This is a genomic window from Pseudomonas sp. C9, from assembly GCF_002000165.1.
Lineage (GTDB): Bacteria > Pseudomonadota > Gammaproteobacteria > Pseudomonadales > Pseudomonadaceae > Aquipseudomonas.
Genome location: NZ_MPAK01000001.1, coordinates 3,258,235 through 3,315,905 on the forward strand (window position 1 = coordinate 3,258,235; position 57,671 = coordinate 3,315,905).

At 59.2% G+C, this 57,671-nt stretch carries 44 protein-coding genes (2 of these 44 only partly in view); 26 read left to right on the plus strand and 18 right to left on the minus strand.

Going from position 1 to position 57,671, the window contains the following annotated elements; all coding sequences use genetic code 11:
• A protein-coding gene (locus BMS17_RS15245; RefSeq protein WP_077431181.1) for a S9 family peptidase crosses the window boundary here: on the plus strand, positions 1–294 show its 3' end. Its footprint begins 465 nt before the window's first position; only the last 294 of its 759 coding nucleotides appear in the window; the start codon falls outside the window, past its left edge; it ends in the stop codon at positions 292–294.
• A 116-nt stretch (positions 295–410) separates the two neighbouring features.
• On the opposite strand, the gene BMS17_RS15250 is transcribed toward BMS17_RS15245, so the two are convergent.
• From BMS17_RS15250 to BMS17_RS15260, 3 genes are read right to left on the minus strand one after another with little or no spacing between them, the layout of a single operon-like run.
• Positions 411–1,397: a lysylphosphatidylglycerol synthase domain-containing protein gene (locus BMS17_RS15250; RefSeq protein WP_046028820.1), complete on the minus strand. Its 987-nt coding sequence runs from the start codon at positions 1,395–1,397 to the stop codon at positions 411–413.
• Positions 1,384–2,679 (minus strand): cardiolipin synthase ClsB, encoded by a 1,296-nt coding sequence (gene clsB, locus BMS17_RS15255; protein ID WP_046028818.1) that lies wholly within the window; start codon positions 2,677–2,679, stop codon positions 1,384–1,386. The genes BMS17_RS15250 and clsB overlap by 14 nt, the downstream gene beginning before the upstream one ends.
• Positions 2,676–3,473, minus strand: coding sequence for an endonuclease/exonuclease/phosphatase family protein (locus BMS17_RS15260; RefSeq protein ID WP_077431182.1), 798 nt, complete (start codon positions 3,471–3,473; stop codon positions 2,676–2,678). The genes clsB and BMS17_RS15260 overlap by 4 nt, the downstream gene beginning before the upstream one ends.
• Before the next feature lie 330 nt (positions 3,474–3,803).
• On the opposite strand from BMS17_RS15260, the gene BMS17_RS15265 reads away from it, so the two are divergent.
• Positions 3,804–5,927, plus strand: a complete 2,124-nt coding sequence (locus BMS17_RS15265; RefSeq protein WP_077431183.1) for a mechanosensitive ion channel family protein — start codon at positions 3,804–3,806, stop codon at positions 5,925–5,927.
• A gap of 115 nt (positions 5,928–6,042) precedes the next feature.
• Here the strand turns inward: BMS17_RS15265 and BMS17_RS15270 are convergent, their stop codons facing one another.
• Positions 6,043–10,359 (minus strand): DEAD/DEAH box helicase, encoded by a 4,317-nt coding sequence (locus BMS17_RS15270; RefSeq protein ID WP_077431184.1) that lies wholly within the window; start codon positions 10,357–10,359, stop codon positions 6,043–6,045.
• Between the two features lie 325 nt (positions 10,360–10,684).
• Between BMS17_RS15270 and BMS17_RS15275 the strand changes: the two genes are divergently transcribed.
• Both BMS17_RS15275 and BMS17_RS15280 read left to right on the plus strand, forming a co-directional pair.
• Positions 10,685–11,569, plus strand: coding sequence for a sugar nucleotide-binding protein (locus BMS17_RS15275; RefSeq protein ID WP_077431185.1), 885 nt, complete (start codon positions 10,685–10,687; stop codon positions 11,567–11,569).
• Positions 11,562–12,491 (plus strand): NAD-dependent epimerase/dehydratase family protein, encoded by a 930-nt coding sequence (locus tag BMS17_RS15280; RefSeq protein WP_046028808.1) that lies wholly within the window; start codon positions 11,562–11,564, stop codon positions 12,489–12,491. The genes BMS17_RS15275 and BMS17_RS15280 overlap by 8 nt, the downstream gene beginning before the upstream one ends.
• Positions 12,492–12,588: 97 nt before the next feature.
• On the opposite strand, the gene BMS17_RS15285 is transcribed toward BMS17_RS15280, so the two are convergent.
• From BMS17_RS15285 to BMS17_RS15305, 5 genes are all read right to left on the minus strand, one after another.
• Positions 12,589–13,290 carry an OmpW family protein gene (locus BMS17_RS15285; RefSeq protein WP_046028807.1) on the minus strand — a complete coding sequence of 234 codons (702 nt, stop codon included), beginning with the start codon at positions 13,288–13,290 and terminating at the stop codon, positions 12,589–12,591.
• A gap of 177 nt (positions 13,291–13,467) precedes the next feature.
• Entirely contained in the window at positions 13,468–13,986 is a 519-nt protein-coding gene (locus BMS17_RS15290) for a DUF3299 domain-containing protein (protein ID WP_046028806.1), read from the minus strand.
• 11 nt (positions 13,987–13,997) lie between these two features.
• Positions 13,998–15,263 carry an ABC transporter permease gene (locus tag BMS17_RS15295; RefSeq protein WP_077431186.1) on the minus strand — a complete coding sequence of 422 codons (1,266 nt, stop codon included), beginning with the start codon at positions 15,261–15,263 and terminating at the stop codon, positions 13,998–14,000.
• 1 nt (position 15,264) lies between these two features.
• A complete protein-coding gene (locus BMS17_RS15300) occupies positions 15,265–15,975 on the minus strand; it encodes an ABC transporter ATP-binding protein (RefSeq protein WP_027924348.1) in 711 nt (236 codons plus the stop codon).
• 131 nt (positions 15,976–16,106) lie between these two features.
• Positions 16,107–16,697: a DUF2796 domain-containing protein gene (locus tag BMS17_RS15305; RefSeq protein ID WP_046028802.1), complete on the minus strand. Its 591-nt coding sequence runs from the start codon at positions 16,695–16,697 to the stop codon at positions 16,107–16,109.
• A 134-nt stretch (positions 16,698–16,831) separates the two neighbouring features.
• Here BMS17_RS15305 and BMS17_RS15310 point away from each other — a divergent pair, with 134 nt between their 5' ends.
• A complete protein-coding gene (locus BMS17_RS15310) occupies positions 16,832–17,185 on the plus strand; it encodes a hypothetical protein (RefSeq protein ID WP_046028799.1) in 354 nt (117 codons plus the stop codon).
• Between the two features lie 63 nt (positions 17,186–17,248).
• Here BMS17_RS15310 and trxA read toward each other — a convergent pair whose 3' ends face one another.
• From trxA to BMS17_RS15325, 3 genes are read right to left on the minus strand one after another with little or no spacing between them, the layout of a single operon-like run.
• The gene (gene trxA, locus BMS17_RS15315) at positions 17,249–18,121 is read right to left on the minus strand and encodes a thioredoxin (protein WP_046028797.1); all 873 of its coding nucleotides are present in this window, start codon (positions 18,119–18,121) and stop codon (positions 17,249–17,251) included.
• A 39-nt stretch (positions 18,122–18,160) separates the two neighbouring features.
• The gene (locus tag BMS17_RS15320; RefSeq protein WP_046028796.1) at positions 18,161–18,817 is read right to left on the minus strand and encodes a methyltransferase; all 657 of its coding nucleotides are present in this window, start codon (positions 18,815–18,817) and stop codon (positions 18,161–18,163) included.
• Positions 18,814–19,278, minus strand: coding sequence for a YbaY family lipoprotein (locus tag BMS17_RS15325; RefSeq protein WP_046028791.1), 465 nt, complete (start codon positions 19,276–19,278; stop codon positions 18,814–18,816). The genes BMS17_RS15320 and BMS17_RS15325 overlap by 4 nt, the downstream gene beginning before the upstream one ends.
• Positions 19,279–19,405: 127 nt before the next feature.
• On the opposite strand from BMS17_RS15325, the gene nrdR reads away from it, so the two are divergent.
• The 12 genes from nrdR to BMS17_RS15385 all read left to right on the plus strand — a co-directional run bounded on the left by nrdR (position 19,406) and on the right by BMS17_RS15385 (position 28,235).
• Positions 19,406–19,870, plus strand: coding sequence for a transcriptional regulator NrdR (gene nrdR, locus BMS17_RS15330; RefSeq protein ID WP_003228656.1), 465 nt, complete (start codon positions 19,406–19,408; stop codon positions 19,868–19,870).
• Positions 19,867–21,000 (plus strand): bifunctional diaminohydroxyphosphoribosylaminopyrimidine deaminase/5-amino-6-(5-phosphoribosylamino)uracil reductase RibD, encoded by a 1,134-nt coding sequence (gene ribD / locus BMS17_RS15335; RefSeq protein WP_046028789.1) that lies wholly within the window; start codon positions 19,867–19,869, stop codon positions 20,998–21,000. The genes nrdR and ribD overlap by 4 nt, the downstream gene beginning before the upstream one ends.
• 46 nt (positions 21,001–21,046) lie before the next feature.
• Positions 21,047–21,709, plus strand: a complete 663-nt coding sequence (locus BMS17_RS15340; RefSeq protein WP_017341038.1) for a riboflavin synthase — start codon at positions 21,047–21,049, stop codon at positions 21,707–21,709.
• Between the two features lie 16 nt (positions 21,710–21,725).
• On the plus strand, positions 21,726–22,817 hold the full coding sequence (ribBA, locus tag BMS17_RS15345; protein WP_007944233.1) for a bifunctional 3,4-dihydroxy-2-butanone-4-phosphate synthase/GTP cyclohydrolase II: 1,092 nt from the start codon (positions 21,726–21,728) through the stop codon (positions 22,815–22,817).
• 91 nt (positions 22,818–22,908) lie between these two features.
• Complete coding sequence (gene ribE / locus BMS17_RS15350; RefSeq protein WP_003185938.1) at positions 22,909–23,385, plus strand: 6,7-dimethyl-8-ribityllumazine synthase; 477 nt, start codon at positions 22,909–22,911, stop codon at positions 23,383–23,385.
• On the plus strand, positions 23,382–23,882 hold the full coding sequence (gene nusB, locus BMS17_RS15355; RefSeq protein WP_008033741.1) for a transcription antitermination factor NusB: 501 nt from the start codon (positions 23,382–23,384) through the stop codon (positions 23,880–23,882). The genes ribE and nusB overlap by 4 nt, the downstream gene beginning before the upstream one ends.
• Positions 23,883–23,900: 18 nt before the next feature.
• A complete protein-coding gene (gene thiL / locus BMS17_RS15360) occupies positions 23,901–24,866 on the plus strand; it encodes a thiamine-phosphate kinase (protein WP_046028783.1) in 966 nt (321 codons plus the stop codon).
• Positions 24,863–25,366, plus strand: a complete 504-nt coding sequence (locus BMS17_RS15365; protein WP_077431187.1) for a phosphatidylglycerophosphatase A — start codon at positions 24,863–24,865, stop codon at positions 25,364–25,366. The genes thiL and BMS17_RS15365 overlap by 4 nt, the downstream gene beginning before the upstream one ends.
• 21 nt (positions 25,367–25,387) lie before the next feature.
• A complete protein-coding gene (locus tag BMS17_RS15370) occupies positions 25,388–26,119 on the plus strand; it encodes an ABC transporter substrate-binding protein (RefSeq protein WP_077431188.1) in 732 nt (243 codons plus the stop codon).
• Between the two features lie 282 nt (positions 26,120–26,401).
• Positions 26,402–27,019: a GTP cyclohydrolase II gene (ribA, locus tag BMS17_RS15375; RefSeq protein ID WP_046028778.1), complete on the plus strand. Its 618-nt coding sequence runs from the start codon at positions 26,402–26,404 to the stop codon at positions 27,017–27,019.
• Positions 27,016–27,435 carry a hypothetical protein gene (locus tag BMS17_RS15380; RefSeq protein WP_046028775.1) on the plus strand — a complete coding sequence of 140 codons (420 nt, stop codon included), beginning with the start codon at positions 27,016–27,018 and terminating at the stop codon, positions 27,433–27,435. The genes ribA and BMS17_RS15380 overlap by 4 nt, the downstream gene beginning before the upstream one ends.
• On the plus strand, positions 27,435–28,235 hold the full coding sequence (locus BMS17_RS15385) for a cobalamin-binding protein (RefSeq protein ID WP_077431189.1): 801 nt from the start codon (positions 27,435–27,437) through the stop codon (positions 28,233–28,235). Before BMS17_RS15380 ends, BMS17_RS15385 begins: the two co-directional genes overlap by 1 nt.
• A gap of 144 nt (positions 28,236–28,379) precedes the next feature.
• On the opposite strand, the gene BMS17_RS15390 is transcribed toward BMS17_RS15385, so the two are convergent.
• From BMS17_RS15390 to BMS17_RS15405, 4 genes are all read right to left on the minus strand, one after another.
• Complete coding sequence (locus tag BMS17_RS15390; protein WP_077431190.1) at positions 28,380–30,263, minus strand: TonB-dependent receptor domain-containing protein; 1,884 nt, start codon at positions 30,261–30,263, stop codon at positions 28,380–28,382.
• A 187-nt stretch (positions 30,264–30,450) separates the two neighbouring features.
• Entirely contained in the window at positions 30,451–32,349 is a 1,899-nt protein-coding gene (dxs, locus tag BMS17_RS15395) for a 1-deoxy-D-xylulose-5-phosphate synthase (RefSeq protein ID WP_046028771.1), read from the minus strand.
• A gap of 92 nt (positions 32,350–32,441) precedes the next feature.
• Positions 32,442–33,329 carry a (2E,6E)-farnesyl diphosphate synthase gene (ispA, locus tag BMS17_RS15400; RefSeq protein WP_077431191.1) on the minus strand — a complete coding sequence of 296 codons (888 nt, stop codon included), beginning with the start codon at positions 33,327–33,329 and terminating at the stop codon, positions 32,442–32,444.
• The gene (locus BMS17_RS15405; RefSeq protein WP_007894317.1) at positions 33,326–33,568 is read right to left on the minus strand and encodes an exodeoxyribonuclease VII small subunit; all 243 of its coding nucleotides are present in this window, start codon (positions 33,566–33,568) and stop codon (positions 33,326–33,328) included. Before BMS17_RS15405 ends, ispA begins: the two co-directional genes overlap by 4 nt.
• Positions 33,569–34,089: 521 nt before the next feature.
• Between BMS17_RS15405 and BMS17_RS15410 the strand changes: the two genes are divergently transcribed.
• From BMS17_RS15410 to BMS17_RS15450, 9 genes are all read left to right on the plus strand, one after another.
• Positions 34,090–34,881 carry a YfaP family protein gene (locus tag BMS17_RS15410; RefSeq protein WP_077431192.1) on the plus strand — a complete coding sequence of 264 codons (792 nt, stop codon included), beginning with the start codon at positions 34,090–34,092 and terminating at the stop codon, positions 34,879–34,881.
• 51 nt (positions 34,882–34,932) lie between these two features.
• Positions 34,933–36,645: a DUF2138 domain-containing protein gene (locus tag BMS17_RS15415; protein ID WP_046028766.1), complete on the plus strand. Its 1,713-nt coding sequence runs from the start codon at positions 34,933–34,935 to the stop codon at positions 36,643–36,645.
• Entirely contained in the window at positions 36,615–37,280 is a 666-nt protein-coding gene (locus tag BMS17_RS15420) for a DUF1175 domain-containing protein (RefSeq protein WP_046028765.1), read from the plus strand. The genes BMS17_RS15415 and BMS17_RS15420 overlap by 31 nt, the downstream gene beginning before the upstream one ends.
• Positions 37,277–41,842: an alpha-2-macroglobulin gene (locus BMS17_RS15425; RefSeq protein ID WP_077431193.1), complete on the plus strand. Its 4,566-nt coding sequence runs from the start codon at positions 37,277–37,279 to the stop codon at positions 41,840–41,842. The genes BMS17_RS15420 and BMS17_RS15425 overlap by 4 nt, the downstream gene beginning before the upstream one ends.
• A gap of 1 nt (position 41,843) precedes the next feature.
• Positions 41,844–43,463, plus strand: a complete 1,620-nt coding sequence (locus BMS17_RS15430; protein WP_077431194.1) for a DUF2300 domain-containing protein — start codon at positions 41,844–41,846, stop codon at positions 43,461–43,463.
• A 3-nt stretch (positions 43,464–43,466) separates the two neighbouring features.
• Positions 43,467–44,276 (plus strand): YfaP family protein, encoded by an 810-nt coding sequence (locus BMS17_RS15435; RefSeq protein ID WP_077431195.1) that lies wholly within the window; start codon positions 43,467–43,469, stop codon positions 44,274–44,276.
• A gap of 672 nt (positions 44,277–44,948) precedes the next feature.
• A complete protein-coding gene (gene hhe / locus BMS17_RS15440) occupies positions 44,949–50,693 on the plus strand; it encodes a DUF4011 domain-containing anti-phage protein Hhe (RefSeq protein WP_256577186.1) in 5,745 nt (1,914 codons plus the stop codon).
• A gap of 18 nt (positions 50,694–50,711) precedes the next feature.
• Positions 50,712–51,827 (plus strand): DUF4236 domain-containing protein, encoded by a 1,116-nt coding sequence (locus BMS17_RS15445; protein ID WP_218191587.1) that lies wholly within the window; start codon positions 50,712–50,714, stop codon positions 51,825–51,827.
• A 168-nt stretch (positions 51,828–51,995) separates the two neighbouring features.
• Complete coding sequence (locus BMS17_RS15450; RefSeq protein ID WP_047543313.1) at positions 51,996–53,117, plus strand: endonuclease NucS domain-containing protein; 1,122 nt, start codon at positions 51,996–51,998, stop codon at positions 53,115–53,117.
• A gap of 102 nt (positions 53,118–53,219) precedes the next feature.
• Here the strand turns inward: BMS17_RS15450 and BMS17_RS15455 are convergent, their stop codons facing one another.
• Together BMS17_RS15455 and BMS17_RS15460 are read right to left on the minus strand one after the other, a co-directional pair.
• The gene (locus BMS17_RS15455; protein WP_077431197.1) at positions 53,220–56,486 is read right to left on the minus strand and encodes a type I restriction endonuclease subunit R; all 3,267 of its coding nucleotides are present in this window, start codon (positions 56,484–56,486) and stop codon (positions 53,220–53,222) included.
• Positions 56,483–57,671 carry the 3' portion of a restriction endonuclease subunit S gene (locus BMS17_RS15460; RefSeq protein ID WP_218191588.1) on the minus strand. It continues 149 nt past the right edge of the window, so only the last 1,189 of its 1,338 coding nucleotides appear in the window; its start codon lies off the right edge, out of view; its stop codon occupies positions 56,483–56,485. Before BMS17_RS15460 ends, BMS17_RS15455 begins: the two co-directional genes overlap by 4 nt.

Below are 57,671 nucleotides of genomic sequence, written 5' to 3' on the forward strand. Positions count from 1 at the left end.
TACCGCAGCACGTTGATCCGCGCCGACAGCAACCGCGCGCTGCATGCCTGTTCGCAATTCACCGGTGATGTGCTGCTGGTGGAGTCCGAGACGGACGACTATGTGCCGCACGCAACCATCATGAGTTACCGCGCGGCCTGTCAGCAGACTCATTCGCTGACCCACCGGATTATCGACGGCGCCGATCACGCCTTGAGCGAGCCCGTTTCACAGCAGGCGTACACCTCGATCCTGGTGGACTGGATTACCGAGATGGTGGTGGGTGAGCGGTTGAGCATTATTCAGTCCAGCTAAAAAATCTTCGGTGTTTTTGAGACCGTCATCGCGAGCAAGCTCGCTCCCACATTTGGAATGCATTCCCCTGTGGGAGCGAGCTTGCTCGCGATGGCGGCCTCAGACTTATAACACCCTCAAGAAGGCTTCTTCGAGATCCGCAACGACTTGGCCTTGGCCTCCACCAGCAAATACATCACCAACGCAATCAACAACGGCAGGATGAAATAAATCGCCCGGTACGCCAGCAACCCGGCCACCAGGCTTCCCCGCGAAACCTCGTGTTGCAGCAGCGCCACGAACACGGCCTCCAGCACCCCAAGCCCCGCCGGAATATGGGTGATGACCCCGGCGATGGCGCTGATCAGCAACACACCCAGCACCAGTGGATAGTCGAGCTTGCTCGGCAACAAGGTAAAAATCACGGCGGCCATCAACGACCAGTTCAGCGCGCCGAGGGCCAGTTGCAGCACGGCCATGCGCAGTGACGGCAGATCAATTTCCAACCCGCGAATGGCCCATTCCCGGCGCTTGGAAAATCGGCAGGCCGCCAGATACCCCGCGCTCGCCAGCAGCAACAACACGCCCACACCTTGTAAGGCGCCACTGCTCAGTTTCCAGCCGGGCGGCATGCGCACCAGTCCGCTGCTGAACACCGCGCCGGCAATCACCATGTAGCCGAACCAGTTGGTCGCCAGGCTCAAACCGAGGATTTTCGCGATGTTGCCCTTGCTCACCCCCAACCGTGAATACAGGCGATAGCGCATGGCGATGCCCCCCACCCATGCACTCAGGTTGAGGTTGAAGGCATAGCTGATGATCCCCACCGGCAGGATCTGTTTCCACGTCAGGTTTTGGCGAATGTAGGTGCGGCCGATCAGGTCGAAACTGGCGTACACCAGAAAACTCAGCAGCGTCAGTCCTGAAGCGATGACCAGCGTTCGCACCTTGAAATCGGCCAGGGTGTTGAACACTTCGTCCCATTCGAGGCGCTCGGCCAGCATCGTCAGCAAGACAATCAGGGCCAGGAAAAACAGCATCGTCAACGGCCGTTTCCAGCGGCTCCAGCGAGACTTGCCGGGGTGCTCGGTGTGACTGCCCGAATGCGCTTCAGCGTGGCTCATGATGATCGCTCCCGGTCGGCTGGGTGAAGGGCTTGAGGCGCGGCTTGTGTGCCGGCAGCCAACCCGCCCAGGCCGGGAAGTGCCGCAGGAAGTGGAACACCAGAAAGCCGACCGTCATGTGCCAGATGCGGCCGCGCGGCGCAGTGTCGACGGACATGGCTTTGCAGTGGTTGTCGCTCAGGTGTTCAAGGCGTTCAAACAACGTGCGATTGAACGCGCGGTCGCGGATCAATACGTTGGCTTCCAGGTTCATCGACAGGCTCAGCGGGTCGAGGTTGCTTGAGCCGACGGTGCTCCAATCCTCATCGACCAACGCGACTTTGCCGTGCAGCGGCCGTTGGCAATACTCATGAATCTGTACACCGGACTTGAGCAAATAGTCGTAGGTCATGCGTGCGGCGAGTTTGGCCACCAGCATGTCTGGTTGACCTTGCAGAATCAGCCGCACGTCGACGCCCCGGCGCGCCGCGTTACGGATCTCGCGCAGCAACCGGTAACCGGGAAAGAAGTAGGCGTTGGCGATCACCACGCGGCGTTTGGCACTGCGCAGCACCCGCCGATACACCTCTTCGATGTCGGTGCTGTGGTCGCCATTGTCGCGGTACACCAGGCGAACCTGGCCGTCATGATCGTCCAGGGCCAGTTCCGATCGCCGTTGCCGACGGCGCTGCCACCAGTATTTGGCCCGGGCCGGGCGACCGCATTGCAACAGCGCGAAGTGATGAATGTCGGCCACCACCGGGCCTTGCACTTCAACGGAATAATCCTGTTTGGCCTCGGGGCCGAAGTCGCCCAAATGGTCGGCGGAAAAGTTGATCCCGCCGATAAAGGCCACCGCGCCGTCGACCACGACAATCTTGCGGTGCAGGCGACGGAACCAGTTGGTGCGAATGCCCAGACGCTTGGGCGCCGGGTCGAATATCTGGATGTGTACGCCGGCCTCGCTCAATGCGGCCAGAAACCCGGTGCTCAATTCGCCACAGCCAAAACCGTCGAGGCTGGCCGTGACCCGCACACCGCGCCGAGCCGCGTCGATCAGCACTTGCTGCATTTCATTGCCGACCTTGTCCTCGAACACGATGAAAGTTTCCAAGAGGATTTCCGTCTTGGCCTGGCGCATGGCCTCGAACACCCTGGGGAAATACTCCTCACCGTTTTCCAGCAACTCGACGCGGTTGTTGCCTTGCCAGCCATAGTCGACATCGACCACGGCGGGCTCTCGGGTTTTCGGGGGAGTGGACACGTGTTCCACGCGGGCTTCTTCCATCGATGGGCTGCTCATAGCTCGATCTCCACCGACAGCGGTGCATGGTCGGAAAGGTGTGACCAGGGACGCGCCGCCAGCACTTGCGGACGGTGGGCCTTGAGGTTGCGCACGTAGATGCGGTCTAGTCGAAGTGCCGGCATTCGCGCAGGAAAACTGCGCGCCGGTTTGCCGTGATGTTCGGCGAACACTTCGCGCAAGCCACAGGGTTTGAGCAACGCATCGGCGCGTTGGCGCCAGTCATTGAAGTCGCCGGCCACGATCACCGCAGCATCGTCCGGCAACTGCGCCAGGCGTCGGCTCAATAGCTTGAGCTGTTCGGTGCGATGGGTTTCGCGCAGCCCCAGGTGCACGCAAATGGCGTGAACCTCCTGACCGTCACCGGGCAGGCGTAACACGCAATGCAGGATGCCGCGGTTTTCATGGCCGCTGATCGAGACGTCGAGGTTGTCATGGCGAATGATCTGGAATTTCGACAGCAGCGCATTGCCGTGATCGCCCGCCGGGTAAACCGCATTGCGGCCATAGGCAAACTGCGGCCACAGGGTGTCGGCGAGGAATTCGTATTGCGGCATCGTCGGCCAATCGCTGTAGCGCCGCGGATGCTGTTCATGGGTGCCGTGGACTTCCTGCAAAAACACCACGTCGGCGGACACGCTGCGCACCGCTTCACGCAACTCCGGGAGGATGAAACGCCGGTTGAGCGCGGTAAACCCTTTGTGCGTGTTGACCGTCAGCACGGTGAAGCTGCGCACGGCGGTGAGGATAGGCGATGGCTCGTCGGCGGCGCCAAGCGGCTCGGAAACGTTCATGGCAGCACGCCTTCGGCCACCGGTTTGCCGGGGACGCTGTAGCGCCAGCCTGAACTACCCACATGAATCGCCGCCATGCCGCCTCCCGCCTGATGGTCTTCGAACAACCCTGTCTTTTGATGACTGCGGGGCGAGCGAGAAAGTTTCGACGGAACTACGGACGGTACAGGCCCACAAAATAACCAACGTGGGGGCGATGTACGGCAGCAATCGGGCTGGCCCCGCATACACCGCCAGGTCTGAAACTTCCTGCCGGTCTACGCTTGTAGGCGCGGCCGAAGGCTGCGATCTTTCGTGTTCATATCGACTCACTAAAAGGAGCACCGCGTTTTGCATCCGTTCAAGACTGCGATATGGCTGGCGCTACTTCTGTTCACCACCAGCGTCGGGCTGCAAGCGGCAGCGCTGCCGGGCATGCCGGCCAGCAGCGCCGCGACGCCACCGGCTCACCCGGAACCGCTGGTCCAGGGTGGTTTGCTGGGGGCCATCAGTTCGAGCATTGATGAAGTCCAGGGCAAACTCGATCTCAACGAAGGCCTGGTCGACGCCTGGCGTCTGCGCGCAGACCGCGCGGCGGATGAAGTGGATCAACTGGTCAATCATCCATCGGCGCGTTCCAGCTGGAGTGTGGCGGGGGATTTCCTGCTGTTGTCCGGCGTGTGGGTGGGCGTCTTTGCGTTGCTCTGGCTGCTCGGCGGGTTGTTGGCCAAGCGACTGAGCGAGCACCGCTTGCTGCTCACACGAGAACGCGGCCAAGCCGTGCTCGGTTATGCATTGCCTTACAGCATTCCAGCGCTGGTCAGCCTGCCGCTGACGATTTTTGTCAGCCACTTCCTGCCCGTGTCAGCCGGGCGGGCGCTGGCGCTGTGTTTCGCCTATGCCACCAGCAGCGGGATCTTTGCCGCCTCGCTGGTCATGACGCTGGTGGTCCTGTTCAACACCGGGCACAAGCGCCGGGCGGTGCAGATCCTTCGTCAATTCAGCCCGCGACCACTGTTTGGCATCGGCTTTCTGGTCGCGATCAGCGATGCCCTGACCAGCCCGCAAATCGCCCACCAACTGGGTGGCAATCTCACCAGCAGCATCGCGGTATTGACCGGGCTGGGGGCGTCGATTTCCTTCGGTTTGCTGGTGATCAAAATGCGTCGTCCAGTCGCGCATCTGATCCGCATTCTGCCGTTGACCCAGCGTCAGAGTCAGCCTGCACTGCGCGAGACGCTGCGGATATTTTCCGGCCTGTGGTACTGGCCGATCCTGTTGATGGTGATGGTGTCGATCATGAACCTGGTCAGCATCAGCGATGACAATCAGCAGGTGTTGCGCAGTGCACTGCTCACCACGGTTCTGTTGATCGCGACGGTGTTCCTCAGCACCACGTTGCATCACCTGTTCAAGTCCCGCAGCGAGCAAGCGGTACGGCGCAGCAATGCCTATAAAGAGCGCTTCCTGAGCCTTTCTCACGCCTTGCTGCGGATCGGCATGGCAATTGTGTTCATCGACATCCTGGGACGTATCTGGGGGGTGTCACTCTTCGAGTTCGCGGTGAGCAATTCGGTCGGCCGGGCGATCAGTGATTCGCTGAGCCGCATCGGCTTGATTTTCCTGATGACCTGGATGGTCTGGGTGGTGCTCGACACGGCGATTCAGGAGGCCCTGAAACCACCGGTCAGCAAACGCTCGGCACGCCAACCGAGCACGCGGGTGAAAACCATCCTGCCGCTGCTGCGCAATGCGATCAAAATCCTGCTGGTGGTGATCTGTGCGATCACCACCATGGCCAATCTCGGGATCAATGTCGCGCCGTTTCTGGCCGGCGCCGGGGTGGTGGGGCTGGCCATCGGTTTCGGCTCCCAGCAACTGGTGCAGGATGTGATTACCGGGCTGTTCATCATCATCGAAGACACCCTGTCGATTGGCGATTGGGTGGTGCTCGATTCCGGGCATGCCGGCACGGTCGAAGGCCTGACCATCCGCACCCTGCGTCTGCGTGACGGCAAGGGCTTTGTGCACTCGGTGCCGTTCGGCCAGATCAAGGCGGTGACTAACCAGTCCCGACAGTTTGCTTATGCGTTCTTCTCGGTGCAGTTCACCTACGACACGGATGTCGACAAGGCGATTGAGTTGATTCGCGAGGCCGGGCATTCGATCAGCGACGACCCGTTTCTCAAGTACAACCTGCAAGGACCGCTCGACGTATTCGGGGTCGACAAAATGGACCTCAACGGCGTGGTGCTGACGGCGCAGTTCCGTACGGTGTCGGGTGGGCAATATGCGGTGAGCCGAGCCTTCAACCAGCGATTGAAAAAGCTTGTGGATAACAGCCCATGGGTGCATTTCGCGCAGACTTATCCACAGCAGGTTTTTATTCCCCAGCGGCAGGTGGATGAGGGAGAGGGCGGGCTGGCGCCGGAGCATTCGTCGGTGTTGCTGCCGGATCAGCCGCGTACCCAGTAGTACCAGGACAGATCGTTCCCACGCTCTGCGTGGGAATGCCTCACGGGACGCTCCGCGTCCACTCTTGAGACGCAGAGCGTCTCTGGCTGCATTCCCACGCAGAGCGTGGGAACGATCAATGCCGGATCAGTTTGTTGTGCAATTCAGCAGTCGCCTGCTGATCCAGCTCCATCCAGAAATGCTGCTTGCCGGCAATCTCCGCCGCCGCCGGCAATCCATCGCGGTACACCAACCGATTACTCGCCAACGCCGGCACTTTCACGCCCGGTAAAAGCGTGCCTGCCAGGTTCAGCGGGTCAACCCCGCACACCGCGATCAAACTGCCGTCATGCGGCCGTCGGCGTACTTCGCGTAGTAACGGGATCGCCTCGGGCAGCGCAAACTGCTCCCCCGCCAGACCACTGACAAACCGCCCTCCACGTATTTCGCCCCGTGCCTCCAGTCGGTGAAATGTGCGCAGCAATTCGCGCCAACTTGGCAGCCAATCCGCCTCACGCTCCAGCAAGCGCCAGAACACCACGCCATAGCGCCGCAGCAAGGTCATGGCGATGTGTTCCAGGGTTTCGTTGGGTGTGGGCGCCGGGCGTTTGTTATCCACAACCGGCGCGGCAGGCCCGCGTCGCAACAGGGCCCAGCGACCGGCATCGTCCATGCCGCCCACAAACGCTCCGCGCCCGCGTCGGCTGCTGCGATTCTGGCGTTTGCTGGCCGGGGTAATCAGCGCCCGCACCCCGGCGAAGCTGTCAGCGTTCACAAGCCCCGCACCGACCAATTCCTGCAAGGCGATTTCCAGTTCCGAGCGCAACAGGTGCGCTTCATGAATCAACTCATCGAAAAACAGCGCGCCATGTTGGCTGAGCGCTTCATAGACCTTTTGCGTCTTGGGCGACAACTCGCTGACCGGTGTCTGCTCGGTCAAGCTGACCCATAACCCGATCTGGCCGCGCGGCAACAACACAATGGGTGTGCTGCGCAGTGCCGTGCTGGCGCCTTTGTTGCGAGCGGTCAGGCGTGTCCAGACGAGTTTTCCGCTTCGGCACAGGTCATCCAGCCAGCCCGGCGAATAGTCTTTGATACGTCCGGGCAACATATCGCTGTCCCAGGCTGACGCAGCGGCCGGGTAGCCTTCGAACTGACTGATGATCGCCGGCAATACGGCACTGCCCTGGCCTTGAGTCGCCGCCGACAGGTGCTGCCAGTCGAACAGAAAACGCATGAAGTCCTGCAACGCCACCGGCTCGATTTCCCGACGTAGACGCTTGACCGTGTAGCGGTGAATTCGTGCCAGCAGATGCCGTTCGCACCATTGCTCCACACTGGCGCCGGGTGTGAAGCGACCGCGCAATACATAGCCTTCGCGTTCCAGTTGGGCCAAGGCCTGGGTGACTTGATTCACTGTCAATCCAAGCGGTTCGGCAATGGCGTCGAGCGGTAACGGCCCGAAGGCGCTGAGCCGCGCGCGAATCACTTCATGCATCGCTTCGTCGGGCTCCCAGACTTCATCGAAGCCGGGTAGCGCTTGCAGTGCCGGCAACAACGTGGCCTGTGGATAAATCGATTTGAAACAGGTGAGTCGCTCCAGTGCCAGCCACAACGATTGCCCGGCGTTGATCCGCAAAAGGCTGGCGCGACCGCTGTCGGCCAAGGCGTTCAGCCAATCGAGCCAGTGCGGATTGGCCTGCGCTTCCGCGTCGGTGATGCACGCCAGGCTCATCAATGCCTCGTGCATTTCATCTATGCCGGAGGGTGTCGGCCAAGCCTCATCACGCACCGCTTGAATCGCCTCGGCATCCAGCGCGCCGAGGTCGTCAGTGGATTGCGGGTCGGTCCAGCGACGGTTGAGCACCGCTTGCGTGCGACGTTCTTCCAGCGGCGCATCGTCGAGAAAAGTGTAGGGCCGGGCGCTGAGGATTTCGGCCGCCAAAGGGGAGGGCGCCGGCAAGTCACGGCTGATCAACCGCACATCGCCACGTTCCATGCGCCGCAACAACGCTAGCCAGCCGTCACTGTCCATCGCCTCGTGCAGGCAATCGTCGAGGGTTTGCTCCACCAGCGGATGGTCGGGAATTTCGCGCTCGCCGGCGAGGTTTTCCACGCAGGCAATCTGATCGGGGAAGATGCTGGCAATCAGGTCTTCGCTTTTCATCCGCTGGATCTGCGGCGGGACTTTGCGTCCGCCGCTGTAGCGCGGCAAAGCCAGGGCGACGCCGGCATTCCAGCGCCAGCGCACACCGAACAACGGCGCGTCGAGCACTGCTTGAATCAGGATGTGCTCGGCGCTGTTGCTGTGCAGGTAGCGCCAGACATCGTCGAGTTCGAAACTGTGGCTGGAGGACAGCGACAGGACAATGGCGTCTTCGCTGGCGGCGGCCTGCAATTCGAAGTTGAAGGTGCGGCAGAAGCGTTTGCGCAGGGCCAGGCCCCAGGCCCGGTTGATGCGGCTGCCGAACGGCGTGTGGATGATCAGTTGTGTACCGCCGGACTCGTCGAAAAACCGCTCCATCAGCAGCGTGTCTTGTGACGGCAGGGCGCCGAGCGTCAGGCGCGCTCGGGCGAGGTAATCCACCAGTTGCCCGGCGCTGTCGAGGTTGAGGCCGAGGGTGTCGGTCAGCCAGTCGAGGGCCGGTTGCAGATGGCCCGGTGTAGCGCCGAGCAGGTCGTCGAGGTGCGCCTGCAAGCGAGCGACGGCAAAGGACAGTTCGGCGCTGCGACCGGGCGCTTCACCGAGCCAGAACGGAATGGTCGGCGGTTGCCCCTGAGCGTCTTCGACCCGGACCTTGCCAGTGTCGACCCGCAGGATCCGGTAGGAGGTATTGCCCAGCTGGAACACATCCCCGGCAATGCTTTCCACCGCAAAGTCTTCGTTGACGCTGCCGATGTTCAGCCCTTGGGGCTCCAGCAAGACGCTGTAGTCGGCGTTGTCTGGAATAGTCCCGCCACTGGTCACGGCGGTCAGTTTGGCCCCCCGACGACCGCGTAAAGTACGGGTCACGGCGTCGCGATGCAGGTAAGCGCTGCGGATACCCTGACGACCGTTGTAACCCTCGGCAAGCATGTGCAGCAGCGCCTGATAGTGCTTTTCGTCGAGCCCGGCGTAGGGCGAGGCGTTGCGCAACATCTCCAGCAGCGCCTGTTCCGGCCATTCCTGGCAACTGACCTCGGCAATGATTTGCTGGGCGAGCACGTCCAGCGGTGCCTCGGGGATCTGCAACGTATCGAGTTCACCGCGTCGTACACAATCGAGCAGGGCGGCGCATTCGATCAGGTCGTCGCGAGTGGTGGCAAACAAACGGCCCTTGGGCGTACCGCCGACCTGGTGCCCGGAGCGGCCGACCCGTTGCAGAAGCCCTGAAATCGAGCGCGGCGAGGCGATTTGGCACACCAGGTCTACGTCGCCAATGTCGATGCCCAATTCCAGCGAAGCGGTGGCGATCAGCACTTGCAGGTCGCCGCGCTTGAGCCGTTGTTCGGCGTCCAGGCGAAACTCTTTGGCCAGGCTGCCGTGGTGGGCGGCGACGGCGTCCTTGCCCAGGCGTTCGCTCAGGTGCCGGCTCAAGCGTTCGGCAAGTCGCCGGGTGTTGACGAAAATCAGCGTGGTCCGGTGTTCGCGGGCGAGGGCGGCGAGGCGGTCATAGACCAGCTCCCACACATCATTGGCCATGACCGCCGATAGCGGCACCGGTGGCACTTCGATGTCCAGGTCCCGTGGACGGGCGTGGCCGATGTCGACGATCTCGCAAGGGCGGTCACGGCCCACCAGAAAACGCGACACCGCTTCGATGGGTTTTTGCGTGGCTGACAGACCAATGCGCACCAGCGGATCTGCGCACAGCGCCTGCAATCGCTCAAGGCTCAAGGCCAGGTGGCTGCCGCGTTTACTGGCGGCGATGGCGTGAATTTCATCGACAATGACCGTGCGCGTGGTGCCGAGCATTTTTCGGCCGGAATCGGAGCCGAGCAGCACGTAAAGGGATTCTGGCGTGGTCACCAGAATGTGCGGTGCGGTCTTGCGCATGGCCGAGCGATCTTTTTGCGGTGTATCGCCGGTGCGCACGGCGGTGTTGATCTGTAATGGGGGCAGGCCCATCACGCGCAATTGCTCGGTGATCCCGGCGAGCGGGTTTTGCAGGTTGATCTGGATGTCGTTGGACAACGCCTTGAGCGGCGAGACATAGACCACCAGGGTTTCGTCTGGCAGCCCGTCGTCGGTTTCCAGGCCCCGGTGAACCAGGTCGTCGATGACCGCGAGGAAAGCGGTGAGGGTCTTGCCGGACCCGGTGGGCGCGGCGATCAGGGTCGAGCTCCGCTGACGAATCAACGGCCACGCCCGGGCCTGGGCGGCGGTGACCGTCGGGAAGGTGCTGCTGAACCAGGCGCTGACGGCGGGGTGGAAGCCTGCCAGTGCAGCGTCCGTGGGAATGGGCAGATTCATGGGGTAATTTATGCGGGTGGGGTGGTTCAGATGCAAGTACCATTCAAGCCCTTCGCCGAGCCTGAGGGCCTCATCGCGGGCAAGCCCGCTCCCACAGTGGTTTCTGTTGTTCATAAATTTTGTATTCATAGGAGATCCCTGTGGGAGCGGGCTTGCCCGCGAAGGGGCCATCACCGGCGGCACAAATCCCGGGCATCTACACTTTACGGATGACGGTTGCGCACTAAACCCGCAAAATGCAACGATTCCGGCAACTATCAACGGCATTGCCTGCGGGCATTGTCGATAAAGCCATCGTTCCAATCAGACTGGGCCTGCTGACTCTATGCGAATGCGCCTTATGTTACTGGGCGGCGGAAATGCCCTTGGGCAGGCGCTGATTCGCCTCGGTGCGGAGGAAGACATCGGTTTCCTCGCCCCCCGCCCCCCGCAAGACGGCTGGGATGCCGCGAGCCTGACGCAACTGCTCGACGACACCCGCCCGGACGCGTTGATCAATCTCGCCTACTACTTCGACTGGTTTCAGGCAGAGACGGTCAGCGAAATGCGTCTGGCCGGGCAGGAGCGGTCGATCGAGCGTCTGGCCGAACTGTGCCAGCATCACAACATCGTTCTGCTGCAACCCTCGAGCTATCGTGTGTTTGATGGCTCGCGTGCCACCGCCTACAGCGAAAAAGATGAGCCGGTTCCTCTGGGGCTACGCGGTCAGTCACTGTGGCGCATCGAACAAAGCGTTCGCGCAACCTGTCCACAGCACGTACTGCTGCGTTTTGGCTGGTTGCTCGATGACAGCCCTGACGGCACGCTCGGGCGCTTCCTTGCACGAGCGGAAACGCCTGACGAACTGTTGTTGGCCGACGACCGCCGGGGCAACCCGACTCCGGTCGACGATGCAGCCCGGGTGATCATTTCGGTGCTCAAACAACTCGATTGTGCAGCGCCGCTGTGGGGCACCTATCATTACGCCGGGCATGAGGCGACCACGCCGCTGGCGCTGGGGCAGGCCATCCTGACTGAAGCACGCAGCCTGCATCCGTTGGCCATCGAAGCGCCGACGGCCCAGGCTCACGCCGCGCGACCGGATGCCGCCGAAGAGCCACAACACGCGGTGCTGGCCTGCAAGAAAATTTTGCACACGTTCGGGATCAAGCCCCGCGCCTGGCGCGCGGCACTCCCGGGCTTACTGGACAGGTTTTATCGCCATGGCTGACGGCCCTGTTTTTATCACCGGCGGCGCCGGTTTTATCGGTTCGCACCTGACCGATGCCTTGCTCGCCAAAGGGCATTCGGTGCGCATTCTCGATGACTTGTCCACCGGCAAACGCAGCAACCTGCCGATGGATAACCCCAACCTGGAATTGATTGTCGGTGATGTCGCCGATGCGTCGCTCGTGGCTCAGGCGATGGTCGGTTGCAGCGCGGTGGCGCACTTGGCGGCAGTGGCCTCGGTGCAAGCGTCGGTGGATGATCCGGTGAAGACTCATCAGAGCAACTTCGTCGGCTCGCTGAATGTCTGCGAAGCCATGCGCCAGGCAGGCGTCAAACGCGTGCTGTTCGCTTCCAGCGCGGCGGTCTACGGCAACAATGGCGAAGGTGAATCGATCGATGAGGACACCCCCAAGGCGCCCTTGACGCCCTACGCGTCGGACAAGTTGGCGAGTGAGCACTACTTCGATTTCTACCGCCGCCAGCATGCGCTGGAACCGGTGATTTTCCGCTTCTTCAACATTTTCGGCCCGCGTCAGGACCCGTCCTCGCCGTATTCCGGGGTGATCAGTATTTTCAGCGAGCGGGCGCAAAATGGCCTGCCGATCACTGTTTTCGGTGACGGTGAGCAGACGCGTGATTTCGTTTACGTCGAGGATCTGGTGGACCTGCTGGTGCAAGCCATCGAAATGCCGCAGGTTGAAGTCGGCGCGGTGAATGTCGGCTGGAACCAGGCGACCAGTCTCAAGCAAATGCTCGAAGCCCTTGAGACGGTGGTGGGTCAGCTGCCCCCCGTGAGCTTTGGCCCGGCACGTTCCGGCGACATCCGTCATTCGCGAGCGAGTAACCGGCGTTTGCTGGAGCGTTTTGTCGTACCCGGGCAAACACCGATGAGTGTTGGATTGGCCCGGTTGCTGGGACGATAGCCAATAGAAAAGGCGCCTGTTAAGGCGCCTTTTTTGTTGCTGATCGTTCCCACGCAGAGCATGGGAGCGATCGATTCACCACCACGTGAATGTACCTTTAGAACTTGTAGCCCAGGCCTACCATGTAGACGAACGGGTCTACATCCACGTCGACCTTGGCCCGAGTGCCCGGCGCAATCCCGTTGTTTTCCACGGTCGCAGTGGTGTCGATGTCGATGTAGCGCACCTGGGCGTTGAGCAAGATGTTGTCGGTGATCATGTAATCGGCGCCGACCTGGAACGCCATGCCCCAGGAGTTATCCGCTTCGAAGTTGCTGAAGCCCTTGGCCTGCGCTTCGCTGCCGACGTGTTCGTCGTAGATCACGGTGTAGTTGATACCGGCGCCGAGGTACGGCTGGAAAGCGGACTTCGGGTCCAGCGGGTAGTACACGACGCTCAAGGTCGGTGGCAGGTGTTTCAGAGTGCCGAGTTTACCGTTGGCCGCTGAGCCCAGGGCAGTGCCTTTGAGTTTCACGTCATGCTCGAACGGAGTGGCCGCCAACAGCTCGATCCCCCAGTGGCTGTCCAGCATGTAGGCAAAGTTCAGGCCCAGTTGCGTGTCGCTGTCCATGGTGGCCTTGCCACCCAGGTTGGTACCGGCCAACGGGCCCTGGTCGACCTTGACGCTGGAGCTGTCGGCTTTAGGGTTGACGGTGATTGCACCGGCACGAATCAGGATATCGCCTGCCTCGAAGGCGTGGGCGAGCGGGGTGGCGAGCGCGAGGGTAATCAGCGAGGCACTGAGCAAAGACTTGTGCATGGGAGGCTCCAAAGGACGTTAAAAATTTTTGATGTCCAATGGTACAAAGCTGCCTGATACGGTCTTTTGATTCAGCTCAATGAAACTGTGATGACCGGGTTTTGTGGTGAATTTGATAGCCCCATCGCGGTCAAGTCGAATCGTCGCACCCTTGTGAGTGACTCAGAATTACCGGATTCATTCGGGCAATTCATACACATAAATCTTGTCCGCTTCCATCTGATACCCGGCATCCGCCAGCTCACTGGTCGACGCCTTGACCTGCATCGCGCCCTCGATCCAGTACGGCTGATACAGCTCATCAAGCTTCACGCCGACTTCGCTTTTTACATGCACGATCTGGTTTGACGGTGGTGGCGGCACATGGATGCAGGCGCCGAAATACGGCACCAGCAAAAACTCGGTGGTACGCCCGTCTTCACCGACTTCCAGCGGCACGATGTAGCCCGGCAGGCGAATGTTCTGGCCATCAAGGCTGTTCACCACCGGCGCATTGGGCATGTCCTGCTTGGCGGCGGGCGCTGACTCGGCAGACAGCGTGCTGCTCATCTGCGACAAGTCGTGCAGCGGCGTCATGTTCGGCACTTCCGGCGCGGCGTCCGGCGGGATCATTTCCGACCAGGTCAGGTCTTTCGGCTCGGCCGCCCACAGGGGCAGGGCGACCAGCATCAGCAGCGCAAGCAAGGCGCGGGGCATGTTCAACGTCCTCATAGTCGGATCGACAGGCCATCGGCCAACGATTGGCGATACGCGCGCCAGGCCGGCACGCTGCCCATCAACAAAGCGGCGATCAGGATGCCACCGAGCAGCGTCCATTCATACTCGCTCGGCCACGCCAGCGGCAGGTACAAACCGTAATTGGCTTGCACGTAACCCTGGGCGGCGGCGATGCACACATACAGCAGCGCCACGCCGGCAATCACCCCGGACAGCGCCAAGGCAAAGGCCTCGAGCACCAGCAAGGTCGCGATGTGCCAAGGCCGGGCGCCGACCGAGCGCAGAATCGCCATCTCGCGGCGACGTTCATTCAGGCTGGTGAGAATCGCCGTGAGCATGCCGATCAACCCGGTCAGCACCACGAACAGTGAAACCACGAACAAGGCTTTTTCCGCCGTGCTCATCAAACTCCACAGCTCTTGAAGCGCCACGCCGGGCAGGATCGCCAGCATCGGTTCACCACGGAATTCGTTGATTTCACGTTGCAACGCAAAGGTCGAAATCTTGCTGTTGAGGCCGAGCATGAACGCGGTGATCGCTTGCGGCGTGAGGTCCATGTTGCGTGCCTGATCGGCACTGATTCGGCCTTTTCCTTGCGCCGGCACGCCGTTGTGCCAGTCGACATGGATCGCCTCCATGCCGCCAAGGCTGATGTGCAACGTGCGGTCCACGGGCGTGCCAGTGCGTTTGAGGATGCCGACCACGGTGAACGGTTTGTCGTCGTGCTTGACCAGGCTGATCACCGCCACGCCGTGGGCCAACACCAGTTTGTCGCCGAGTTTGTAGTGCAGCGCATCCGCGACTTCGGCGCCGAGTACTACTTCAAACGGGTCGGTGGCGAAAGCGCGGCCGTCGGCCAGTTCCAGGTGTTGCTGATGGCCGTACTGGTAATGCTCGAAGTACGCCTCGGTGGTGCCCATCACCCGGTAGCCGCGATGGGAGTCGCCGAGGGACATTGGAATCGCCCACTTCACTTTCGGGTTGTTGGCGAAGTGTTCGAAACTGTCCCAGCGAATATTGTTGGTGGCATTGCCGATGCGAAACACCGAGTAGAGCAACAGGTTCACCGAACCGGAGCGCGCGCCGACGATCAGGTCGGTGCCGCTGATGGTGCTGGCAAAACTGGCTTTGGCTTCGGTGCGCACGCGCTCGACCGCCAACAGCAGGCACACCGACAGGGCGATGGCGAACGCGGTGAGAATCGCGGTGAAGCGCCGGTTAGCCAGACTGGCCATGGCTAGACGAAACAAATACATCTCAGACCTCGGACGGGGTGGCGGCGCGATTGAGCTCGGCCAGCGACAGGTTGCGATCGAACAGCGGCGCGAGGCTCTGGTCGTGGCTGACAAACAACAGGCTCGACCCGGCTTCTCGGCATTCGGCGAACAACAGGCGAATGAAGTTTTCCCGGGCGTCGTAGTCCAGCGCCGACGTCGGCTCATCGGCGATGACCAGTTCCGGCTGGCCGATCAGCGCTCGTGCCGCGGCCACGCGTTGTTGCTGACCGATGGACAGCGAGTCGGCGCGGCGGCTGAGGATGCTTTCATCCTTCAAACCCAAATGGGCGAGGAGGGTGGCCGCGGCCTGATCGACGCTGCCGTGGCGCTGTTTCGCCCGTTCGGCGCGCAATTTGGAGAAGTGGCAGGGCAGTTCGACGTTCTCGCGCACCGACAGGAATGGCAGCAAATTGAATTGCTGGAAGATGTAACCGGTGTGGTCGACGCGGAAGCGGTCGCGGGCGCCGGCACCGAGTTCGGTCAATTCCTGGCCGAGCAGGCGAATGCTGCCGCGATCAGGTTTCTGCACGCCACCGAGCAGGCCCAGCAGAGTGGTTTTGCCACTGCCGCTCGGGCCTTTGAGGAACAGGGTTTCGCCAGGCTCCAGGCGAAACGCCGGGATGTCCAGCAACGGCGGGTGACCGGGCCAGCTGAAGCCCAGGTCGGACAGTTCGATGAGTGCTTGGGTCATAGCGCCGATTTCATGGGTGTTGATGATCTGTAGGTGCATGGCTTGTCCGCGATGAACGATGACGCGGTCTAATCGAAACCTGCGGCGTCTTTATCGCGGGCAAGCCTTGCTCCTACAGGATCGGGGTGGATTCAGAATTTCAGGGGCGCCGTCTTCGCAGTTACTTCGACGCCTTGCTGGCCGCTCGGGCTGATCAGTTGTACCTGAATTTTCTGGGTCGCCGGGAACGTGTTGAAAATAGTTGCCAGGTCGAGGTGCTTCAGTGCGCCCGGAGCTGCGCAGGTGAATTGGTAATGAGCGTGGATCTCGCTGTGGTCGTGATGATGTTCATGACCGTCCTTGTCCGTTTCATCTTCGTCGTGATCATCATCGGCGTCGGGTTTGTCGCCGAACAACGGGCTTTCCAGTTCCTGCATGGCGACTACGCAACCGGCGGCTTTCGGCAGATTGAACAGCGCCAGCGGTTTCTCCAACTGTGCCCGGGCCGCAGCGACCTTGGCTTTATCGGCGTCGGTGATGGCCGCGTGTTCGAAGCCCACCAGGTTCATCGCCGGGCTCTCCAGTTCAAGCTCCAGGGTCTGGCCGTCCAGCGCCGCGTTCAAGCGCGCGACACCATGTTCGTGAGCGCCAAGGCTGCCGTGCTCGTGATCATGCTCCTCGGCGGCGTGGGCGGCGGCCAATGGCAACAAGGCAAACGGCAAAGCGAGCAGCAGACGGTGCATGGTGGGTCTCCGGCAGTAAGATGAATAATTTGTTATGTAATCCTATAACGTAAGCGTGGAGAGTTTGACCGCCTGCTTGGCGTTGCACAAGTCCCATGGGAGCATGCAAGTCAGAAATGTGCAGGAGCAGACTCATGTTGCGAATACGCGGAAGCATCGGCGACTGGCCGGTGGATTTGACGCTGGAGATGGATGACGGTGATTGGGCACGGCTCGGTGCGCAGTTGCAGGTGAGCAAGCCCGAGGCTAGCGCGGCTGCGGCCAAACCACTGAATCAGGATGATGCGCTGTGGCAGATCGCCAAGGACTTGTTGCGCAAGGCCGGACAAATGAGCGGGCCGGAACTGCTCGAACAACTGGAAGGGCTGACCGGTAGTGCGGCGTCGGGCAAACGCCTGTTGGTGCGCTTGCGCCATAGTGCCGATGTGAAGGTGTCGAGCGGCGGGGATACGCCGCTCTACAGCTGGCAAGCGCCAGGTAGGAGCTGAGCTTGCTCGCGAGGGCGAACTTTAGGACGCCATCGCCGGCAAGCCGTGCTCCTACAAGGTGACTTAATACAGCGCGGCAAACAGTTTGCGACGGTACGTAGTCACCAGCGGGTGGTCATTGCCCAGCAGTTCGAACACTTGCAGCAAGGTCTTGTGCGGCAAGCCTTCGCTGTAGCTGCGATTGCGGATGAACAGCTTGAGCAACGCATCCAGGGCCGCTTCGTACTGCTGGCGAGCCAATTGCTGAACCGCCAGCTGATACACGGCTTCATCATCCAGCGGGTTTTTCGCCAGCCGTGCTTTCAGGTCCGCCGCATCCGGCAGGTCCTTGGCCTGGCCGAGAAACTGGATCTGCGCCTTGGCGCCGGCCAGGGCCGCTTTGTGTTCATCGCTCTTGACCGCGTCGAGCACGGTTTGCGCTTCACCCAACTCGCCACGCTCGGTGAGGCAGCGGGCGTAGAGGATCAGTGCTTTGGCATTGGTGTTGTCTTCGCCCAGCAGCACTTTGAGCACGGCTTCGGCGTCGGCGAAACGACTGTCATCGAACAACGCCTGAGCCTGCTCGAACGGGTCGGTGGCGGCCGGAGGCGGCATTTGTACGTGAGGCTCAAGCATCGTGCGCACGGCGGATTCCGGTTGCGCACCGGCAAAACCGTCAACCGGTTGGCCATCCTTGAACAGCACCACGGTCGGCAGGCTGCGAATACCGAAACGGGCAACGATGTCTTGTTCCAGGTCGCAGTTGACCTTGGCCAGCAGCAACTCGCCCTGATAGCTTTCGGCGATGGTCTGCAGCATCGGCATCAGCACTTTGCAGGGCGCACACCATTCGGCCCAGAAATCCACCAGCACCGGTTTGTGGAAGGAGTTCTCGATCACCGACTGGTCGAAATCGGCAGTCGTGGCGTCGAAGATGTACGGCGTTTCCTGACTCATGGGGGATCTCGTAAAAGCGTGAATGGGGCAACTATAAGGCTAGGCACGCCGCGCGTGGTAGAGGCTCACATGCCGAAACTCTTCGGGTTCGGCCAGATCCGGCAGGGTCATCGCTTCCAGCATTTCGATGCGTTGATACAACGGGTGGCGAAAATCCCTGACACGCGAGTCGGCCACCAGCGCCTCATTGCCGCGCGTTAAAAACTCATCGAGCAAGGGCAAATTCGCCCGGTCGTACAGCACGTCCGCTACCAGAATCAGATCGAACCGGTCGGCCTCGGCGAAAAAATCTGCCGAATAGTTGAGCTGTACGTCATTGAGTTCGGCATTCGCCCGGCACGCGGCAATGGCCAGCGGATCGAGATCACAGGCCACAACTTCGAGGGCGCCGGCTTTCACCGCGGCAATTCCCGCGATACCCGAACCCGCGCCGAAGTCCAGTACCCGCTTGCCTTTGACCCACTCGGGGAATTCGACGAGATAGCGCGCCACCGCCAGGCCGCTGGCCCAGCAGAAACTCCAGTACGGCGGCTCATGCAGAATCCGTCGGGTTTCTTCAGGGCTGAACGCACGGTCCATGTTGTCGCCGTCGATCAGCCAGAGCTTCAGGTCGGTATCGGGCAATGCAACAGGGACAAGCTGCGCATCACCCAGCAGTTCACCCAAGGCCTGTTGCAGGTCGAGCGGTGCAATCATGGTGCTTTGACAAATTGCAGCTGACCCAGTGCCTGTGTCGTTGGCTGCGAAATGACCTGCGACGGCAGATGCAAAATCAGCTGGCCGGACTGGCTGGCGCGGCCGCGCAGTTCAACGCGGGCACCGCTCGGGAAGGAGTCCGGGTTGAAGCGTAAATGAAACGGCAACACTTGATTGGTGCCGATCAGGCTGGAACTGGCGAGCAATTGCTGCGGGCGATCTTTCTCGTCGATCACCAGCAACGCCAGTTCGACTTCGGCGCCGGCCGGCACGCCTTGCAGGGTGCCGCTCAACTCGCGTTGATACGCCGGCAGCGGTCCGAGGTTGGCCGACTCCTGCGCTTTTTTCTGCGCAGCTTGCGGTGCCGGGCCGGGTGTCGGTGGCTGGGGCTTGGGCGCATCGCTGCCGCAGGCCACCAGCAGGCTGAAAAGACTGAGCAAAACGAGCGGTCTTAAGGACATTTATGGCTCCAGCAAGATGAAATCCATGGATCAAGCGCTATAGCCGACTGTATACCGCAAACCCTATGGCTTGTCTTGCCACCGGGATGCGCTACCATGGCCCTCCCTTTTTTTGTTGCCTGCCACCATGCACTGTCCCTTCTGCGGTGCCAACGACACCAAGGTCATCGACTCGCGTCTGGTCGCCGAGGGCGAACAGGTGCGCCGCCGGCGTGAATGCCTGGCCTGCGGCGAGCGTTTCACGACGTTTGAGACCGCCGAACTGGTGTTGCCGCGCCTGATCAAAACCGACGGCAGTCGCCAGCCGTTCGACGAAGAAAAACTGCGTGCCGGTATGCAGCGCGCGCTGGAGAAGCGCCCGGTGAGTGTCGAGCGCCTCGAATCGTCGCTGGTGCACATCAAACACAAACTGCGCGCCACTGGCGAACGCGAGGTCAAATCCCTCGTGGTCGGTGAACTGGTGATGGCCGAGCTGCAAAAGCTCGACGAAGTCGCCTATATCCGCTTCGCTTCGGTGTATCGCCGCTTCCAGGACCTCAACGAGTTCCGCGAAGAGATCGATCGCCTGGCCCGTGAGCCGGTGAAAGAATGAGCACACCCGCCGAACTCGCCATCCTCGACGCCCATTACATGGCCCGCGCGCTGGAACTGGCGCGCAAAGGTCATTACACGACGCATCCCAACCCGCGGGTCGGCTGTGTGATTGTGCGTGACGGGCAGATTGTCGGTGAAGGCTGGCATGAGCGCGCCGGTGAGCCTCACGCCGAAGTCCACGCCTTGCGCGCCGCCGGTGAATTGGCCCGGGGCGCCACGGCCTACGTGACACTTGAGCCTTGCAGCCATCACGGCCGCACGCCGCCCTGCGCCGATGCGCTGGTGACTGCCGGGGTTGCCCGTGTGGTCGCGGCGATGCAGGACCCGAACCCGGACGTCGCCGGTCGCGGTCTGCAACGTCTGGCCCAAGCCGGTATCGCCGCCGAAAGCGGCGTGCTGGAAGGCGAAGCGCGCAAGCTCAACGAAGGCTTCCTTAAGCGCATGGAACACGGCTTGCCGTTCGTGCGGGTCAAGTTGGCCATGAGCCTGGACGGTCGCACCGCGATGGAAAGCGGCGAGAGCCAGTGGATCACCGGTCCCGCCGCGCGTTCCGCGGTGCAGCGGCTGCGTGCCCAGGCCAGCGTGGTGCTGACCGGCGCCGACACGGTACTGGCGGACAACGCCCGTCTGACCGTGCGCGCTGACGAGTTGGGCCTGGATGCGCAGCAAACCGCGTTGGCCATGAGCCGTCCGCCGCTGCGCGTATTGATCGATGGTCGCCTGCGGGTGCCGCTGGATGCGCCGTTCTTCAAGGCCGGCCCGGCGCTGGTCGCCACCTGCGTGGCAGTGGAAGAACAGTACGCCAACGGCCCGGAATGCCTGATCGTGCCCGGCTACGATGGTCAGGTCGATCTGCGGCAATTGCTGGTCGAGCTCGCCGCCCGTGGCGTCAATGAGGTGTTGGTCGAAGCCGGCCCGCGCCTGGCGGGCGCATTCGCTCAGCAAGGCCTGGTGGATGAGTTCCAGATTTTCATCGCCGGCAAGTTTCTGGGTTCTTCGGCGCGACCGCTGCTCGACTGGCCGCTCGCGCAAATGAAGGATGCGCCCGAGCTTAAAATCACCGAAATTCGCGCGGTTGGCGATGACTGGCGGGTCACAGCCATTCCTTCGCCAGCCGCGAGCGTATAATTCCTGGCCGCAGCCTAGCGACGGCTTTGTTCTCGAGGAGGACTCCATGTTTACCGGCATTATCGAATCCATCGGCAGTATTCGTGCATTGACCCCAAAAGGCGGAGATGTGCGGGTCCACGTAGAAACCGGCAAGCTCGACCTGAGCGACGTCAAGCTGGGTGACAGCATCGCGGTCAACGGCGTGTGCCTGACGGCGGTTGAACTGCCGGGCAACGGCTTTGCCGCCGACGTCAGCCGCGAAACCCTCGACTGCACCGCCATGAACGACCTTAAAAGCGGCAGCCCGGTGAACCTGGAAAAAGCCCTGACCCCGACCACTCGCCTCGGCGGGCATCTGGTCAGCGGTCACGTCGATGGCGTGGGTGAAGTGGTTGCCCGCACCGAAAACGCGCGTGCCGTGGAATTCCGCATCCGTGCGCCGAAAGAACTGGCCAAGTACATCGCCCATAAAGGCTCGATCACCGTCGACGGCACCAGCCTGACCGTGAACGCGGTCGATGGCGCCGAATTTATGCTGACGATCATCCCGCATACCCTGAGCGAAACCATCATGGCGTCGTACCAGCCAGGTCGCCGGGTGAATCTGGAAGTCGACTTGCTGGCACGTTACCTGGAGCGTCTGTTGCTGGGTGACAAGGCCGCAGAACCGACTTCCAGTAACATTACCGAAAGCTTTCTGGCCGCCAACGGCTACCTCAAATCCTGACTCAAGGGGGTGCCTTGTGGCGCTCAATAGCATCGAAGAACTGGTTGAAGACATCCGCCAAGGCAAGATGGTCATCCTCATGGATGACGAAGACCGCGAGAACGAAGGCGACCTGATCATGGCCGCCGAGTGCTGCAAGCCCGAGCACATCAACTTCATGGCCAAGCACGCCCGTGGCTTGATCTGCATGCCGATGAGCCGCGAGCGTTGCGAGCTGCTCAAGCTGCCGCTGATGGCGCCACGCAATGGTTCCGGTTTCGGCACCAAGTTCACCGTCTCCATCGAAGCCGCCGAAGGCGTGACCACCGGCATCTCCGCTGCCGATCGTGCGCGCACCGTGCAAGCCGCTGCCGCCAAAGACGCCAAGGCTGAAGACATCGTCAGCCCGGGTCACATCTTCCCGCTGATGGCCCAGGCCGGCGGCACCCTCGCTCGCGCAGGCCACACTGAAGCGGCCTGTGACCTGGCGCGCATGGCCGGTTTCGAGCCGAGCGGCGTGATCTGCGAAGTGATGAACGACGACGGCACCATGTCCCGTCGTGCTGAACTGGAAGCGTTCGCCGCTGAACACGACATCAAGATCGGCACCATCGCTGACCTGATCCACTACCGGATGATCCACGAACGTACCGTTCAGCGGATTGCCGAGCAGCCACTGGACAGCGAACTGGGCCAATTCAACCTGGTGACCTATCGTGATTCCGTGGAAGGCGACGTGCACATGGCACTGACCCTGGGCACTGTCTGCGCCGAAGAGCCAACGCTGGTTCGGGTGCACAACATGGACCCGCTGCGCGACCTGTTGATGGTCAAGCAACCGGGCCGCTGGAGCCTGCGCGCCGCCATGGCCGCGGTTGCCGAGGCTGGCAGCGGCGTGGTGCTGTTGCTCGGTCACCCGCTGGATGGCGACGTGTTGCTGGCGCACATCCGCGAAACCGCTGACCAGGCGGCGGTGAAAAAACCGACCACCTACAGCATCGTCGGTGCCGGTTCGCAGATCCTTCGGGACTTGGGCGTGCGCAAAATGCGTCTGATGAGTGCGCCAATGAAATTTAATGCGATATCCGGTTTCGATCTGGAAGTTGTAGAATACGTGCCCTCCGAATAATGACCGGTTATTTCCAGTCCTTGATTCGCGGTTAACACATCACTGAGGGACGCGTAGAAAACGCGTCCCGGCTCTTTAAGAGATCTAACGAATGACCCTGAAGACCATCGAAGGTACCTTCATCGCCCCTAAAGGCCGCTACGCTTTGGTAGTGGGCCGTTTCAACAGCTTCGTCGTTGAAAGTCTGGTCAGCGGTGCAGTGGATGCCCTGGTTCGCCACGGCGTAAGCGAAAGCGACATCACCATCATCCGCGCTCCTGGCGCCTTCGAAATTCCGCTGGTTGCGCAGAAAGTCGCTCAGAAGGGCGAATACGCGGCAATCATCGCCCTGGGCGCGGTCATTCGTGGCGGTACTCCGCACTTCGAATACGTGGCGGGCGAATGCACCAAGGGCCTGGCCCAGGTGTCCATGGAATTTGGCGTTCCAGTCGCGTTCGGCGTGCTGACCGTTGATTCCATCGAACAAGCCATCGAACGTTCCGGCACCAAAGCCGGTAACAAAGGTGCCGAAGCTGCCCTGTCCGCTCTGGAAATGGTCAGCCTGCTGGCGCAGTTGGAGGCCAAGTGATTAGCGACGAAAGCGATCGTTTCAACCCGCGCGATCCAAAGCCTGCGGATGCCGGCAAGCCATCGAAAAGCGTCAAGCGTCGCGAAGCCCGTCAGCTCGCAACTCAGGCGCTGTACCAATGGCACATGGCCAAGCAGTCGTTGAACGAGATCGAAGCGCAGTTTCGGGTCGATAACGATTTCAGTGATGTCGACGGTGCCTACTTCCGTGAAATCCTCCACGGGGTTCCGGCACAGAAGGACAAGATCGATGCGGCGCTCAAGCCTTGCCTCGACCTGACCATCGAAGAACTGGACCCGGTTGAACTGGCGGTATTGCGCCTGTCCACCTGGGAACTGCTTGAGCGCGTCGACGTGCCGTACCGCGTTGTGATCAACGAAGGTATCGAACTGGCAAAAGTCTTCGGTTCCACCGACGGCCACAAGTTCGTCAACGGTGTACTCGACAAGCTGGCCCCACGTCTGCGTGAAGCTGAAGTCAAGGCGTTCAAGCGCTAATTAGCGCTTGGGTCTGCGATGGGCGAGTTTGAGCTGATCCGCAATTTTTTCGCCGCCGCGCCTTGTGCGCAGGGCGGCGAAGGCGTTGCCCTTGGAATCGGCGATGACTGCGCCTTGCTGGCTGTTCCCCCCGGGGAGCAGTTGGCGATTTCTACCGATACGCTGGTGGCCGGTGTACATTTCGCCGACGCTTGCGATCCGTTTCTGCTCGGTCAGCGCTCGCTGGCCGTAGCGGTCAGCGATCTGGCCGCCATGGGCGCCACCCCCGTTGCCTTTACCCTTGCCCTGACCTTGCCGACGGTGACCGCCGATTGGCTGCAAGCCTATGCCCGTGGTTTGAACCTGATGGCGCAAGGCTGCGGCGTGGCGCTGGTGGGCGGCGATACCACCCGTGGGCCGCTGAGCCTGACCATGACCGTGTTTGGCCGTGTGCCGGTCGGTCAGGCGCTGACCCGCAGTGGCGCGAAGCCGGGCGATTTGTTGTGCGTCGGTGGCGAGTTGGGCAATGCGGCCGGGGCACTTCCTCTGGTGCTTGGCCAGCGGATGACCGAGACGGCCATTGCCGAGCCATTGCTGGCGCACTACTGGGCGCCACAACCGCAACTCGCGTTGGGCCAGGCGTTGCGTGGCAAGGCGACATCGGCGCTCGATATCTCCGACGGCTTGCTCGCCGATTGCGGGCATATTGCGCTCGCCTCGCAGGTCGGCATTCAGGTCGAGCGTAGTAAGTTGCCTTTGTCGAAGGCATTGGTCGCCTTCCTCGGCCAGTCCGATGCTGAAATGGCTGCCCTGAGTGGCGGCGACGATTACGTGCTGGCCTTTACCCTGCCGTCCGTCGAATTGCCTGCCTTGCTGACCGATGGCTGGCCAATCCATGTGATCGGGCGCGTTGTGTCGGGGCAGGGCGTGCAACTGCTGGACGCCGCAGGACAAGACATCACCCCGCAAACCCGGGGCTATCAACATTTTCGGGAGACACCGTGACAGATCATCCCAAACAGGTCCCGGCGGAGTTCGTTCCGCCATCGGTCTGGCGCAATCCCTGGCACTTCCTGGCGTTCGGCTTCGGCTCGGGCACCCTGCCAAAAGCACCGGGCACCTGGGGTTCGTTGGTTGCGCTACCCTTTATCCCGTTGTGGCAAATGATGCCCGATTGGGGTTACTGGCTGATGCTCGGCATCACCATGCTGTTCGGCTTCTGGCTGTGCGGCAAAGTGGCCGACGATTTGCGAGTGCACGACCACGAGGGCATCGTCTGGGACGAAATGGTCGGGATGTGGATCACCCTGTGGCTGGTACCGGAAGGGTGGTACTGGTTGCTGGCGGGTTTCCTGATGTTTCGTTTCTTCGACATTCTCAAGCCCTGGCCGATTCGCTGGATCGACCGGCATGTGCATGGCGGCGTCGGGATCATGCTCGACGACGTGTTGGCAGGTGTATTTGCGTGGTTGGCGATGCAAGGGCTGGTATGGGTGTTCGCCTGACGGGCGGAGCGAGGGATCAGGATGGCTCGACGCGGGTTGGCAGTGATGGTTTTTGCCCTGTTTTGCTCGCTTGCGCAGGCGGGGGAAGCGCCGCCGACCGTGATTCACCTGGCCAGCGAAGAATGGGAAGACTACACCGCTGCTGACGGGCATGGCCTTGGCTGGGACGTGTTGCGGGCTATCTTCGAGCCGGCCGGGGTCACGCTGGACATCCGCATTGAACCTTATACCCGCGCCGTGGGCCTGGCCCAGCGCGGTGACGTGGATGCCTGTGTCGGCGCGTATCACAATGACGTCAGCGACCTGCTATATCCGCGCTGGAATTACGATACCGACCACATTTATGCCCTGGGCCTGGCCAGCAGTCCGGTGCCGACTCCGCAGACCCTCGGCAACTATCGACTGGCCTGGGTCCGCGGTTACGAGTACCAGAATTACCTGCCCAACGTGCGTCGCTATAACGAGGTCATTCGGCGCACCGGCATTTTGTCGATGCTGATTCACGACCGCGCCGACTTTTACATCGATGCGCTGACCGAGATTGATTACGTCCTCAAGCGGGCCAAAGATCCCTCCCTGTTCCGTCGCACGCCTATCGCAGAATTGCCGCTTTACCTGTGCTTCGCCAATACGCCCAGGGCTCGTACGTTGATGGAGTTGTTTGACCAGCGCATGGATACGCTGGTGAAAAGCGGTCAGTTGAAGCCGATCTTCGAGCGCTGGAAACAGCCTTACCCCTTTGACGCGAACTGAACACATGTAGCCGCTGGCGAAGCCTGCGTTCGGCGGCGCAGCCGTCGTAAATTCAGGTGGCGCGGTGTATCAGACTGATCGAGTGTGCAGGTTTCACGACGGCTGCGCCGCCGAACGCAGGCTTCGCCAGCTGCTACAGGGGATCTGCACGCCGGGCGTCAGGCGTCTGAGATCTAACATTTTGATCGTTATGTCCCATAATTCAGCCTAAGCGTCTGTAGGAACCTGCTGTTACAATGCCGCGTCTGCGAATCTCCAGTAATTATGATCAGGAGCACACCGGTGCCTGTCGTTTTTGTCGCCGCTTCCAAGCTGCCAACGCCTTTTGCGCAATTCACCATGCATGGCTTTCTCGATGAAGCCACTGGCCGCGAGCATGTCGTGCTGAGCCTGGGTGATTTCGCCGACGGTGCCCCGGTACTCGGCCGGCTGCACTCCGAATGCCTGACGGGCGATGCCTTGTTCAGCCAGCGTTGCGACTGCGGTTCGCAACTTGAAGCCGCCTTGCAGGCCATCGCCCGTGAAGGCCGTGGCGTATTGCTGTATTTGCGCCAGGAAGGCCGTGGCATTGGCCTGCTGAACAAGATCCGCGCCTATGAGTTGCAGGACGGCGGTGCCGACACCGTTGAAGCCAACGAGCGTCTGGGCTTTGCCGCCGACCAGCGCGACTACGCCATGTGCCTGCCGATGCTTGAGCACCTGGGGGTGAAGTCCGTGCGCCTGATGACCAACAACCCACGCAAGGTCAAAGCCTTGACCGACATGGGCATCGTGGTTGCCGAGCGCGTGCCGCTGCACACCGGCCATAACCCGCACAACAAACTTTACCTGGCCACCAAGGCCAGCAAGCTCGACCACATGATGGGCAACGAGCATCAGGGCGAGGCGGATCGGGCGTGACCCGCGGTCAGGTTCGGCGTCGACTGTCGTTCAATTGGTGGCAATACCTGGCGCTGGCCTTGTTGCCGCTGTTCGTGATCAACGGTGTGTTTGGCCAGGGCGAGGCCATCCTGCCGGTGCTGGCGATGCCATTGTTCATCGCCGGTGTCGCCTCGATGTTTGTCAGCCTGAAGTTTTTCGGTGGCTACAAGCACGCGCTGATCGCCACTCAAAAAGCCCTCGACACCCCTGAAGAGCCCGCTGCCTGGATCGCCCTGGCCGCCAAGCGGCGTACCGCGTTCCTGGCGGCTGCATTGCCCGCCTGGATTGGCGCGCTGGCGGTATTCGTCGGCCTCGAAGCCGTGCCATTGGTGTTGCTGGCACTGTCGACCACGGTGTTGTTCTACCTCTACCGTATTCCGCGTCAACTCGGCTGATGTTGCGCTATTGGCTGGCGGTTTTGCTGCTGGCCGTCAGCGGTTCGGCGGCTGCCGTCGAACGAGTCGTCAGTCTGGCGCCGTCCCTCTCTGAAATCGTTGTCGAACTGGGATCAGCCGACCTGCTGGTCGGTGTCCTGGATGCCGGTGAGCGTCCCGCTGAACTCAAAGACCTGCCTTCGGTGGGCCGCTACGGTCAGTTGGACATGGAGCGCTTGCTCAGTCTAAAACCCGATTTGCTGTTGCTCTGGCCGGGCAGCGTTGGCCCGGCCCAGCGTGAGCAGCTCAAGCGATTGAACATCCCCACCTACGTCGCCGAACCGCATTCGCTGGAACAACTGACGACGCAGATTGAAGCCATTGCCAAGCAACTGGACCGCCCGGAACGTGGACGTTCATTGGCTACCGATTTGCACCAGCGGCTGGAAACATTGCGTCTGCGCTATCGGCGAGACACGCCATTGCGGGTGTTCTATCAGGTGTGGGACCGGCCGTTGTACACCGTTGGTGGCGGTCAGATTATCAGCGATGCGTTGGCGGTCTGCGGCGCCCGCAATGTGTTTGCCGACCTGACATTGCCGGCACCGCAGGTCAGTGTCGAAGCGGTGTTGCAGCGTGATCCCGAGGTGATTCTGGCCAGTGATCAGGCGCAGTTGGACGCGTGGAAGGCGTGGTCGCAGGTCGCGGCGGTGAAGCAGGGGCAATTGTTGCTGGTAACGGACAAAGGCCTGGAGCGGCCGAGCGGACAAATGATCGAAGCGACGGCCAAACTGTGCCAGTTGATCGCACCATCACGCTGATCGTTCCCGCGTTCTGCGTTGATCGTTCCCACGCTCTGCGTGGGAATGCCGCCATGGACGCTCTGCGTCCGCTTCTGAGGCTGTGACGCAGAGCGTCACAGGATGTATTCCCACGCGGAGCGTGGGAACGATCAGGTGATCAGGTTAAATTGCCGGTGTCCAGGTCACCCCGAACATCAATGCCCGACCCTCTTCGCGGTACCCATACTGATTGCTGTCGTGGCTGTACAAGGCCCGGCTGTAGCCTTTGTCCAGCAGGTTATCGACCTTCAGCTCAAGCTTGATCTCACGATCGAGTTCCCAACTGCTGCGCAATCCGAGCAACGCATACCCACCCAACGGCTGCTCATTGTTCAAGTCGTCGTAGCTGCTGCTGACGGCTTGCCAACTGGCACCGAGACCGAGGCGATCAAACTGTCGATCCAGGTCCAGACTCAACGTCCGTCGTGCCCGGCGAGCCAAGGTGTGGCCGGTGTCGCGATCGCGAGGGTCGATGATTGCGACGCCAAGGTTGCTCTGCCAGCCGAACAACTCCTGTTTCAACGCAGCTTCAAACCCGTTGATCCGTGCTGAAGCGACGTTCTCTGGCCGAGAGTTGCTGCCGAAAATAATCGCGTCTTCGAGGTCCGTGCGGTATAGCGACGCTTCCAGTCGACTGGTTTCAGTCAACTGGCTGCGCCATTGCAGTTCATAGCTTTTCGACGTTTCAGGTTTCAGGTCCGGGTTGCTGAAATCCGGGTAGTACAAGTCATTGAACGTCGGCGCACGAAAGCCTTCGCTGTAGCTCAGCAGTACGTCGTTATCCGGGTTCAGCGGCAAAGTGAAGGTGCCGCTCCAGCTGTTCTGACTCCCAAACTGCTGGTTCTCGTCGTGGCGCAGGCCCAGCTCAGTGGAAAAACTGTCCGCACGGTAGTGATGCTGGAAAAATGCCGCGCGGTTCCAGCGACTGTCTTCATCGAAGGCCGTGCTGCTGTTGACCCGGTCTTCGTACCAGTCGCCGCCCAGGAGCAGGTTGTTACGGTCGTTGAGCGTCAGGTCGTTCTGCCAGTTCACCGAGTCGCGGTAGGTGTTGAATACGCTGCGTTCATCGCTGAGCTTGTCTGAGGTTTTCTCGCGGTTTTCGCTATGGCCGAATTCGAGGCGGGTTTTCCAGGCGTCGTTGACCCGTGCATCGACGTAACTGCTGACGCTGCTCACGTCGAAATCGCTGGAAGGCTGCTGCTGGACCGACTCGAAAGTGGTGGTGTCGAAGCGGCCAAACGGGTTGTCGAACTCGCTTTTGCCCCGGTTATCCAAGACGTTGGCGCCGATTTCGAGATCGTCGGTGAGCGCGTGGCTCACGCTGAAACTGACCGATTGATTGCGGTACTCATCGTGATCGCCATCACTGGGAAACGACTGCTGCGTGCGATTGATCCCGGCGGTTTCATTGAGGCTGGCACCGAGATTGAAGCGGGTTTTCTCATCGCCGCCGGACAGCCCGAGGCTGCGTTCCCAGGTCTGGTAACTGCCAAATCCCACGTGCATCCGCGGTTGCAGGCCTTGCTCGTCACCACGGCGGGTGAAGATCTGAATCACCCCGCCGATAGCGTCGCTGCCATAAATCACCGAACGGGAGCCGCGCAGCACTTCCACGCGCTCGACCTGTTCGATGTTGATGTGCTGCAGGTTGCTGTCGCCCGACGTCGAATTGCCGATGCGCTGACCGTCCACCAGCACCAGACTTTGCGCCGACTGAGTGCCGCGAATGTAAACCCCCGGCAGACTGCCGCGCCCGCCGGTTTGCGCAACTTGCACACCCGGCACCCGGCTGAGCAGGTCGGTGATGCTGTTCGGCTGCAGGCGGTCGATGTCTTCGCGGGTGAATACCGTGTTGGCGGCGCTGCTGTCGTTGCGCGCTTCAACCTGACGGTTGGCAGTGATCAGAACGTCCGGCAGCTTCAGGGCTTGATCGCGTTCGAAGGTATCGGCCAGCAACTGGCCGGCCGGCAGCAGGGTCAGCGTCAGGGCGAGGGGGGAGAGTTTCATTGGCAATCCGTTGGCTCGTTCTAGCGAACACAATTTTGATAGGTCCACAAAACACTGTGGGAGCGGCGGTGCGGCGATCCGACTTGCCCGCGAAGGCGTCGGCACAATCAACATTGAAGTTGGATGTGCCGGCCATTTCGCGGGCAAGTCGGATCGCCGCACAGCTGCTCCCACAGGGAGAGTGTATTTAGCGGTTCAGCAGTTGCAGGCGTTCGCGGATCGAAGCTTCGATCCCAGCCTCGTCCAGCCCGCACTCGGCCAGCATCTGCGCAGGCTTGGCGTGTTCGACGTAGAGGTCCGGCAAGCCCAGGTGCAGCACCGACTTGAGGATGTTCTCGCGCGCCAGGAATTCACTGACCGCGGCACCGGCACCGCCCATGATCGCGTTTTCTTCGATGGTCACCAGCAGCTCATGGCTGGCGGCGATGTCACGAACCAGCGCTTCATCCAGCGGTTTGACGAAACGCATGTCGACCACGGTCGCATCCAGCGTCTCGGCGACTTTCAGCGCCTCGGCCAGTTGCACGCCGAACACCAGCAGGGCGGCTTTGTTGCCCTGACGACGAACGATGCCTTTGCCGATTTCGATCGGTTGCAGGTCCTTCTCGATGGCCGCGTTCGGCCCCGAACCGCGCGGATAGCGCACTGCCGCCGGGCCGTTGTAGAGGTGGCCGGTGGTGAGCATTTTACGCAATTCGTTTTCGTCGCTCGGGGTCATCACCAGCATGCCGGGGATGCAGCGCAGGAACGACAGGTCGAAACTGCCAGCGTGCGTCGGGCCGTCTTCGCCCACCAGACCGGCGCGGTCGATGGCGAACAGCACGTCGAGGTTTTGCACCGCGACGTCATGGATCAGTTGATCGTAACCGCGTTGCAGGAAGGTCGAGTAAATCGCCACCACCGGTTTCGCGCCTTCGCAGGCCATGCCGGCGGCGAGGGTTACTGCGTGTTGTTCGGCAATCGCCACGTCGAAGTAGCGCAGGGGGAATCGTTCGCTGAACGCCACCAGGTCCGAGCCTTCTTTCATCGCCGGGGTGATGCCGACCAGGCGTGGATCGGACGCGGCCATGTCGCACAGCCATTCGCCAAAGACCGCCGAATACTTCGGCCCGCCGGCTTTCTTCGGCGCGGCGGCCGGTGCGTCCAGCGGTTCGAGTTTGGTGATGGCGTGGTAACCGATCGGGTCGACTTCAGCGGGGGCGAAGCCTTTGCCTTTCTTGGTGACGACGTGCAGGAACTGCGGGCCCTTGAGGTCGCGCATGTTGCGCAACGTGGCGATCAGGGTCGGCAGGTCGTGGCCATCGATCGGGCCGATGTAGTTCCAGCCCAGCTCTTCGAACAGCGTGCCGGGTACCAGCATGCCTTTTGCGTATTCTTCGGTGCGACGGGCGATTTCCCAGGCGCCCGGCAAGCGCGACAGGACTTTTTTGCTGCCTTCACGCATGCTCGCGTAAGTGCGGCTGGAAAGGATTTTCGCCAGGTAGTTCGACAGCCCGCCGACGTTGCGCGAGATCGACATGTCGTTGTCGTTGAGGATCACCAGCATGTTGGCGTCCACTTCCGGCGCATGGTTCAGCGCCTCGAACGCCATGCCGGCGGTCAGCGCGCCGTCGCCAATCACTGCAATCGCCTTGCGATCGCTGTTTTGCAGACGGGCGGCAATCGCCATGCCCAGCGCTGCACTGATCGAGGTGCTGGAGTGGCCGACGCCAAAGGTGTCGTACTCGCTCTCGGAACGACGCGGGAAGGCGGCGACGCCATCCTTCTGGCGCAGGGTGCCCATGCGCTCGCGACGGCCGGTGAGGATTTTGTGCGGATAAGCCTGATGACCCACGTCCCACACCAACCGGTCGTCCGGGGTGTCAAAGACGTAATGCAGCGCGATGGTCAGCTCGATGACGCCCAGGCCGGCGCCGAAATGCCCGCCGGTCTGACCGACCGTGTAGAGCAATTCCAGGCGCAACTCATCGGCCAGGGTTTCCAGCTCGGCTTCGCCTAACCGGCGCAGGCCGTCCGGCGTGTTGGCGCGGTCGAGCAGGGGCGTGGTCGGGCGTTTGCGGGGAATCTCATGAAACGTCGTGGGCATCAGGCGAATCGTTATAGGTATAAAAGATGCGGCAGTTTACCTGATGCTTCGCCCCCTGCCCACGCGTTGGTCTTAACTTGGCCGATACGCTGTCAGCTACGCCGTTCGACGATGTAGCGGGCCAGATCGCGCAAGGGCTCGGCGGCCGCGTCAAACGGTCGCAGCGCGTGCAGGGCCTGGTCGCGCAGTTCCAGCGCGTAGGCCTTGGCCGCGTCAAGGCCGAGCAGCGCCGGGTAGGTCGGCTTGTCGCGAGCGATGTCAGCGCCCTGGCGCTTGCCGAGGGTTTCGGTATCGCTTTCGACGTCGAGAATGTCGTCCTGGACCTGAAACGCCAGGCCGATGGCTTGTGCATACGTTTGCAGCGCTTTGAGTTCGTCCTTCTCGGCGCGGCCGCTGGCCAGGGCGCCGAGTTTGACGCTGACTTCGATCAGCGCGCCGGTCTTGTGCCGGTGCATGTACTCAAGGGCTTTTTGATCGAGCTTGAGGCCAACCGAACCGAGGTCGATGGCTTGACCGCCGACCATGCCCGCCGGGCCTGCCGCGACGGCCAGTGCGCTGACCATCTGCAGGCGGATCTCGGCGTCAGCTTCGTTCAGGTGCGGGGCAAGCAGGGCGCTGAAGGCCAGGCTCTGCAAGCCGTCGCCAGCGAGGATGGCGCAGGCTTCATCGAATTTCTTGTGCGTGGTCGGCTGGCCGCGACGCAGATCGTCATCGTCCATGGCCGGCAAATCGTCGTGCACCAGAGAATACGCGTGGATCAGCTCCACCGCGCAGGCCGCACCGTTGGCTTGCTCGGCCTTGCCACCCAATGCTTCGCAGGCGGCATAGGCCAGCAGCGGGCGTACGCGTTTGCCGCCATTCATCACGCTATAGCGCATGGCTTCATAGAGGCGAGCGAGTTCAGGGCCTGGCGCGTTGAACAGGGTTTCCAGGGCCGCGTTGACCCGGGCCTGGCTGGTCGCAGAGTACGCTGCAATCATTCTGGCTGATCCGCGTCGAAGGGTTCCTCGGCCAACTCGCCATCACGCTCGAGCAGCACTTGAACCTTTTGCTCGGCCTGGGCCAGCGCCGCCTGGCAATCGCGAGTCAGACCGATGCCTTGCTCGAAAGCCGTCAGCGAGTCTTCCAGCGACAATTCGCCGTTCTCCAGACGCTCCACCAGTGTTTGCAGGTCAGCGAGAGATTGTTCGAAATCCAGTGCAGCTTTTTTGCGGGCCATGGCGGCTATTTCCGGTTGACGTTAAACCGGCGCGACACTAGCAGACATGGGGGTTATGGGCAAATGAGCAGGGCAGTTCTGCCACAGTGCCGGCGGCAACCGTTTCAACTGCGACGCATCCTTTGTAGCAGCTGGCGAAGCCTGGGCTCGGCTGCGCAGCAGTCGTAAAATAAGCGCTCGCGGAGTATCAGACATACGGTGCAAACAGGATTGACGACTGCTACGCAGCCGAGCCCAGGCTTCGCCAGCTGCTACGTGATTGTGGGACGGCTCAACTTAGCGACTTATTCGGCTCATTTTGTGAGCCGAATAACACCGCTATTCGGCTCACGTCCCTGAAAGTTTGTGATTCGCGCAGCAAACCCATATGTATCCGATTGTTAAAAATCCGCCAAATGGCTACTCTTCGCGCCTTCTACGACCCAATAGTCACGGGTCTTTTTGACGAAACGCAGTATTTGGATCTGTAACGCGCCGAGGATCGGGCGCAAGGTTTCGTTATGCATGGCAGGAGGCGTCACATGCGTTCACTTCTTTTGCTGCTGATGGGGCTGGTCTGCGCGAGCGCGGCCTTGGCCGAGCCTGCGGCCGTGCTGTCGGAGCCGGTCGGTGGCTGGCGCTTCAACGGCCTGCTCGACCGCAGCGAAAATCCTCAAGTCGCCTACCCCACGCCACCCATCGACCGGGGTGTGCAGCGCAATCGCACGATGATCGAAGGCCAACTCAAGGCCTTGGGCACTCAGCGCGGGCCGCACACGTTGGCGGTCAATGGCAATCCTTTGAATCTGTACACCGACGAGAAGGGGCGGTTTGCCCGGCCGTATGCGTTCGGCGCCGGTTCCAACAGCGTCGAAGTGCGCAGTGCCGACGGTCAGTCGCTCAAGCGCGTTCAATTCTATGAAGCCAACAACCTGCGCACCCCGGCACGGATTCGTGTGGTGTTGGGTTGGGATGATCCGAAAGCCGAACTCGACCTGCACATTGTCACCCCCGACGGTCAGCATGCGTTCTGGGCTCATCCGGCATTGACCAATGGCGGCGGCCTGGACCCGGACGGTGTCGACGGCCCCGGTCCGGAAATGTTCACCATGACCGCGCCGCTGCGTGGCACCTATCTGGTTTACGTGAACTATTGGGGCAACTTCGGCAACGGCGGCTATAACTTCGATGAGACCAGCAACCAGAACGAGGTGATTACCTCGCAGATCAACCTGGTGCTCAACGAAAACACCGTCGACGAAAAACGCGAGACCTTCATCGTGCCCCTGCGGGCCATCGGTGACCTGCTGCTGGTCAAGACTTTCAACTATTAAGCATCCCGCTCCACGGATGAATTGCTGAACTTTGGGAACATGAGCGTAAACATGAGCGAAAAGACTGTTTCCCCGGCCGCTGAAACGCCTGCTGCCAAAACTCCTCGCCGTTGGCCGGCGCTGCTGGTCGGGCTGTGCCTGGTGGCGGGCGTGGCGGGCGGTCTGGGCTGGTTCATGCACAAACCCAAGTTGCCGGTGGCGGCGCTGGCCAGTGACAAACTGGGTATGAGCCGGCCGGACGGCCTGCTCGAAACCCGCTCCTTGAGCCAATTGCCCAAGGACTTGCTGGCGGTGCCGTTCCTCAAGGAAACCCTGACCGAAGATTTCGTCTTCTATTACGAAGCGCATGCCGATCGCCTTGGTTTGATCGGCAGCCTGCGGCGGATCATCTACGAGCATGACCTCAAATTGCAGGACAGTCTGATCGAGCAACTGTTCGATCAACCGGCCGACGTGGCGCTGTGGCGCGGGGCGGATGGCCGGCTCAAGGATTTCCTGTTGGTGATGGATCGCGGCGGTCTGGCCAAGGTGCTGGAACCGCTGGCCAAAGTGGCGCTGGACGATGCGCAACTGACAACACTTGGCGAGGTGAAAGTCGGCACCGACGAGGTGGCGCTGTACCAGCTCACCTACAACAACAGCAAAGCGCTGGTGTTCGCCTCCCATGGCGACAAACTGGTGGTGCTGTCCAATCCCGCCAAACTCTATGACCCGGCCAATGGTCCGAGTGAAGAGCCGGGCAGTGTCTCGACCCTGGCGCTGGCGGCATTGCTCAATGGCGACAAACTGTTCCCGGAGGCGTTCGGCCTGCCACCGCGCGCACCGGAAGTGAAGCAACGCCTGTCGGTCAATTCCAGCGTCCTGGCCATGGGGTATCAGCGCTTCATCCCGAACTTCGCCGGCGTCCGTTTCGACATGGACGACAAGGGCTGGCACAGCTTCCTCGCCCTGGATGAACTGGAGGACCAGCCGGACTTCGACTTCAAGCCGATCTGGCAAGCCATGCCGATGGGCGCCAGTGCCTGCGTGGCTTTGCCGCTGGCTGCCGAACAACAGAAACCGCTGCTGGTGAAACTCGGCGCCGAAGAACCGGTGGCCGAGGCCCTGACCGAACATATGGCCGGCGCGGCGGGCCTGTGCTGGTACGCCGATTCTCGTCTCTACACACCGTTGCTGGTGGCCAGCCTGAACGACAAGGGCAGCGCTAAACTCGATGCGGACCTGGGCACTTTGTTCGGCTCGATGGTCGGTGCCTTTGAACCCAACGTTGAAGAACACGCCTTCCCGGTGGTCGAGAAACAGACCGACCAAACTCATCAATGGCTGCGTCAGGTCAGCTCCAACTTCGGTCCTTATAAAGCCAAGGAGGCGCAAGACCCGGAAGCGATCTCCGGCAAGGCTTTCATGAAAGTCAGCCTCGCGCGTCACGGCTCGACGCTGCTGTTCTCCCTCGACGACAAACTCGTCGACAAGGCCCTCGGCACCCTCGACAAGCGCTTCCCGCCGATGGCCGACGTGGTGCCCAAAGACCTGCTGATGCCGATGTACTTCGGTCCGGATTCCATGGCGCAACTGATGCAACAGGAAACCCTCGACAGCCTGCCGCAAGACATGGAGCCGGTGTTTTACAACGCCGCGCAAACCTACCTGATCCCGAAACTGCGCAAGCTCGGTGGTTATGGCAAGTACGCCCTGACCTTGCCTGAAGGCAGCGAGCCTGACGGCCACTGGCAATGGCTGCCGCTGGAGTGGAAAGCCCTGTGACCGCACTCATCCGAGGCCTCGGCTTGCTGGCGATGTTGCTGGGCAGTCGCGCCTTTGCCACTGAGGCGGCGCCGCTGGACCCGCAGCAGTCCCAGGTGTTTCGCGCCTGGTTTGTGCGCATCGCCCAGGAGCAACTGACCCAAGGCCCAAGCCCGCGCTGGTATCAGCAGGACTGTGCCGGGCTGGTGCGTTTCGCGGCCAACGAAGCGCTGAAAGTCCATGACGATAAATGGCTGCGCAGCAACGGCTTGTCCAATCGCTATCTGCCGCCAGAGCTGCAATTGAGCGAGGCCCAGCGCGGCCTCGCCCAGCAATGGCAGCAGGGCGGTGGCAAGGTCGGGCCGTACGTCAACGCGATCAAACTGATTCAGTTCAACAGTCATCTGGTGGGCCGTGACGTGGCGCAAGCCCGGCCCGGCGACCTGATGTTTTTCGATCAGGGCGACGACCAGCACCTGATGATCTGGATGGGCCGCTACATCGCCTATCACACCGGCACCACCACCCCCACTGACAACGGCATGCGTTCGGCAAGCCTGCAGCAACTCATGACATGGAAGGACACCCGATGGATACCCGACGCAGCCAACCCCAACTTCATCGGCGTCTATCGACTGAACTTTCTCTCCCAATGACCGGTGCCCGCATGCTGCGTTTTCTGCCTCTACTGTTGGTCTTAGTGCTGCCTTTTTCGGCGGTCAATGCCGAAGACACCGTCGAGCCGAGCGGCTATACGCCGGTGGCCGGCGAAAGCTTTTTCCTGCTGGCCGACAGCAGTTTCGCCAGTGACGAACAGGCCATGGTGCGCCTCGAAGCGCCGGGTCGCGATTACCGTCGGTTCCGCATGGAGCCTTATGGCGGCGCCGACATTCGCGTGTACCGCATCGACAAACCGCTGGATTTTCTCAAGCGCCAGAAGAACCTGCACCGCGTGGTCAGCGACGGCCAGTTCAAGGGTGAAGGCCTGTCGAATACCCTCGCGTACCTGTGGGACAACTGGTACCGAAAATCCCGTCGCGTGATGCAGCGGGCGTTCTCCTACGAGTCGCGTCAACAGGTCACCGAGGAAGTGCCGGAACTGAAGATGGGCAATGCGATGTCGGCGCCAACGCCCTACGACGCTCAGCCACAATTCGCCCTGATCCCGGGCCTGCCGGTGGTCAGTCAATTCCGCTATCCGCTGTGGCAAGCCAAACCGATCCAGCCACCGACCGGGGTGAACCTGGCCGGCTCTTCCAGTGAGTTCGTCAGCGTTGCACCGGGCAATGTGTACATCCCGTTGGGCAACCTGAAACCGGGTCTGTATCTGGTGGAAGCGTTGATCGGCAAATACCGTGCGACGACCATGGTGTTTGTCTCGAACACCGTGGCCGTGAGCAAGATTGCCGGTGATGAACTGCTGGTCTGGGCCGCGCGCAAACACGAAGGCAGTTCGGTGCCCAAGGTCAATGTGCTGTGGACCGATGGCCTCGGCGTAATGAGCAGCGGCGCCACCGATGCCGATGGTTTGCTGCGTCTGAAACACGTCAGTCCCGAGCGTTCGTTCGTGATTGGCGAGGACGAAGAGGGCGGGGTGTTTGTCTCCGAGAACTTCTACTACGACAGCGAAATCTACGACACCAAACTCTATGCATTCACCGACCGGCCGCTGTATCGGCCGGGGGATTGGGTGTCGCTGAAAATCGTCGGGCGCGAGTTCAAGAATGCCCGGGATTCAGTGGCGCCGAGCGCTGCCGACGTCAACGTGACCGTTCTCGATGCCACTGGCACGGCGCTGCAATCGCTGGCGCTGAAACTCGATTCCAAGTCCGGCACGCAAGGTCGCTTCCAGTTGCCGGACAACGCGGTGGCGGGCGGTTATGAGCTGCGTTTCAGCTACAAGGATCAGGCTTACAGCAGCGCGTTCCGGGTCGCCGAATACATCAAGCCGCACTTCGAAATCTCGTTGAACCTGGCCAAACAGGATTACCGCACCGGCGAACCGGTCAAGGGCAGCCTGGTGTTGTTGTACCCGGACGGCAAACCGGTGGCCAATGCCAAATTGAGCCTCAGCCTGCGTGCCCAGCAATTGTCGATGGTCGACAACGAGCTGCAATACCTCGGGCAATTCCCGGTTGAGTTGACCAGCACCGAACTGACCACTGACGCCAAGGGCAACGCGACCCTCGACCTGCCGGCCGCCGAGAAGCCGAGCCGCTACATGCTCACCGTTTTCGCCAGCGATGGCGCTGCGTATCGGGTCAAGACCACCAAGGAAATCCTCATCGACCGTGGTGCGGCAAGTTTCAGCCTGAGTGCGCCGCGTCGCTTCAGCGCGGTAGGCGACAAGGTTGCTTTCAGCTACGTCAATGAAGGCGCCAACGAGCAGAGCAAAGCGGTGACGCCGAGCAGCTACAGCTGGGTGCGTCTGGAGGACCAGACCACTGGCGAGGGCAAACTCGCGGCCACCGATAAAAGCTTCACTCTGGCCTTCGACCGTCCGGGCACTTACAACCTGACGTTGAAGGATGAGCATGGCCGCGTGATTGGCGCGACCGGTCATTCGGTCACCGGCGACGGCGTCAAAGCCGTGCCGGGCACCGTGGAAATCGTCCTCGATAAACCCGAGTACAAGGCCGGCGACGAAGCCCTGGCATTGATCACGTTCCCGGAGCCGATCAGCGATGCGCTGCTGTCACTGGAGCGCGACAAGGTCGAGGCCACGGCGTTGCTGTCCAAGGGCGGTGACTGGCTGAAGATGGAAAAACTCAGCGACACCCAGTACCGCGCGCGCATCCCGGTGAAGGATAGTTTTGCGCCGAACCTGACCTTCTCCGTGCTGTACACCAAGGGCGGCCAGTACAGCTTCCAGAACGCCGGCATCAAAGTGATTGCACCGCAAATCGACGTGGCCATCGCCACCGATAAAGAGACGTATCAGCCCGGCGATACCGTGTCGGTCGACCTGACCACGCAGTTCGCCGGCAAGCCGATTCCGGCGCACCTGACCGTCAGCGTGGTCGACGAAATGGTCTACGCGCTGCAACCGGAAGTCGCGCCGACCATCGACCAGTTCTTCTATCACCCGCGTCGTAACAACGTGCGTACCAGCGCCAGCCTGTCGTTCATCAGCTACGACGTTGCACTGCCGGGCAGCCCGGGCGCACCGGGCAAAGCCAACCGCAGTGAGCGCGGGGTGAAAGTGCTGGAGCGGCCGCGTCGTGAAGACGTCGATACCGCCGCGTGGCAGCCAGAATTGGTGACCGATGCCAACGGCAAAACCCGCTTCACCTTCAAGATGCCGGACTCGCTGACTCGCTGGCGCATTACCGCCCGGGCCATCGCCGATGACGGTCAGGTCGGGCAGAAGAAACAGTTCGTGCGCTCGGAAAAACTGCTGTATCTGAAGTGGAGCGGCCCGACCAAATTCCGTAGCGGCGACCAGCCTTCGCTCGGTGTTTTCGCCTTCAGTCAGGCAGAAAAGCCGGTCAAGGCTGAGCTGGTGATTCACTTCGCGGGCACCGAACAACGCGTGCCGGTGACGCTGAACAACGGCATCAACTACATCGCACTGCCCGCGTTCGCCTTGGCTAACAGTGAGTGGACCGCTGAGTTGGTACAGGACGGCAAAACCGCCGACGCTTTGGCTGTGCGTCTGACCGCGACCGGCGAAGGTTGGCAGGTCACACAAAGCCAAAGCCTGGACGTGGCCAGTGGCGATACGCCGCTGACATTGCCGGCAGACGCCAGCGACATTCGCCTGCGTCTGGATGACAGCCCGCAAGCGCTGTTCCGTTCGGCGCTGGATGATCTGTTGAGCTACCCGTACGGTGGCGTCGAACAGACGGCCAGCCAGTTGTTGCCGCTGAGCATCGCTTACCCGACCTTGTCGTCGAATCCGCAAATCCGTGATCGCTTGCGTTTGATCATGCAGAACAGCCGTCTGCGTCTGGTGCAAATGGCCGGGCCATCCGCGAGCTTCACCTGGTGGGGCATGGACGGTGAGCCGGATGCGTTCCTGACGGCGTACGCTTACTACGCCGACTGGCACGCCAGCAAGGTGCTGGAATTGAGCCTGCCGCCGGAGCATTGGCAGCGGGTGCTGGAGGTCTATGCCAAGCAAGCCAAGAACACGCCGCTGTTGCAGCGCGCGCTGATCCTGTCGTTCGCCAAACAAATGCAATTGCCGGTGAACACCTTGCTCAGCGGCTTGATGGACGATCTGGCGAAAGCCGGCGAGGGCAATGCCGCCAACCTGATGGAGGGCGGCGAAGACAGCCTCGTCATGAGTGATCCGGATTCGGCGCTGGGCCTGGCCGCAGCACGTACCTTGACCGCCTCGTTGGCCAAGCAGTCGAAGGTCGCTCTGCCGGACGCGTTCAATCGGCAGCTGGCGGCTGCGCAGCAACGGTTGGCGGTCAGTTCCCAGCCATTTGCCGAAGCGCTGAACCTGTCGCTGCAAGCCTTCGATCAGGCTCACGCGGCAGCACTGTTGCAACGTTTGCTGCCACAGCAATCGACGCTGGAGCGCGCCCTGGCGCTGACCTGGTTGCAACGCAGCATCGAGCAGGCTTCGCCGACCATCGCCCTGGCACCGGGCGAAGGCTGGAAGAAAAACTACGGTGATACCGGTGAGATGTACTGGACGTGGCAGGGCGCTACGCCTGTGCCGGCGGTGTTGTCGTTGAGTGGGGAGCAAGAGCGTCCCTTGCGTGCCGCGCTGAGCTTCCAGACCAGGCAACCTGCGGTTGATCCGATGGCCGTGACCATCACCCGTCGCCTGTCGCGTCTGGTGCCGGGTGACGAAGCCTTCACCTTCAAACTCGAAGCGGTCGGCTCCCAGCCGTTGTCCAGCGACAGTCTGTACCTGGACGAAGTCATCGTTACCAGCAAAGCCGCCAAACCGCTGCGGTACGGCATGGTCGAAGTGCCGTTGCCGCCGGGCGCCGATGTCGAGCGCACGACGTGGGGCATCAAGCTGATGGGCAAGGCGGGTACCGAACCGACTTCGCTGGAAAAAGCACGTTTTGAACCGGGGCAAATGGCCTATGCCATTCCGGTGGATGCCTTGAGCGGTGAGTTGCGCCTGCGGCATCTGGTGCGTTTCTCGCAGAAAGGCCAGTTCAACCTTCCGCCGGTACGTTTCACTCAGGTCTATGCGCCGCAACACCAAGCGCAGGAACAGAAGCCGGCCCTGGGCCAGGTCACGGTCAACTGACATGACCCGACCTCTGGTCTGGTTACTGCTGTGTTTGATCCCTGCGCTGGCGACAGCGCAGGACGAACCATTGCGGCTGGGCTTTAACGGTGAATTGCTGTCGCTGAGCCGGACTCAGGTGATCGCCCGCGAGCCCATGCCCGCTGATTTTCAGGCGCCGCTGGGCAGTCTGTGGAAGTTGTTCGTTTATGGTTGGCTGGTGGATACCGACGCCCATGAATCGCCTTATGAGTGTCGCGGCCAGTCGAAGGACGAAGTTTATTGCTGCACGGCCGGCGGAAAAATTGAGCGCGATCAGGCGTTGGTCAAATCCTGCGGCTTGTACTTTGAGCCGGCGCGTCTGGGCATTGTTTCTGCTGATTGGCGCCAGTATTGGCAAAACCGACAGGCACCGGAGTGGCTACTGGACTTGCCATCGTTAAAGCCTTCCACGCGAGTTTCCGTCGCTGAATTGCTCAAGGTGCTGGCCGTGATGCCGGCGCAGGATCAGGCGCGGCGAGTGTTGCTGGACGTGGTGCTCAATGCCGCTGATGGCAATGTCGTGGGGGAACTCGGGGGCCGCTTGCGGGTGAAAACCTGGAGCTGGTTGGGCGATCAGGACCCGTCGTCGCGTCAGGGCGGGTTTGCCGGTTGGACCGCTGCTGGCGCGCCGATCTGGGCCGGTGGGCGCGGGACCAGTCAAATGGTGCTGCGCCATTACGGTCAGGCGTTGTCGTCGGTGTTGCCGGTTGATTGGCCCCTGGAGGCGGGGCGCTGCGTTGAAGTCGGGCTATTTTCTCGTTATCCGATCGGGCGCGTTCTGGCGGGTGATCGTGTTGTTGATTCGGGGCCATTGCAGGGCGACTATCGCGTTGAATTCAGCAACGGCAACCAACTCGATATTCACAGCGACGGCGAACTGTTTCTGCTCAAGGACAAGCTCGTCGCCCGTCTGGATCGTGAAGAATACGTCGCCCGTGTCCTCCAGCGCGAAGCCAAACCCGAGCCCGCCGAAGCCGCCAAAGCCCTGGCCATCGCCATCCGCACTTACCTGCTGCAAAACGCCACGCGCCACGGCGACTGCCTGAGCATCGACGACAGCAGCAGCCGTCAACGCGTCGCCCCGCGCCCGGCCACCATCGAGTCACGCCAAATCGCCGCCTGGACCAGTGATCTGGTGCTCGCTGGCAGCACAGTCACCTATCACTCCGACCAACCCGGCCCGGACAAACTCTCCTGGACACACGCCGTCGAACAAGCCAACGCCGGCCAACGCTTCGACGCCATTTTGCTGCACGCCTACCCACGCGCCAGTCTCAGCCGCTGGGACAACCCCGTCGCCTCCTGCGAAGCGCTGCCCGCCGCGCAAGACTGGCTGCAAAAGCAGCGTCGCGGCTGGCGCCTGCGCCTCGAAAGCGAAGTCGGCTACAACGAAGTCAGCACCTTCGCCGTCTGTCGCCTGGCCTTCGGCCGGCCCTATGTCGACCGCGAACGCCAGCGCATTTACGTGCGCGGCGTGCTGTCGCTGCAAGACCGCCTCGACCTGACTCACGAATACCTGCACCTGGCCTTCGAAGCACACCCCAACGGCCAGGATGAAACCTACATCGAAGGGCTCGCCCGCCACCTCTTGCTGGAATAGGCCATGAAACTCCGTTATCCACAGGTCCTCCTGTTCCTTTGTTCTTTTGGCGTACTGCCGACGATTTTCGCGGCCGCCGTCAACCTTGACACTCCCGTCGGAGGTTGGCGCACAGGCGCGGTTGAAGGCGAAGGCGAAAACTTCCGCCAGGCCGTTAACTATCCCGCTTCATCGGTGAACACCCCTGTAGGCCAGGCCAACACCGCGCGCATCAGCGGCCAGATCAAAGCCACGCCCAAGTCTGCGGAGCCTGGCCGATTGATCGTCAATGGCGTGAGCATGCCGCTGAAAATCGACCCGACGGGCCGCTTCGATCGCCCGTTCTCGTTTCCGAACGGCAGCAACAGCGTTGAAGTGCGCAGCCCTGATGGGCAGCAGCGGCATCGCACGCAGTTTCTCAATGCCAGTGGTGGTGCCACGCCGGCCAAGTTGCGGGTGTTGTTGTCGTGGGACAGTGACGGCACAGACCTCGACTTGCACCTCATCACCCCGGATGGCGCCCACATCTGGTACGGCGACCGAGTCGCACCCAACGGCGCGGCACTCGATATCGACGTAACCACCGGCTACGGCCCGGAGATCTTTGCCATGCCGGCACCGATCAAGGGGCAGTATTTGGTGTATGTGAATTATTTTGGCGGTGGGTATAGCAGCGATGAGGAAGGACAGGAGGATGCGGTTCAGCCGCTGACGACGGCGCAGGTGACGGTGATTACCGAGGAGGGCACGCCGAGCGAGAAGATGGAGACGTTTGTGGTGCCGATGCGGGCGGTGGGGGAGTTGACGTTGGTGAAGTCGTTTAGTTATCCGTGATTCTGAATTGGGCAGCAGCGTGCTGCCTAATTGCGCGAAGGTGGTCTTCTTAAAATGCAGGCATTAAAAAGCCGGCTTGTGGTTAGCTTTTTATGTAGTTAAGTAATTGAAAATTAATAAATTATAGTTTTAATAAAACCTATTGTTCCCCCATTTGTTCCCCCACTTTTTGACGATTTCTTTTGATTTTTTTCTGGTAAAGACCGGCTTTTTTGGTCGGTTTTTTTTGTTTGGTTGTTGCCCGATTTGAGCTTTGATCGAGCATCGAGAAAACGGTCGAGGAGGTCGAATTGAGAGACGTGCTTTCGTGCTTAACTCGAGTTTTGCAATCCGCCTCTGACGGAGCCGTAAGGTCAAGGTTTTGGAAATGAGAATCATCCCGAGACCGAGTTTTTCTATAAGTGTAGGGGGATTTACTGACCAATCGTCGAGGAGACGGGGATTTGTGCGGCGTGAAGGCGCTTTGCCTTTACCTTGCTCCGAGTGCTGGATATTGTGACATCCATCAAACTTCAGGCAGACCGCTGTTTCCCAAGGATGGCATCTTGAGCGCACCGAGAAATCGGCAGCGCCCCTACAAAGCCTCTCTTGTTATCGCGGCCAGCTGAAGCTGAGCATCGGCATTGCCATGCCCAGAAAAAATCATTAGGCAGTTGCCCCGAAAAATTAGCGGTGATCGACGTGAACTCAGGCCCTGAATCATTGGCTATCCAACGATATGAACTTGTTCTGCAATGGATACTAGAACTGGTCCCCGCAGACGGGACGGCCGTTGGCAACAAGTCACTCAGGGACCGGATCGATCGGCGAGCTGAGCTTCAGAATTTTGCCGTCTCTGAGGAAGAGTACTGGAGCCTGCGCGACGAGCTCATTACCAAGGGACTGCTCAATAAAGGCGGCGGCCGGGGTGGGTCGGTTTATCGGTTCGATGCCGAGTCCAATGGGCGTTCAAAGTCCATTGATTCAGCGCCTCTTACCGATTGGGATGACCTTGATACACCCCCAAGCGAGATACCGGAAAGCCTGGAGAAGCTGAGAAGCAGGCTTCTCGACCTCAGCGCCCGCAATCGGCTGCTGAACTTTTCACATGCGCGCTCCAAACGTTTCGTACGGATTATTGATGAGTTGCCGGATCACCTGTTCGATACCTTGGCAGATGAAAAATCCATGCGGTTTGCTGCTGTGCCTGAACCAACGGAAAGGCAGCTTCTTACCCATGGCTTTTTAAAGCTGGACGAAAAGACAGGCACAGTTGTTGAGTTAAAGAAACAGCCTACGGCAGACGTCTGGGCGCAGATCTTGGGTATGGCGACCGGCTATGAGCTACCACTGCCTCCTGCAAGCGGGCAAACCGGTAAGCATTCTGACGACGCGATTCAAACGCTCTATTACCCCGCGGAGATGGAGTCGCGGCTACAGATTTTGTATACCCAGTCACGATCGGCTCTCGAGGAAACGGGCGCGAACATTCTTTATCTTGCGCTCGGGTTCCTGGAGTGGGATGACTCGGTCGCAGGTAAAGACAGCAGCCGCCTGGCGCCGCTGATGTTGGTGCCAGTAAACCTGGAGAAAGGTAAGCTCAATCCTCAAACCGCGACATTCGAATACCGCGTACATCCTACTGGAGAAGACATTCTTACCAACCTGTCATTGCGGGAAAAGCTTCGTGTTGATTTTGGTATCGCACTTCCGCGGATCACCGACGACAGCACTCCTGAGGAATACTTCGAACGCATTGTTGAAACGGTGCTGAAGGTCAAGCCTGACTGGAAAGTTCATCGTTATGCCTCGCTTGGCTTGTTCGAGTTTGGCAAGTTGATGATGTATCTCGACCTTGATCCAGGCCGTTGGAAAGACCAATCATTGCTGGATCATGGTCTGGTTAAACGGCTTACGGGAATGGACGGTTTGCCGGCCGATTCGTCAGGAAAACAAGGCGCATTTTGTGTCGAGCATTCAATCGACGACATTGATCAGGTTCACCTGCAGTTTCCTCTAATAGATGACGCTGACAGTTCTCAGCACAGCGCATTGATAGACGTGATTCGCGGGGATGACCTTGTGATCGAGGGGCCGCCCGGTACCGGTAAGTCTCAGACCATCACCAACATGATTGCTGCGGCGCTGGCCCAAGGCAAAAAAGTGTTGTTCGTTGCGGAGAAGCGCGCAGCGCTTGAGGTGGTCAAGACTCGACTGACAAGAGCAGGTTTGGGCGATTTTTGTCTGGAGTTGCATAGCCATAAGAGTCAAAAGAGCGCTGTTATCGACAGCATCCGGCAGCGGATTCAGAACAGCGGTGGCTTTCGCTCGCCCAAGCAGCTGACGGATCTGATTGCCAACTATGAGCGATTGAAGCAGCAACTCAACAAGCACGTGCATCACTTGCATGCCCAGTTCGAAGAGTCGGGGATGAGTGTTCACGAGGTGCTAATGCAGGCAACCCGTTTGCGTGAGGCATTGTCGATTAAACCTGCCGATCTGCATCCGCAGTCGGAGGCGCGAATCGATAAAACGCATTTGCAGGAGCAGGCCGGCTTTTATGCACACATCTATCGCAAGACGGCTGAGGAAGCTGGTCACACTGGCAAACTTGAAACGCACCCGTGGTTTGGTAGCACAAAAACTCGCGTGACTGGTGCTGAGCGCTCCGCACTTCTAGAACATCTCTCTCTGGCTCAGCAGGCGCTGAATCGTCTCGCTGCTCTTCGTCCTCAATTAGCAGAACAGCTACAGGTATCTGTTCTGGAAACCTACAGCCCAGATCAGTTGCGAGGCTTAGCAGCTTCAATTCCGGTACTTGCATTACCTAAAGGTGATGAGGACTGGGATCTGTTGGGACGACTGGATATCGAGTCCTGTGAGGCACTGAAATTGTGGCTGCAAGGTATGGACTCCTTGTTGGACGAGCAAGGCGTACTAGCTCGATCGTTGCGCGCGGATGTTATTGGCTCTGGGCAAGCGATAGCCTCTATCAAAAAAGCCTGCGCGGCAATACGTCTGCATAACGGTGATGAGGCCCTATCCCTCAACGCCTTGCTGGATGTGATCGAAGAGGCTGAGGAGTTACTGGAACTGGCCCCACGTGTTCAAGTGCTAATTCGGCTGTTAGCGGAAGGGGCTGCGGTTCAAGGCTTACGAAGCGATTTTATCGGTATTGAGCAAGTTGTGCTCTTTCTGCAAATGCTCGCGGCGATGCCTGAGGATTTGGCATCTCTTCGCCATAAACGCTTCGAAGACGAGACCTTGGACAGTTTGCTCGTAGAGTTGGACAACGACATTCCGGTCATCAGGCAGTTGCAGGAGCAGGCTGCGAACCATTTCACTCTGGATCGATTGCCTAGTCATACGCGACTGGAAGACTTGAATCGGGTTTTGGCAGATAAATCACTTTTTCGCTGGTTCAAGGGACAATGGCGCTCTGCTAAAGCCGAGATCTTGGCTATGGCGCGACCAGGGCTCAAGCTGAACCAGCTTCTGGCGGTCTTGCCAGATGTCATAGCTTATCTGAAAAGACACAGTGAACTGAGTGAAAGCAAAGTGCTCACCGAGAAGCTGGGTGAACACTTCCAAGGGCTTGATACTCCGATCGACGCACTCAAGCGCTTGCGGGGTTGGTACAAGTTCCTGCGTACAGAATGCGGACGTGGATTCGGTGCAAAAGTATGGGTTGCGGAGTACCTGCTTAAGACAGATGGGGCGCTACTGGCCGGCATTTCGAGCGATAGCGCAGAGCTCGAGCCCTACCTATTGGATGTTCTGGAGCATCGACTGGACCTGGAAGAGCTGTTGCCCTTTGACAGTCATGATTTGCGTTCGGAAGATTTGCTCGCTCCAGAGGGTCTGTATGCTCGCCTTATCAACGACATCGGAACCGCGCTGCGCTCGTTGTTACCCGTAATCAGCGAAGAGAAGCCCACGATGGGGCAAATACTGCTGCTGATTCAGTCGGTGGAAAGCTGGCAAGCCCGTTCGGCAGCACTGCAAAGCGACTCTGTGCTACAAACCTGCTTGCTGGGTGAAGAGCTTCCTCGAATAGACAATCTTTCAGCGGCCCGACCTCGTTTGACGACCTGGCGGCATACCGTTGCCTTCGTTCAGCCCATTTTGGCGTTGCCGATTCGGGATATTCTTATTCCACAGTTGACGGCGTGCATGCCCAAAGAAGCCGAGTCGCTGATTCTCCATTGGCATCAACAAGGTGCTGCACTCGCTCTAGCTGTAGAGGCCTGGGAGCAGTCCTTGGAAGCGTTTTTCCAAGGTGCTGCGGTTATTTCCGGTCAGTGGTGGCAGTCCATTGAGAAAGCAGATTTCGAGCCCATGGCCAGCCGTCTGACCTGGGCCGCTCAGAACCCCGATCTGCTCGACCATTGGTTCGAGTACCGCCGTTTGCGTTCGCACTTGGTTGAGCTGGGGTTCGAAACTGTCGTCGAAGCAATCGAAACGCAGAACCTGGTTTCTGAACGCTGCATCGATGCCTGTCTGCTCGGGCTTCTTGACAGCTGGGCCTTGCAAATCCTTGAGCTTGATCCCGCGCTGGGGCAGTTTTCGGGCAAAGAGCAGGAGGCCATTCGCGCTCGGTTCGCTGATATCGATGAGCAGCTCAAGCATCTTCAACGTGAGCAAGTTTCGTCACGTATCAGTCAGAACAAAATTCCTGTTGGAAATAGTCATGGTGCGGTCAGAGACTTTACACAATTGGCCTTGCTGCAGCGCGAGGCTGAGAAAAAGACACGGCATGTCCCGATCCGTAGCCTGATGAACCGTGCAGCCGAAGCGCTGCAAGGCCTCAAACCCTGCTTCATGATGTCGCCAATGGCTGTCGCTCAATACTTGCCGGCAGGGCACGTCGAGTTCGATTTGGTCGTAATGGATGAAGCATCCCAAATGCGCCCGGAAGAAGCATTGGGTAGCATCGCACGGGGTAAACAGCTAGTGGTCGTGGGTGACCCGAAACAGCTGCCGCCGACGAACTTCTTTTCCCGCAATGGTGGCGATTCGGATACCGATGAAGCTGATGTTTCATTGGCCGAGGACTCGGAAAGCATTTTGGAAGCCGCCATGCCGCTGTTCAAACTGCGACGTCTGCGTTGGCACTACCGTTCCCGTCACGAGAGCCTGATTGCCTTCTCGAACAAAGCCTTCTATGAAAGCAATCTGGTGGTGTACCCATCTCCGCACCGTGAGTCCGCAGAGTTCGGTGTCAAGTTTGTCAGAGTGCCCCGCGGGCGGTTTGTCGAACAACGCAACATTGAAGAGGCCGAGGTTGTCGCCAAGGCCATTGAGCACCATGTAATTCACCGCCCCGATGAGTCGCTAGGTGTGGTGGCCATGAACGTCAAACAGGCTGATCAGATCGAGCGAATGCTTGAGCAACTGGCCAAACAAAGCCCACAGCTACAAGTCGCATTGGACCGTAATCAAAGTCAGGATGAGCCGCTGTTCATCAAGAACCTGGAAAACGTCCAGGGTGACGAGCGAGATGTTATTTACATCTCCGGCACCTACGGCCCTATGGAAGTGGGCGGTACTGTTCCTCAGCGTTTTGGCCCGATTAACGGTGCCAGTGGATGGCGACGTTTGAACGTGCTGTATACCCGCTCCAAGAAGCGCATGCAGGTGTTCTCCTCGTTTAGCTCGACTGATGTAGTGGTGACCGGTACTTCCAGCAGAGGCGTGCAAGCACTGCGTGATTTTCTGCATTTCGCTGAGTCCGGCCGCATGCCGCACATCAAAGAGTCTGAACGTGCTCCCGACAGTGATTTCGAGTTGGCTGTTATTGAGATGCTGTCTCGTCATGGCTATCAATGCGAGCCCCAGGTTGGTGTTGCTGGTTTCTTCATTGATCTGGCGGTACGTGATCCAGGGCAGCCCGGTCGCTACCTGATGGGGATTGAATGCGACGGTGCGGCATATCATTCGGCCAAGTCAGCGCGTGACCGTGATCGTCTGCGTCAAAGCGTGTTGGAGCAATTGGGCTGGAATATTCGCCGCATTTGGTCGGTTGACTGGTTCCGTAATGCCCGTGTGCAAATCGAACCCATCCTTCAGGAGCTTGCGCGGTTGCGAACCGAGCCAGCTGTAGAGGTCGAGGGGGGGAGTACGGAATCTGAAGAGGTTTCGATCCAGCAAGTGGCAGATGAGCAGAGCGAGCACGCTGAGCGTATTACCCTTGAGGGTAACTATAGCCTGCGAGAGAAGTTGGTCTGGCTTGAAGAGAATGTGATCCGGCCGAATTTGCCAGAGGTTCCTGTTAACCAGCGGTTATTGAGGCCCGCGATGTTGGAAGCATTGCTTGAGTTTCTTCCTGCAGACCGTATCGAATTTCAGCAGATGATTCCTGGGTATTTGCGTAATGGTACCCATGGTGCGGAAGGGCGGTATATCGACGATGTATTGCTTGTGATTGGCGAGCAGTGAGTCAGCGCCTAACAGTGGATGTTCAAGCTGTATCAAGGAATGTTAATGGGATTCTATATTCGTAAGAGCGTCAGAGTAGGGCTGTTTCGTTTCAATCTGTCCCAGCAGGGTGTGGGCGTTTCGGTGGGATTGAAAGGCCTACGCATCGGGACCGGGCCTCGAGGCAATTACGTTCATATGGGGCGGGGAGGCCTGTACTACCGGGCTACCGTACCAAGGACCAACGATAAGCCGCCTTTTTTGCCTCACGTTGAAACTACGGTAATACCTGAGGGCACTCACGCCCCTTTAGTCGAGATCGAGTCCGCGGATGCTTCGCAAATCGTGGATTCATCCTCACGTGATTTGCTCGATGAAATGAATGCGAAGCAGGCAAGATGGCGGCTTTGGCCATGGGTTGGTGTCCTAGGAATCCTCGTAGTATTTCTTGGCCTGCGTAATGGTTGGTCCATTGGGACTATGTGGGGTGCGCTTATCCTCGGTTCAGTCCTAACAATTGCCTCTGCAGTACGCGATACGATGGCTAAGACGGTTGTACTGTTTTACGATTTTGACGCCGAGATGGAAGAAGCTTACGAAGCACTGCACAGCAGTGGCCAGCAGGTTTCGGCAGCAGATGCGGCCTGGCATATCGAGGCCGAAGGCGCCGTTCATGATCGTAAGTATCACGCTGGTGCGAGCAATCTTGTACGTCGGAAAAAAACGACTATTGCTCGGTCTTCACCACCTTATGTAAAAACCAATATAGAAACTATCTCCATGGTTGTTGGGCGTCAAACGCTGCATTTCTTCCCTGATCGTGTATTGATTTATGACGAGAAAAGTGTGGGCGCGGTTAGCTATCGAGAGCTGCAGTTGCAGGTCAATGCGAAGCGGTTTATTGAAAGTGCTTCGCTTCCCAGGGATGCCACGGTAGTCGACAGGACGTGGCAATTTGTTAACAAGAAGGGTGGCCCTGATCGTAGATTCAAAAACAATCGTGAACTCCCTGTTTGTCTTTACGATGAATTGAAGTTGTCTAGCACCACGGGTCTGAATGAGGTCGTACAAATCTCGCGAAATGGTGTGGGAGAGGCTTTTGCCAAGGCTATTCTCGACCTTGCACGGGTTATGCCTTCTGAGCGAGTAAGCTGAGGCAACCTAGTTCCTCGTATTCGTGCCCGAGTTTCACGCATGTATGGAATGTTGATTTGGTCAGTAGCTCGCTAACTAATTCAGCATCTACCAGCGATTGTTGCGTGGTCGGAGTTTCGACGGCGAAATCCAGTTTTATCATAAAAAATTTCATCAAGGACTCACAGCTTGCCTATCAAAACGGACGTCTGGACCGTCGGCCTTACACCCAATAAGCTTCGCCAAAGCCGATTGGCCAGTGAGCAGCTACTGGAAGAAATGATCATCAGCTCCCCAAGCATTCTCTCGGATGAGTGGATGCTGATAGGTAGGCAAGAAAGCACTGGTATGGGGGGGCGCATTGATCTATTGGCCATTGCTCCTGATGGAAATCTGGTACTAATTGAGCTCAAACGAGACCGCACGCCCCGTGAAGTCGTTGCTCAGACCCTCGATTACGCCGTGTGGGTCGAGAGTCTCCGTGAGAACGAAATCGCGGCGATTTACCAACGGTTCCGCCCCGGAAGCAGCTTGTATGCAGATTTTTTAGCGCGCTTTGGTCGTGTGCTAGACGACGATGATTTGAATAAAAGCCACCAACTGATCATCGTCGCCACAGAGTTGGATGTCAGCAGCGAGCGAATCGTTGAGTACCTCAGCAAGCGAGATATTCCGATCAACGTGCTCTGTTTTCAAATTTTCCAGGTGGGCGATCAACAGCTACTGAGTCGATCCTGGTTACTCGATCCTGTTCAGACTCAAGTGAACGCCGCGTCGACGAGCGAAGGGCATAGCGAGCCTTGGAACGGCGAGTTCTACTGTTCGTTCGGCGATTCTGCCTCGCGCTCATGGGCCGATGCTGTGGAGTTCGGTTTTATTTCCGGCGGTGGAGGCGCGTGGTACAGCAAGACCCTGCAGCTCCTGTCTCCGGGAGATCGGATCTGGGTAAACATTCCGCAGCAAGGCTATGTCGGCGTAGGACGCGTTCTTGGCACGTCCACACCTGCGAACGAGTTCACAGTGATGCAAGACGGCGAGGAGCGGCCGGTGCTAGAGGTCGCAACGCGCGCCAACTATCATGCAGAATTTGCTGACGATCCGGAGCGCTGCGACTATTTTGTTCCGATCCAATGGCTGCAAAGCGTGCCGGTGAGCCAGGCAGTACGAGAGATTGGGATGTTTGGGAATCAGAATACGGTTTGCCGTCCGACTACGCCGAAGTGGCGGTGGACGATTGAGCGATTAAAGCAGCGATTTCCGCGTTTCGATGAAGTGGCAGCTACTGAGGTCGCGAGCGTTCCTGGCAGTTGATAAATTGGGCAGCAGCCTGCTGCCCAATTACTTGTTCAGTAGCACCTACAGTCAGTATCTCTTTTAGTCTGGAGAAAGTCCCACCTGCGGTGGGACATGCGATTATTGGTCTGCCAGCTTAAGTAAATCGAAAACCACTCTGGCAAATTTACTGGCCTTAGCAGGGTCAGAGAGCAGTTGCATCATCTGGTTCTGGTGGGCATCGCCACTGTCCATAATCGCGTCATCAACCGCATTGGCGAAGTTTCCAAGCAATGCCTGTTCGGGAGTATTGTTTGCCAGTTGTTGCATAACTAACTGGTTTTCACTGACCTTGTCACGGATGGTATAGGCGTAATTTACCATGTCTTTTTCAGTCAGTTGGTCCGTCACAAACAGCTCATTGAGCCGTTCTAATATCTGTGAAAGCAGCTCTTCCTTTTTGTCCTTCGCAGCCGCTGATCCAAGCCCCTCACCTGGCACGAGCTTATAGTCGGGCGAGTCTTCTTTTAGCTTCAGATCTTGCTGGCGTATTTTCGAAACGCGGTAGTGGCTGAGCACGACACCAGTGAGGTCAATATCATCCTCATCCACAGCGGCTTCACGCAGCATTGGGCTTAGATTGCGTGCGTATAGGCTGAGCTTTTCCAGCTGCTTATCATCGTAATCGACGATCTGCGACATGAATTCATAGAAACGCACAAAGGTGCCCAGATCCTTTTTGAAGATGTCCAGGGCGTCCTTGGCTTGCTTGCATTCCTTCAGGTCGTTTTCAGCGTTGGCGATCAACACTGCATCCTGAGTCTTTTTGATTCTCTCAAATATGTCTTTCGATTGTGCGTAGGCATCAACCGCCAACTTGTAGCGTTTCGTCCAGCGTTCGACCGCAGGCTTGCAAATGTTGGCAATCGCCGCATTGCTTTTGTTTTTGATGAAAAAGGCTGCGGAGAACTGCTCAACCTCGCTGGACTTGTAAATGCCTGCCGCGTTGAGCTTCTCAAACAAATCGAAGATCAAGTCTGGATCGGAAACATCTGCCAGCTCTGCCGTCTGAAAGTACGGCTGGAACGAATCGAGGATGTCTTGCGGCTCGTTGAAGAAGTCCAGGATGAACGTGCCAACGTCCACCTTGCCGGGATACGTACGGTTCAAGCGCGACAGGGTCTGCACGCACTCGACGCCGCCGAGTTTTTTGTCCACGTACATGGCGCAGAGCTTGGGTTGGTCAAAGCCGGTCTGAAATTTGTTGGCAACGATCATCACCTGATAATCATCGCTATCAAAGGCTTTGCGCATATCGCGGCCTTTGAGGTTGGGGTTCATGTTGTTCTCGGTGTATTTGTTGCCGAGTAACGCGACCGCATTTGGGTCTTTCTCTGTGAACTCCACCTCACTGGAGAATGCCACCATGGCATGGATTTTTTGGTAGCCCTTATCGACGATGTATTTGTCGAAACACAGCTTGTATCGCACGGCCTCTTTGCGTGAGCTGGTGACCACCATGGCTTTGGCTTGACCGCCCAACAGGCCCATCACGTTGTTGCGAAAGTGCTCAACAATCACCTGCACCTTTTGCGCGATGTTGTATTCGTGCAGGCGCACCCACTGGTTGAGCTTGACCTTGGCTTTCTTGCTTTCGACCTCCTGATCAGCCTTGTCGATTTTTTGCGCCAGGTTGTAGGCCACTTTGTAGTTGGTGTAGTTCTTCAGCACATCGAGAATAAAACCCTCTTCAATGGCCTGACGCATGCTGTACACGTGGTAGGCCGCGGGCTTATTGGTTTTAGAGGGCTGCTCAGTGGGCTTGGGCAAACGGCCAAACAGCTCCAGCGTCTTGGTTTTCGGCGTAGCGGTGAATGCAAAGTAACTGAGGTTTTTCGACACGCGGCGTGAAGCCACGGCGGCATCGAGAATGTCCTCGGTGCTAAGTTCGTCCTCACCATTAGCCTTGGCCTCAATCATCAGCACTTCTTTTAGCTGGCGGGCGGTAGAGCCGGTTTGCGAGGAGTGGGCTTCGTCAGCAATGATCGCGTAGCTGCGCTCTTTCAGGCTGACGCTGTTTTCGATGGCGCGCAGCACATAGGGAAAGGTCTGGATTGTGACGATAATAATCGGCTGCGAGTTTTCCAGCGCTGCGGCGAGCTTTTCCGATTTGGAACCGTCGCCTTCCTGATTATTGATGCGGCCAACCGCGCCATCGACGTGTTCAAACTGGTTGATCGTGTCTTGCAGCTGATCATCCAGCACGGTGCGATCCGTCACCACAATCACTGAGTTGAATTGCTTACAACCCTGGTTGTCATAAAGCGCCGAAAGCTGATGCGCTACCCAGGCAATCGAGTTGGACTTGCCGGAACCGGCGCTGTGCTGGATCAGGTACTTATGACCGGGGCCTTCGGTGCGGGCCGCCGTGACCAGTTTATTCACCACATCCCACTGATGGTAACGCGGAAAAATCAGGCTTTCTTTCTTGTATTTACGGCCTTCCCAATCTTCTTTGTCTTCAATTTGCAGGTGCACGAAGTGCCCGAGGATCGACAGTAGGTTGCTGGGGAGTAAGACCTCGTTCCACAGGTAATCGGTGGCGTACTGGTTAATGTCTGACGGCACATCGTTCCCGGCACCGCCTGCCTTTGTGCCTTTGTTAAACGGCAGAAAGAAGGTATCAGCGCCTTCCAGCCGCGTGGCCATATAAACCTCGTATTGGCTCACCGCAAAATGCACCAACGCACCACGCTTGAAGGTCAGCAGCGGTTCGGGCTTTTTGGTTATTGGGTCGATGGCCAAGCGCGTGGTTTTATATTGCTTAATGGCCTTCTGCACGGCCTGCTTGAATTCGGATTTCAGCTCCAGCGTGGCAACCGGCAAGCCGTTTACAAACAACACCAAGTCAATCCGCCAGGCTTTGGCCTTGCTGCCGGTTTGTTCGAGATGTTCTTGGCTTGCCCAAGGTGAATAAATCACCTCAGGCACGACACGGCAGCGGTTCTTAGCATAGCGAGCCAAGGTGTCGGGGTTTAGATCGTGCTCAGGTTTAAACTGACACAAGCTGAAACGGGTGCCACGGTCACGTAATTCATGGCGCAACACGCCCAGCGTGCCGAAGGTGCGCATTTCTTTGCTGGCGGCATTGGGGTCGGTTTTATTCAGCTGGGTGGCGACTCGCTCAAGAAAGCTCTGATTGGGGTTGTTTGGGTAGAGGATGCAGAATTTTTGCCACTGCTGAGGCTGGGTGTCTTGCACAAAACCGAGCAAGTCTTCGGGATACAGGGCGAGTTCACGGTTGTAGTGCTCCGCCTTACCCAGCTGCCAACCGTTACTGAGCAAATGCTTGAGCATATCGTTTTGAAACATTAGCTCGTTGGCCTTGCCTCCATCCAATGAACTCATGCGGCTACTTCCTTGTTGGTTTGACTGTTTTTCGGAGTAACCCAATCTCTCACGTCGATCTTGCCGGTAACGGCGGCTGAGATTAGGGCAGTACGGCGTTCTTTAATGATTTTTATTGATTGTTCAGCTTTCGCAATCAATAGATCAAGTTTTTCCCTGGATTTAAAAACATGATCAATGATCTGCTTCTGCTCTTCAATGTCAGGGAAGGCAGCAATCAGTTTGTTTACGTCAGGCATGCCAATTGTTTTCAAAGTTGCACCGAAGGTGTATCGATCGAGCTCATCTTTCATGGCGTAAAAAATAAGCAATAAGTATTCTGGAATGACTTTTTTCTCGTTGCATACCCAAGCAATAATATGTTGCGATACAGCCATAACCCTTGTCGTGATTGCCGCCAAACCGATGCTTGCATCTCTGGTGAAAACTACGCATCTTTCGGGAAGCTTTCGGGCTGAAGAGTTGGCTATACCTTTTTCATTCAGATAAAATGCAGTATCGCTGATGTAGTCGACTTCTTTTAATTGAGATGAGTCGTTGAGCGATACCCACGGAATATCGCAATCGACCCAATACTCCTCAATTTTTTTATCTGGAGTATGTCCACTTTCCAACCTGGCAACGTGCTTGATGCGGCAAACAGTCCACTCCTCCGGAACGTCCCCCAGCCACTCAACACCCGAGTCGCGCATCTTAGTGTTGCAGTTCAAACCTTTAGTGACAGCATGGCTGATTACGGCTTGACGTTTTTCTTTTAGTAGTTGAATGATTTGTTGTTGATGCTCTATTAGACTATCAATTTTAACAGTTTCGCGGTCGAGGAAGTTAACTATGTGGGTAAGCTCGTCTTCAGGAGGGAGCGCCAGTCGTGTTTTAAGAATGTCTGTGCTCGATAAGTGCTTAACCGTTGTGTAATACGTTAAGTCATTAATTATTTTCATGTTGAATGGAAGCGAGTAAAAAATAAAATCTTGTAAGGAATGGTTGGGTGCCCGAATGCAGGCGACTCGCTGATTTAATGCGGCTTCTCCTCCTTTCCATTTTGCCACATTAAAGTCGCCGTCCATTCCTACTAATATATCATTGTCGGTTATTAGCGACTCTGGCGGTACCTTGCCGATATACCCAACTTCTGTTTTCGATGAGTTTATGTCGCGAATTCTAACAAGAGGGATGCCCGATGAT

Excerpts from the sequence above, each read along its gene's own strand:
- BMS17_RS15250 (WP_046028820.1), bottom strand. The coding sequence starts at position 1,397 with ATGAGCCACGCTGAAGCGCATTCGGGCAGTCACACCGAGCACCCCGGC.
- clsB (WP_046028818.1), bottom strand. The coding sequence starts at position 2,679 with ATGAGCAGCCCATCGATGGAAGAAGCCCGCGTGGAACACGTGTCCACT.
- BMS17_RS15260 (WP_077431182.1), bottom strand. The coding sequence starts at position 3,473 with ATGAACGTTTCCGAGCCGCTTGGCGCCGCCGACGAGCCATCGCCTATC.
- BMS17_RS15270 (WP_077431184.1), bottom strand. The coding sequence starts at position 10,359 with ATGAATCTGCCCATTCCCACGGACGCTGCACTGGCAGGCTTCCACCCC.
- BMS17_RS15275 (WP_077431185.1), top strand. The coding sequence starts at position 10,685 with ATGCGAATGCGCCTTATGTTACTGGGCGGCGGAAATGCCCTTGGGCAG.
- BMS17_RS15280 (WP_046028808.1), top strand. The coding sequence starts at position 11,562 with ATGGCTGACGGCCCTGTTTTTATCACCGGCGGCGCCGGTTTTATCGGT.
- BMS17_RS15285 (WP_046028807.1), bottom strand. The coding sequence starts at position 13,290 with ATGCACAAGTCTTTGCTCAGTGCCTCGCTGATTACCCTCGCGCTCGCC.
- BMS17_RS15290 (WP_046028806.1), bottom strand. The coding sequence starts at position 13,986 with ATGCCCCGCGCCTTGCTTGCGCTGCTGATGCTGGTCGCCCTGCCCCTG.
- BMS17_RS15295 (WP_077431186.1), bottom strand. The coding sequence starts at position 15,263 with ATGTATTTGTTTCGTCTAGCCATGGCCAGTCTGGCTAACCGGCGCTTC.
- BMS17_RS15300 (WP_027924348.1), bottom strand. The coding sequence starts at position 15,975 with ATGACCCAAGCACTCATCGAACTGTCCGACCTGGGCTTCAGCTGGCCC.
- BMS17_RS15305 (WP_046028802.1), bottom strand. The coding sequence starts at position 16,697 with ATGCACCGTCTGCTGCTCGCTTTGCCGTTTGCCTTGTTGCCATTGGCC.
- BMS17_RS15310 (WP_046028799.1), top strand. The coding sequence starts at position 16,832 with ATGTTGCGAATACGCGGAAGCATCGGCGACTGGCCGGTGGATTTGACG.
- trxA (WP_046028797.1), bottom strand. The coding sequence starts at position 18,121 with ATGAGTCAGGAAACGCCGTACATCTTCGACGCCACGACTGCCGATTTC.
- BMS17_RS15320 (WP_046028796.1), bottom strand. The coding sequence starts at position 18,817 with ATGATTGCACCGCTCGACCTGCAACAGGCCTTGGGTGAACTGCTGGGT.
- BMS17_RS15325 (WP_046028791.1), bottom strand. The coding sequence starts at position 19,278 with ATGTCCTTAAGACCGCTCGTTTTGCTCAGTCTTTTCAGCCTGCTGGTG.
- nrdR (WP_003228656.1), top strand. The coding sequence starts at position 19,406 with ATGCACTGTCCCTTCTGCGGTGCCAACGACACCAAGGTCATCGACTCG.
- ribD (WP_046028789.1), top strand. The coding sequence starts at position 19,867 with ATGAGCACACCCGCCGAACTCGCCATCCTCGACGCCCATTACATGGCC.
- BMS17_RS15340 (WP_017341038.1), top strand. The coding sequence starts at position 21,047 with ATGTTTACCGGCATTATCGAATCCATCGGCAGTATTCGTGCATTGACC.
- ribE (WP_003185938.1), top strand. The coding sequence starts at position 22,909 with ATGACCCTGAAGACCATCGAAGGTACCTTCATCGCCCCTAAAGGCCGC.
- thiL (WP_046028783.1), top strand. The coding sequence starts at position 23,901 with ATGGGCGAGTTTGAGCTGATCCGCAATTTTTTCGCCGCCGCGCCTTGT.
- BMS17_RS15370 (WP_077431188.1), top strand. The coding sequence starts at position 25,388 with ATGGCTCGACGCGGGTTGGCAGTGATGGTTTTTGCCCTGTTTTGCTCG.
- BMS17_RS15385 (WP_077431189.1), top strand. The coding sequence starts at position 27,435 with ATGTTGCGCTATTGGCTGGCGGTTTTGCTGCTGGCCGTCAGCGGTTCG.
- BMS17_RS15390 (WP_077431190.1), bottom strand. The coding sequence starts at position 30,263 with ATGAAACTCTCCCCCCTCGCCCTGACGCTGACCCTGCTGCCGGCCGGC.
- dxs (WP_046028771.1), bottom strand. The coding sequence starts at position 32,349 with ATGCCCACGACGTTTCATGAGATTCCCCGCAAACGCCCGACCACGCCC.
- ispA (WP_077431191.1), bottom strand. The coding sequence starts at position 33,329 with ATGATTGCAGCGTACTCTGCGACCAGCCAGGCCCGGGTCAACGCGGCC.
- BMS17_RS15405 (WP_007894317.1), bottom strand. The coding sequence starts at position 33,568 with ATGGCCCGCAAAAAAGCTGCACTGGATTTCGAACAATCTCTCGCTGAC.
- BMS17_RS15410 (WP_077431192.1), top strand. The coding sequence starts at position 34,090 with ATGCGTTCACTTCTTTTGCTGCTGATGGGGCTGGTCTGCGCGAGCGCG.
- BMS17_RS15415 (WP_046028766.1), top strand. The coding sequence starts at position 34,933 with ATGAGCGAAAAGACTGTTTCCCCGGCCGCTGAAACGCCTGCTGCCAAA.
- BMS17_RS15420 (WP_046028765.1), top strand. The coding sequence starts at position 36,615 with ATGGCTGCCGCTGGAGTGGAAAGCCCTGTGACCGCACTCATCCGAGGC.
- BMS17_RS15425 (WP_077431193.1), top strand. The coding sequence starts at position 37,277 with ATGACCGGTGCCCGCATGCTGCGTTTTCTGCCTCTACTGTTGGTCTTA.
- BMS17_RS15430 (WP_077431194.1), top strand. The coding sequence starts at position 41,844 with ATGACCCGACCTCTGGTCTGGTTACTGCTGTGTTTGATCCCTGCGCTG.
- BMS17_RS15435 (WP_077431195.1), top strand. The coding sequence starts at position 43,467 with ATGAAACTCCGTTATCCACAGGTCCTCCTGTTCCTTTGTTCTTTTGGC.
- BMS17_RS15445 (WP_218191587.1), top strand. The coding sequence starts at position 50,712 with ATGTTCAAGCTGTATCAAGGAATGTTAATGGGATTCTATATTCGTAAG.
- BMS17_RS15455 (WP_077431197.1), bottom strand. The coding sequence starts at position 56,486 with ATGAGTTCATTGGATGGAGGCAAGGCCAACGAGCTAATGTTTCAAAAC.